The 55,793-nt window shown below is 37.4% G+C and carries 64 protein-coding genes and 2 rRNA genes (1 of these 66 running past the window's edge); 47 read left to right on the plus strand and 19 right to left on the minus strand.

The genetic code is table 11. The features are described from left to right. The 4 genes from ACWM35_RS07975 to ACWM35_RS07990 form a co-directional block, all read left to right on the plus strand. A 23S ribosomal RNA gene (locus ACWM35_RS07975) occupies positions 1–128 on the plus strand; the annotation flags it as partial. Between the two features lie 201 nt (positions 129–329). Next, positions 330–445 (plus strand): 5S ribosomal RNA (gene rrf, locus ACWM35_RS07980). A gap of 169 nt (positions 446–614) precedes the next feature. Continuing rightward, a complete protein-coding gene (locus tag ACWM35_RS07985; RefSeq protein WP_454817127.1) occupies positions 615–767 on the plus strand; it encodes a YpzG family protein in 153 nt (50 codons plus the stop codon). Positions 768–988: 221 nt separating this feature from the next. Beyond that, entirely contained in the window at positions 989–1,777 is a 789-nt protein-coding gene (locus tag ACWM35_RS07990) for an HAD family hydrolase (protein WP_454817129.1), read from the plus strand. A gap of 48 nt (positions 1,778–1,825) precedes the next feature. Here the strand turns inward: ACWM35_RS07990 and ACWM35_RS07995 are convergent, their stop codons facing one another. Then, entirely contained in the window at positions 1,826–1,996 is a 171-nt protein-coding gene (locus ACWM35_RS07995; RefSeq protein WP_454817131.1) for a hypothetical protein, read from the minus strand. Between the two features lie 284 nt (positions 1,997–2,280). On the opposite strand from ACWM35_RS07995, the gene ACWM35_RS08000 reads away from it, so the two are divergent. Beyond that, entirely contained in the window at positions 2,281–3,213 is a 933-nt protein-coding gene (locus ACWM35_RS08000; RefSeq protein ID WP_454817133.1) for a D-2-hydroxyacid dehydrogenase, read from the plus strand. A gap of 148 nt (positions 3,214–3,361) precedes the next feature. Further along, a complete protein-coding gene (locus tag ACWM35_RS08005; protein WP_454817135.1) occupies positions 3,362–4,453 on the plus strand; it encodes an FAD-dependent monooxygenase in 1,092 nt (363 codons plus the stop codon). Between the two features lie 60 nt (positions 4,454–4,513). On the opposite strand, the gene ACWM35_RS08010 is transcribed toward ACWM35_RS08005, so the two are convergent. Further along, complete coding sequence (locus ACWM35_RS08010; RefSeq protein WP_454817137.1) at positions 4,514–5,104, minus strand: guanylate kinase; 591 nt, start codon at positions 5,102–5,104, stop codon at positions 4,514–4,516. 155 nt (positions 5,105–5,259) lie between these two features. Beyond that, positions 5,260–6,075 (minus strand): Cof-type HAD-IIB family hydrolase, encoded by an 816-nt coding sequence (locus tag ACWM35_RS08015; protein WP_454817139.1) that lies wholly within the window; start codon positions 6,073–6,075, stop codon positions 5,260–5,262. Between the two features lie 169 nt (positions 6,076–6,244). Here ACWM35_RS08015 and ACWM35_RS08020 point away from each other — a divergent pair, with 169 nt between their 5' ends. The 3 genes from ACWM35_RS08020 to ACWM35_RS08030 are packed head-to-tail and all read left to right on the plus strand — an operon-like array spanning position 6,245 to position 9,955. Then, complete coding sequence (locus ACWM35_RS08020) at positions 6,245–7,345, plus strand: endospore germination permease (protein WP_454817141.1); 1,101 nt, start codon at positions 6,245–6,247, stop codon at positions 7,343–7,345. Then, positions 7,338–8,798 carry a spore germination protein gene (locus tag ACWM35_RS08025; RefSeq protein WP_454817143.1) on the plus strand — a complete coding sequence of 487 codons (1,461 nt, stop codon included), beginning with the start codon at positions 7,338–7,340 and terminating at the stop codon, positions 8,796–8,798. The genes ACWM35_RS08020 and ACWM35_RS08025 overlap by 8 nt, the downstream gene beginning before the upstream one ends. Further along, positions 8,795–9,955, plus strand: coding sequence for a Ger(x)C family spore germination protein (locus ACWM35_RS08030; RefSeq protein ID WP_454817145.1), 1,161 nt, complete (start codon positions 8,795–8,797; stop codon positions 9,953–9,955). The genes ACWM35_RS08025 and ACWM35_RS08030 overlap by 4 nt, the downstream gene beginning before the upstream one ends. 59 nt (positions 9,956–10,014) lie before the next feature. Here ACWM35_RS08030 and ACWM35_RS08035 read toward each other — a convergent pair whose 3' ends face one another. Beyond that, positions 10,015–10,455: an N-acetyltransferase family protein gene (locus ACWM35_RS08035; RefSeq protein ID WP_454817147.1), complete on the minus strand. Its 441-nt coding sequence runs from the start codon at positions 10,453–10,455 to the stop codon at positions 10,015–10,017. 171 nt (positions 10,456–10,626) lie between these two features. On the opposite strand from ACWM35_RS08035, the gene ACWM35_RS08040 reads away from it, so the two are divergent. The 6 genes from ACWM35_RS08040 (at position 10,627) to ACWM35_RS08065 (ending at position 16,776) form a co-directional block, all read left to right on the plus strand. Next, entirely contained in the window at positions 10,627–11,640 is a 1,014-nt protein-coding gene (locus ACWM35_RS08040) for an alpha/beta hydrolase (protein WP_454817149.1), read from the plus strand. A 14-nt stretch (positions 11,641–11,654) separates the two neighbouring features. Beyond that, the gene (locus ACWM35_RS08045) at positions 11,655–12,281 is read left to right on the plus strand and encodes a TetR/AcrR family transcriptional regulator (protein WP_454817151.1); all 627 of its coding nucleotides are present in this window, start codon (positions 11,655–11,657) and stop codon (positions 12,279–12,281) included. A gap of 72 nt (positions 12,282–12,353) precedes the next feature. After that, positions 12,354–13,361, plus strand: coding sequence for a serine hydrolase domain-containing protein (locus ACWM35_RS08050; protein WP_454817153.1), 1,008 nt, complete (start codon positions 12,354–12,356; stop codon positions 13,359–13,361). 158 nt (positions 13,362–13,519) lie between these two features. Then, positions 13,520–14,854 (plus strand): MFS transporter, encoded by a 1,335-nt coding sequence (locus tag ACWM35_RS08055; protein WP_454817155.1) that lies wholly within the window; start codon positions 13,520–13,522, stop codon positions 14,852–14,854. A gap of 171 nt (positions 14,855–15,025) precedes the next feature. After that, on the plus strand, positions 15,026–15,991 hold the full coding sequence (locus ACWM35_RS08060) for an NADP-dependent oxidoreductase (RefSeq protein ID WP_454818120.1): 966 nt from the start codon (positions 15,026–15,028) through the stop codon (positions 15,989–15,991). A 23-nt stretch (positions 15,992–16,014) separates the two neighbouring features. Further along, positions 16,015–16,776, plus strand: coding sequence for a GNAT family N-acetyltransferase (locus tag ACWM35_RS08065; RefSeq protein WP_454817157.1), 762 nt, complete (start codon positions 16,015–16,017; stop codon positions 16,774–16,776). A 23-nt stretch (positions 16,777–16,799) separates the two neighbouring features. On the opposite strand, the gene ACWM35_RS08070 is transcribed toward ACWM35_RS08065, so the two are convergent. Then, positions 16,800–17,750, minus strand: coding sequence for a DMT family transporter (locus ACWM35_RS08070; protein ID WP_454817159.1), 951 nt, complete (start codon positions 17,748–17,750; stop codon positions 16,800–16,802). A 169-nt stretch (positions 17,751–17,919) separates the two neighbouring features. On the opposite strand from ACWM35_RS08070, the gene ACWM35_RS08075 reads away from it, so the two are divergent. From ACWM35_RS08075 to ACWM35_RS08085, 3 genes are all read left to right on the plus strand, one after another. After that, entirely contained in the window at positions 17,920–18,972 is a 1,053-nt protein-coding gene (locus tag ACWM35_RS08075) for an LLM class flavin-dependent oxidoreductase (RefSeq protein WP_454817161.1), read from the plus strand. A 124-nt stretch (positions 18,973–19,096) separates the two neighbouring features. After that, a complete protein-coding gene (locus ACWM35_RS08080; RefSeq protein WP_454817163.1) occupies positions 19,097–19,381 on the plus strand; it encodes a hypothetical protein in 285 nt (94 codons plus the stop codon). A gap of 25 nt (positions 19,382–19,406) precedes the next feature. Continuing rightward, a complete protein-coding gene (locus ACWM35_RS08085) occupies positions 19,407–19,979 on the plus strand; it encodes an NADPH-dependent FMN reductase (protein ID WP_454817165.1) in 573 nt (190 codons plus the stop codon). Positions 19,980–20,020: 41 nt separating this feature from the next. On the opposite strand, the gene ACWM35_RS08090 is transcribed toward ACWM35_RS08085, so the two are convergent. Continuing rightward, positions 20,021–21,745: an ABC transporter substrate-binding protein gene (locus tag ACWM35_RS08090; protein ID WP_454817167.1), complete on the minus strand. Its 1,725-nt coding sequence runs from the start codon at positions 21,743–21,745 to the stop codon at positions 20,021–20,023. Positions 21,746–21,891: 146 nt separating this feature from the next. Here ACWM35_RS08090 and ACWM35_RS08095 point away from each other — a divergent pair, with 146 nt between their 5' ends. From ACWM35_RS08095 to pelG, 10 genes are all read left to right on the plus strand, one after another. Next, positions 21,892–22,842 carry a DMT family transporter gene (locus ACWM35_RS08095; protein ID WP_454817169.1) on the plus strand — a complete coding sequence of 317 codons (951 nt, stop codon included), beginning with the start codon at positions 21,892–21,894 and terminating at the stop codon, positions 22,840–22,842. Continuing rightward, a complete protein-coding gene (locus ACWM35_RS08100) occupies positions 22,839–23,438 on the plus strand; it encodes a short chain dehydrogenase (protein ID WP_454817171.1) in 600 nt (199 codons plus the stop codon). Before ACWM35_RS08095 ends, ACWM35_RS08100 begins: the two co-directional genes overlap by 4 nt. Positions 23,439–23,600: 162 nt before the next feature. Next, positions 23,601–24,881, plus strand: coding sequence for a hypothetical protein (locus ACWM35_RS08105; RefSeq protein ID WP_454817173.1), 1,281 nt, complete (start codon positions 23,601–23,603; stop codon positions 24,879–24,881). Then, positions 24,878–25,168: an EscU/YscU/HrcU family type III secretion system export apparatus switch protein gene (locus tag ACWM35_RS08110; RefSeq protein ID WP_454817175.1), complete on the plus strand. Its 291-nt coding sequence runs from the start codon at positions 24,878–24,880 to the stop codon at positions 25,166–25,168. Before ACWM35_RS08105 ends, ACWM35_RS08110 begins: the two co-directional genes overlap by 4 nt. Before the next feature lie 217 nt (positions 25,169–25,385). After that, on the plus strand, positions 25,386–25,922 hold the full coding sequence (locus ACWM35_RS08115) for a CueP family metal-binding protein (RefSeq protein ID WP_454817177.1): 537 nt from the start codon (positions 25,386–25,388) through the stop codon (positions 25,920–25,922). A 125-nt stretch (positions 25,923–26,047) separates the two neighbouring features. Further along, on the plus strand, positions 26,048–28,231 hold the full coding sequence (locus ACWM35_RS08120) for an NAD-dependent epimerase/dehydratase family protein (RefSeq protein WP_454817179.1): 2,184 nt from the start codon (positions 26,048–26,050) through the stop codon (positions 28,229–28,231). Next, positions 28,224–29,108, plus strand: coding sequence for a PLD nuclease N-terminal domain-containing protein (locus ACWM35_RS08125; protein WP_454817181.1), 885 nt, complete (start codon positions 28,224–28,226; stop codon positions 29,106–29,108). The genes ACWM35_RS08120 and ACWM35_RS08125 overlap by 8 nt, the downstream gene beginning before the upstream one ends. Then, positions 29,101–30,927: a DUF2194 domain-containing protein gene (locus ACWM35_RS08130; protein WP_454817183.1), complete on the plus strand. Its 1,827-nt coding sequence runs from the start codon at positions 29,101–29,103 to the stop codon at positions 30,925–30,927. The genes ACWM35_RS08125 and ACWM35_RS08130 overlap by 8 nt, the downstream gene beginning before the upstream one ends. A 1-nt stretch (position 30,928) precedes the next feature. Then, positions 30,929–32,356 (plus strand): GT4 family glycosyltransferase PelF, encoded by a 1,428-nt coding sequence (gene pelF / locus ACWM35_RS08135; RefSeq protein WP_454817185.1) that lies wholly within the window; start codon positions 30,929–30,931, stop codon positions 32,354–32,356. After that, entirely contained in the window at positions 32,344–33,744 is a 1,401-nt protein-coding gene (pelG, locus tag ACWM35_RS08140) for an exopolysaccharide Pel transporter PelG (protein WP_454817187.1), read from the plus strand. Before pelF ends, pelG begins: the two co-directional genes overlap by 13 nt. Positions 33,745–33,782: 38 nt before the next feature. Here pelG and ACWM35_RS08145 read toward each other — a convergent pair whose 3' ends face one another. Further along, on the minus strand, positions 33,783–34,610 hold the full coding sequence (locus ACWM35_RS08145) for a putative glycoside hydrolase (RefSeq protein ID WP_454817189.1): 828 nt from the start codon (positions 34,608–34,610) through the stop codon (positions 33,783–33,785). Positions 34,611–34,912: 302 nt separating this feature from the next. Here ACWM35_RS08145 and ACWM35_RS08150 point away from each other — a divergent pair, with 302 nt between their 5' ends. From ACWM35_RS08150 to arsC, 3 genes are read left to right on the plus strand one after another with little or no spacing between them, the layout of a single operon-like run. Beyond that, positions 34,913–35,260 (plus strand): ArsR/SmtB family transcription factor, encoded by a 348-nt coding sequence (locus ACWM35_RS08150; protein WP_454817191.1) that lies wholly within the window; start codon positions 34,913–34,915, stop codon positions 35,258–35,260. Between the two features lie 26 nt (positions 35,261–35,286). Then, positions 35,287–36,348, plus strand: coding sequence for an ACR3 family arsenite efflux transporter (arsB, locus tag ACWM35_RS08155; protein ID WP_454817193.1), 1,062 nt, complete (start codon positions 35,287–35,289; stop codon positions 36,346–36,348). A gap of 20 nt (positions 36,349–36,368) precedes the next feature. After that, positions 36,369–36,791: an arsenate reductase (thioredoxin) gene (arsC, locus tag ACWM35_RS08160; RefSeq protein WP_454817195.1), complete on the plus strand. Its 423-nt coding sequence runs from the start codon at positions 36,369–36,371 to the stop codon at positions 36,789–36,791. 405 nt (positions 36,792–37,196) lie between these two features. Here arsC and ACWM35_RS08165 read toward each other — a convergent pair whose 3' ends face one another. The 5 genes from ACWM35_RS08165 to ACWM35_RS08185 all read right to left on the minus strand — a co-directional run bounded on the left by ACWM35_RS08165 (position 37,197) and on the right by ACWM35_RS08185 (position 39,733). Further along, entirely contained in the window at positions 37,197–37,406 is a 210-nt protein-coding gene (locus tag ACWM35_RS08165; protein ID WP_454817197.1) for a hypothetical protein, read from the minus strand. A gap of 59 nt (positions 37,407–37,465) precedes the next feature. Continuing rightward, the gene (locus tag ACWM35_RS08170) at positions 37,466–37,936 is read right to left on the minus strand and encodes an ArsI/CadI family heavy metal resistance metalloenzyme (RefSeq protein ID WP_454817199.1); all 471 of its coding nucleotides are present in this window, start codon (positions 37,934–37,936) and stop codon (positions 37,466–37,468) included. Positions 37,937–38,083: 147 nt separating this feature from the next. Beyond that, on the minus strand, positions 38,084–38,950 hold the full coding sequence (locus ACWM35_RS08175) for a permease (protein ID WP_454817201.1): 867 nt from the start codon (positions 38,948–38,950) through the stop codon (positions 38,084–38,086). A 47-nt stretch (positions 38,951–38,997) separates the two neighbouring features. Next, positions 38,998–39,216 (minus strand): hypothetical protein, encoded by a 219-nt coding sequence (locus ACWM35_RS08180; protein ID WP_454817203.1) that lies wholly within the window; start codon positions 39,214–39,216, stop codon positions 38,998–39,000. Positions 39,217–39,286: 70 nt separating this feature from the next. Further along, a complete protein-coding gene (locus ACWM35_RS08185) occupies positions 39,287–39,733 on the minus strand; it encodes a MarR family winged helix-turn-helix transcriptional regulator (RefSeq protein ID WP_454817205.1) in 447 nt (148 codons plus the stop codon). A 123-nt stretch (positions 39,734–39,856) separates the two neighbouring features. Here ACWM35_RS08185 and ACWM35_RS08190 point away from each other — a divergent pair, with 123 nt between their 5' ends. The 5 genes from ACWM35_RS08190 (at position 39,857) to ACWM35_RS08210 (ending at position 43,543) form a co-directional block, all read left to right on the plus strand. Continuing rightward, positions 39,857–40,360, plus strand: a complete 504-nt coding sequence (locus ACWM35_RS08190; protein ID WP_454817207.1) for an arsinothricin resistance N-acetyltransferase ArsN1 family A — start codon at positions 39,857–39,859, stop codon at positions 40,358–40,360. A gap of 129 nt (positions 40,361–40,489) precedes the next feature. After that, positions 40,490–41,269, plus strand: a complete 780-nt coding sequence (locus ACWM35_RS08195; protein ID WP_454817209.1) for a hypothetical protein — start codon at positions 40,490–40,492, stop codon at positions 41,267–41,269. 277 nt (positions 41,270–41,546) lie between these two features. Next, positions 41,547–42,428, plus strand: a complete 882-nt coding sequence (locus ACWM35_RS08200) for a radical SAM protein (RefSeq protein ID WP_454817211.1) — start codon at positions 41,547–41,549, stop codon at positions 42,426–42,428. 118 nt (positions 42,429–42,546) lie between these two features. Then, positions 42,547–42,972: a protein-tyrosine phosphatase family protein gene (locus tag ACWM35_RS08205; protein ID WP_454817213.1), complete on the plus strand. Its 426-nt coding sequence runs from the start codon at positions 42,547–42,549 to the stop codon at positions 42,970–42,972. A 109-nt stretch (positions 42,973–43,081) separates the two neighbouring features. After that, the gene (locus tag ACWM35_RS08210) at positions 43,082–43,543 is read left to right on the plus strand and encodes a DinB family protein (protein ID WP_454817215.1); all 462 of its coding nucleotides are present in this window, start codon (positions 43,082–43,084) and stop codon (positions 43,541–43,543) included. A 372-nt stretch (positions 43,544–43,915) separates the two neighbouring features. Here ACWM35_RS08210 and ACWM35_RS08215 read toward each other — a convergent pair whose 3' ends face one another. Next, entirely contained in the window at positions 43,916–44,158 is a 243-nt protein-coding gene (locus ACWM35_RS08215) for a hypothetical protein (RefSeq protein WP_454818122.1), read from the minus strand. Positions 44,159–44,380: 222 nt separating this feature from the next. Between ACWM35_RS08215 and ACWM35_RS08220 the strand changes: the two genes are divergently transcribed. Beyond that, a complete protein-coding gene (locus tag ACWM35_RS08220; protein WP_454817217.1) occupies positions 44,381–45,133 on the plus strand; it encodes a PD-(D/E)XK nuclease family protein in 753 nt (250 codons plus the stop codon). 70 nt (positions 45,134–45,203) lie between these two features. Here the strand turns inward: ACWM35_RS08220 and ACWM35_RS08225 are convergent, their stop codons facing one another. Together ACWM35_RS08225 and ACWM35_RS08230 are read right to left on the minus strand one after the other, a co-directional pair. After that, positions 45,204–45,635 carry a helix-turn-helix domain-containing protein gene (locus ACWM35_RS08225; protein ID WP_454818124.1) on the minus strand — a complete coding sequence of 144 codons (432 nt, stop codon included), beginning with the start codon at positions 45,633–45,635 and terminating at the stop codon, positions 45,204–45,206. Between the two features lie 46 nt (positions 45,636–45,681). After that, on the minus strand, positions 45,682–45,861 hold the full coding sequence (locus ACWM35_RS08230) for a sigma 54-interacting transcriptional regulator (RefSeq protein ID WP_454817219.1): 180 nt from the start codon (positions 45,859–45,861) through the stop codon (positions 45,682–45,684). Positions 45,862–45,871: 10 nt separating this feature from the next. Here ACWM35_RS08230 and ACWM35_RS08235 point away from each other — a divergent pair, with 10 nt between their 5' ends. The 5 genes from ACWM35_RS08235 to ACWM35_RS08255 all read left to right on the plus strand — a co-directional run bounded on the left by ACWM35_RS08235 (position 45,872) and on the right by ACWM35_RS08255 (position 49,684). Beyond that, the gene (locus ACWM35_RS08235) at positions 45,872–47,044 is read left to right on the plus strand and encodes an iron-containing alcohol dehydrogenase (protein ID WP_454817221.1); all 1,173 of its coding nucleotides are present in this window, start codon (positions 45,872–45,874) and stop codon (positions 47,042–47,044) included. A gap of 235 nt (positions 47,045–47,279) precedes the next feature. Next, positions 47,280–47,600, plus strand: a complete 321-nt coding sequence (locus ACWM35_RS08240; protein ID WP_454817223.1) for a PadR family transcriptional regulator — start codon at positions 47,280–47,282, stop codon at positions 47,598–47,600. A 64-nt stretch (positions 47,601–47,664) separates the two neighbouring features. Next, complete coding sequence (locus ACWM35_RS08245; RefSeq protein ID WP_454817225.1) at positions 47,665–48,018, plus strand: DUF1048 domain-containing protein; 354 nt, start codon at positions 47,665–47,667, stop codon at positions 48,016–48,018. Between the two features lie 154 nt (positions 48,019–48,172). Continuing rightward, entirely contained in the window at positions 48,173–48,934 is a 762-nt protein-coding gene (locus ACWM35_RS08250; RefSeq protein WP_454817226.1) for an ABC transporter ATP-binding protein, read from the plus strand. Continuing rightward, the gene (locus tag ACWM35_RS08255) at positions 48,935–49,684 is read left to right on the plus strand and encodes an ABC transporter permease (RefSeq protein ID WP_454817228.1); all 750 of its coding nucleotides are present in this window, start codon (positions 48,935–48,937) and stop codon (positions 49,682–49,684) included. 100 nt (positions 49,685–49,784) lie between these two features. On the opposite strand, the gene ACWM35_RS08260 is transcribed toward ACWM35_RS08255, so the two are convergent. Then, positions 49,785–50,291, minus strand: a complete 507-nt coding sequence (locus ACWM35_RS08260; protein ID WP_454817230.1) for a hypothetical protein — start codon at positions 50,289–50,291, stop codon at positions 49,785–49,787. Positions 50,292–50,386: 95 nt separating this feature from the next. On the opposite strand from ACWM35_RS08260, the gene ACWM35_RS08265 reads away from it, so the two are divergent. The 3 genes from ACWM35_RS08265 (at position 50,387) to ACWM35_RS08275 (ending at position 52,031) form a co-directional block, all read left to right on the plus strand. Next, on the plus strand, positions 50,387–50,974 hold the full coding sequence (locus tag ACWM35_RS08265) for a vWA domain-containing protein (protein ID WP_454817232.1): 588 nt from the start codon (positions 50,387–50,389) through the stop codon (positions 50,972–50,974). Positions 50,975–51,175: 201 nt separating this feature from the next. Next, complete coding sequence (locus ACWM35_RS08270) at positions 51,176–51,556, plus strand: hypothetical protein (protein WP_454817233.1); 381 nt, start codon at positions 51,176–51,178, stop codon at positions 51,554–51,556. Next, complete coding sequence (locus tag ACWM35_RS08275; protein ID WP_454817235.1) at positions 51,546–52,031, plus strand: aminodeoxychorismate lyase; 486 nt, start codon at positions 51,546–51,548, stop codon at positions 52,029–52,031. Before ACWM35_RS08270 ends, ACWM35_RS08275 begins: the two co-directional genes overlap by 11 nt. Before the next feature lie 38 nt (positions 52,032–52,069). On the opposite strand, the gene ACWM35_RS08280 is transcribed toward ACWM35_RS08275, so the two are convergent. Next, positions 52,070–52,879, minus strand: coding sequence for a S1C family serine protease (locus ACWM35_RS08280; RefSeq protein WP_454817237.1), 810 nt, complete (start codon positions 52,877–52,879; stop codon positions 52,070–52,072). A gap of 166 nt (positions 52,880–53,045) precedes the next feature. Here ACWM35_RS08280 and ilvA point away from each other — a divergent pair, with 166 nt between their 5' ends. Together ilvA and proC are read left to right on the plus strand one after the other, a co-directional pair. Next, positions 53,046–54,257, plus strand: a complete 1,212-nt coding sequence (gene ilvA / locus ACWM35_RS08285) for a threonine ammonia-lyase (RefSeq protein WP_454817239.1) — start codon at positions 53,046–53,048, stop codon at positions 54,255–54,257. Positions 54,258–54,360: 103 nt separating this feature from the next. Further along, positions 54,361–55,191, plus strand: a complete 831-nt coding sequence (gene proC, locus ACWM35_RS08290) for a pyrroline-5-carboxylate reductase (protein ID WP_454817241.1) — start codon at positions 54,361–54,363, stop codon at positions 55,189–55,191. 58 nt (positions 55,192–55,249) lie between these two features. On the opposite strand, the gene ACWM35_RS08295 is transcribed toward proC, so the two are convergent. Then, a complete protein-coding gene (locus tag ACWM35_RS08295) occupies positions 55,250–55,594 on the minus strand; it encodes a DUF1516 family protein (RefSeq protein WP_454818126.1) in 345 nt (114 codons plus the stop codon). Between the two features lie 25 nt (positions 55,595–55,619). Beyond that, positions 55,620–55,793, minus strand: partial view of a response regulator transcription factor gene (locus tag ACWM35_RS08300; protein ID WP_454817243.1) — the 3' end only. It continues 519 nt past the right edge of the window; 174 of the gene's 693 nt are visible here — the last part of the coding sequence; its start codon lies beyond the right edge, outside the window — the gene reads right to left on this strand; its stop codon occupies positions 55,620–55,622.

Below are 55,793 nucleotides of genomic sequence, written 5' to 3' on the forward strand. Positions count from 1 at the left end.
CTCAAGATGAGATTTCCCATAGCGCAAGCTAGTAAGAACCCTGAAAGATGATCAGGTTGATAGGTCAGAGATGGAAGCGTGGTAACATGTGGAGTTGACTGATACTAATCGTTCGAGGACTTAACCAAATAGAAAAGCGGAGGCGACTGTTCAACTCTGAGAGGCGTTGGAGGACCGGCACTGCAAATCCTGGTTTTGGATTTGTAGGGACGAGTCGAAACGACCGAAGAGTTAGGAGCCGCAGCTGGATAAGTCTTATGGCATTACTCGTTTTTACTAACTTCTTCTGAATTATCTAGTTTTGAGGGAATAAAATCTCAAACAAATAGTCTGGTAACAATAGCGAGAAGGTCACACCCGTTCCCATACCGAACACGGAAGTTAAGCTTCTCAGCGCCGATGGTAGTTGGGACTTTGTCCCTGTGAGAGTAGGACGTTGCCAGGCAAACAAAAGACATTCCGTTTTGGATTGTCTTTTTTAATTGCCAAAATTACCTTGGATTCTTCTTTATAGGTTATGTATTTTTATATGGCTCAAATCAAATACTATAAGTGATATTCCTGTAATATCACGTTCCAGAGTATCCCTATCCTAACTATTGAGGTGATTCATTGTGAGTACTAAAGATCATTTGGATCCACATTCTCAAAAGTTCTTCAATAATTGGACACGGCCTAAGCGTGCTAGTTCTCAAGTAAACGGACACACAAAAATCTCTCAACATAACATTATAGCTAGATCGAACGCAAAGGCACATAGGTGGTAAAGGATACGTCTGAGGGGAAAGAAAGAAGACACATGTGGTCTTCTTTCTTTTCTTATTCTTCAAAGAAAAATACAGCATTAAATTTTAATGGTTGGCCTTTGTTATAGCACAAGGGCTTTTTGTTTTGTTAATTGAAATTTATAAAATTTTCACAAAATATTATTTTTTCATTTTCAAAAATGGTAAACTAGTTAAAACTATGGTTAAAGTGAGGCATTAAAATGATTAAAGCGATATTTTTTGATTTAGATGATACCCTTCTTTGGGATCAGAAAAGCATTAAGGAAGCATTCGCTTCAACCTGTAAGATTGCGAATCAACGATATGGAGTAGACGTTATTCAATTAGAAGAAGCTGTCAGGGAAGAGGCAAGAAATCTATATGCCTCCTATGAAACCTATGACTTTACACAAATGATTGGAATTAACCCTTTTGAAGGGTTATGGGGAAATTTTTTAGATGACCAAGATGAATTTAGGAAAATGAAAGACATTGTTCCTAGGTATCGGAAAGATGCATGGACTATGGGCTTAAAGGCAATCGGCATCGATGATCCCGATTTTGGCTATGAGTTAGCTGAACGATTTCCACAAGAGCGACGGAATCTGCCGTTTGTTTATGAAGAGACCTTCGACACACTAGATCAATTAAATGACCACTATCAATTGTTGCTCTTAACCAATGGATCACCCGATTTGCAAAAAACGAAACTAGCAATTACTCCTGAGCTGGTTCCATATTTTGATAAAATCGTCATTTCCGGTGATTATGGAAAGGGAAAGCCTGATCCTGGGATTTTTGAACATGCATTATCCTTGTTGTCGCTCACAAAAGAGGAAGTCATTATGGTGGGTGATAACTTAATGACAGATGTACTCGGTGCAAATCGTGCTGGGATTAAGACGGTTTGGATTAATCGTCATGAAAAAGTGAGAAATGAAGTAGTTCCAACTTATGAAATACAGCATTTACAACAGCTTTTTCCAATCCTATCTGAGTTGAATAAATAATAATAGGAATGAACAAGACGGCCGCTACCGTCTTGTTCAAACAAATATTTATTCTTCAGTTTCCTCATTTTCTTCATTGGTATTTTCCGCTTCATCATCGGTATTTTCTGTTTCTTCCGTTTCGGTATCATCTGTGTCTGTTCCACTGCACGCTGTAGTCACTCCAATTAACATAAATGCGGCCATCATAGCAAGTAACCATTGTTTGAAATTTTTCATTTCATCTTCCTCCTTGAATGCTTGCATTTTTTACTACAATCCTTATCTTACAAGCTTTAAAGAAAAAGAGAATAGTATTTTCCATTTCTTAACATTGATTTTCTGTTTCTTAATATTACATTCATATATTTGAATTGGAATTAACACTAAATTTACTAAATGTCATCACATGGTTATTACTAGTCTAGAGTGATGGGCTGCTATATAATGAGTAAATATAGATTCAATACGGATGAATGAAAAATAGCTCTTAAAACTTTACTAAAAGTCAGAGGTGAAATCTCATGAAAATCAATAATATTCTCTTTGTAAGTCCGATGTATAATGAAATCAAGGAGATTATTGAAAAGGAAAATTTACAGAAGAATCTCCGCTATTTATCTGAAGAAGAATTGACACAAAATGATTTAGACTGGGCTGACGCTCTCGCTGCCTTTAATTTAAAGTCTAATTTTGAATACGAAACAATGAAATGGGTGCATTCATTAGGGGCTGGTGTCGATCGTTTTTTATATAAAAAGGAATGGAATGAGGATGTATTATTAACGAGAACCATTTGTTCCTTCGGTCAAAGAATTGCCGAGTATTGTTTGAGCTATATCCTGAAAGATATGCAATATCACGATGAATTCCAAAATTTAAAGCAGCAAAAGAGTTGGAGCCCAATGACCCCGAAGCTATTAAATCAACATAAGGTCATGATTTATGGAACGGGTGAAATAGGGCAAATGACAGCGAAAGTATTGTCTGGGTTAGGAATGGAAGTTTTCGGTGTTTCCTTAAGTGGGCAAGAAAAAGAATTTTTCAAAAAAGTCTATTCGATTGATTCCCATGCATCACGGTTAGAGTCAATGGATTTTATCATTAATACCTTACCGCTGACCGAACAAACTGTTCATTTATTGGATGAGAATATCTTTAACCAACTATCAAATGCTGGCTTTATCAATGTTGGCCGTGGGTTAACGATTGATGACAAAGCACTGCTCCAAGCGTTAGAACAGAATAAGGTCAGATTTGCAGTCTTGGATGTATTCTCACAAGAGCCCCTGCCTCCTGAACATCCATTTTGGAATCATCCTTGTATTCACATCACTCCACATATTTCAGCGGTAACGACACCGAACGAAGGTGTTGCCTGTTTCCTAGATACCTTGAAAAAGATTGAGGAAAATATCCCGCTTAATAATAAGGTTAATGCATATAAAGGCTATTAATGTTAAAGGACCCAATTTTAGGTCCTTTTTCAATGGATAAAATGGTTTGAAAAATTAGGTTAAATTTGTTATTCTATACTTAACTTTTTTTCTTATAAAGAAACTTTTTAAATAAAATTAATATATATTTAAACCAAAGGTGGGTAAAATGAATCTACATGCAGATGTTTGTATCGTTGGCGGTGGACCAGCAGGGACATTACTCGGATATTTATTAGCTAAAAACGGTATATCAACCATTGTGATAGAGCGATCTGCTGGGGTGAACAGGGAATTTCGTGGAGAACATATTAACGCTGAAACAGAAGCTATTTTGAGAGAGCATCATTTGTTTGAAAAAGTTGAAAAACTTGGCATCCTTAAAATGAAAAAGGTCGAGTATTTTAAGGGGAATACGATTGTAAACACAATCGTTCCGTCAAGTGAGGATCATGTCGGGATTCATGTTCCACAATCTCATTTACTCCGTGCGGTTATTCAGGAATCTGAACAAATTCCCCATTACCATCAGCTTTTTAATACAACGCTTAAAGACTTGATACAGAATGAAGAAGGCTATTATTCTGGTGTGAAAGCCATCAAGGATGGACAAGAAATTATGATTTCAAGCAAGATCGTTGTAGGAGCAGACGGGCGCTTTTCAACGGTAAGGAGGCTGGCGAAAATTCCTACTTGTGAAAAGACTCACGGGTATGATGTTTTGTGGGCGAAAATACCAGCTCCATTAGGTTGGGAGCCTACGACGAGAATGGTCCTTGTGAATGGTCATCAGCTTGCGCTGTTCACTCAGACAGGTGGATTTATCCAAATTGGCTGGAATATTGCAGAAGGTTCGTTTCTATCCCTAAAAAAGGAATCCATTGAACCTTTTCTTGAACCCTTGATTGCAAGCTTTCCTGAACTTAAAGAGAACATCCTTGCGCATCTTCGCTCATGGAAGGACTTTGTATGTTTAAAAGTTCAAAGCTCCCGCAGTGAGACATGGGTAGAGGATGGATTGGTGTTAATAGGAGATGCTGCGCATACGATGACGCCTACTGGTGCGATTGGCATTAATTGTGGCATGAAAGATGCTCATTTATTAGCACCATTTTTAACGGAGGCCTTGCTAGACAAAGATACGAGTGCACAGCGTTTGAAAAGATTCGAAGAGAGCAGAATAGCAGAAATTAATGAACAACAAGAAATGCAAATCAGGCAAGAAGCATCTTTTTCGGAAAAATTTGCTCAGTTAGCCTAAATAAAAAAGGAAGAAAAGCTTTTGTCTACTATTGACAAGAGCTTTTCTTCTTTTATTGGCCTAATAATCTGTGATAATTCTATTTCTATCTAGAAAAGCTTCAATCACTTCACTTACTTGGAAAGAAATCTGTGGGGAATCATAATTTTCAAAGGCATGTTCACAGCTGTTTTTATATGCCATGATTTCATCATAATGGGCAAGATGACGTTCGATGTCGGCATCATTATCCTGCCTTGCTTTATGTCTTTCAATGACGGTATTACGGTCGGCATAGATGAAAAATCGCATGACACGTTCCCCATACATGTTTTTCAATTTTTCCGTACCTTCTGGATTTAGCGTTAAATACACAAGATTGTGGTTTTCAAATGCCTTGACGATATCCTCTTCGCGAATACCATAATAAAATCCATCAATCTCAACGCTTTCAAGGAATTCCTGATTGTCTAGTAATTTTTTGAAGGTTTCTTCTTTCACAAAGTGGTAATCTTCGCCATTTTGTTCGTAGTGACGGGGAGGGCGAGTGGTGTATGAGAGAACCGTTTCCATATCAAATGCGGTCGCGACCATTTTTGCAACGGTTTTCCTGCCAGATCCATCTGGTCCAGTGTAAATGAATAATTTTTCTTTTTCTTTGATTTTATACATGCGATTCCTCCTAATCTACATAGTTATTCCCTTCGTTAATGGGATATATTTCATTATAGCAGATATTATAATAAAAAGATTGATTTTTCTGAATAATATTCCTCGATAGAATTATAGAAAAAGCTGCCTTCAATAGGCAGCTTTCATAAAATCAATTATTTTTTCACATGACGAAATTGCTGTAAATGCTCTATAACAGCATAAGCAAATCCATCTTCATCATTGGTTTTAGTAATGATATCGGCTTTTTGTTGGATCTTGAGCGGCGCATTTCCCATAGCAACTGAAGTGGTGGCCACTTCAAATTGAGCAAGGTCATTGCCTCCATCACCAAAGGCGATAATTTCGTCAAACGATAGATTCATCATTTGTTGGTAACGTAATAGAGCCTTACCTTTATGAGCCTCATTTGAGGTTATTTCCACATTGTTTGGAAAAGAAGACGCCATAGTAATCGGTAAATGATCTGCCAATTCGTTTTTTACTTCTTCTACTCTTTCAAGCTCGTCATTGTGAACCAAAGCTATCAGTTTATAAATTTTCAAATCGCTACTTTTTAATATTTGATCATAGTCGTATTCTTGAAAAAGGGTATCGAGTTCTTGCTTGCTTTTCTGTTGTAACGGAGGAAGTGTAGAAGGAAAGCCGCCGTGATTGGTGTATACGAGAATTCCAACACCTAATTTTTTTAACTTAGCAAAAATTTCCTTATAGACATCAACGGATATCGTTGCCTCAAAAAGAATATCACGTGTTTTCGAGTAAAGGACAGCTCCGTTTACACAAAAGATTGGCACTTCCATCTTATTAATGGCGTCTATTTTGATGACATCGGCAAATGCACGGCCGGTATTTAAAACAACGCTGTGTCCATCTGCTTCTAATTTCTTCAATACCTCTAAATTTGCCTCTGATATTTCATGCTTTGAGTTTAGCAGTGTTCCGTCAAGATCAATGGAATAACATTTCATTTTTTATTAATTCCTTTCTGTGGGTTCATAAATACTACTATATCAGATTTTCATGCTTGTATCCCCAAGTAAATCATGGCTATCTTCTACAAAAAGAGTAAATCACAAACATAGTTATTTTTATTTAGTAAATAATAGGAAAAATACGATGGATTTATGGTGGTTTTTAATGCAGAGTTTAATGAAAGTATTAGTCCCAAAACAATTATTATTACTTCTAGTCCTTTCCACAGGAATACTTAATCATGTGATTTTGATTCCTAATTTGCTTACTGCAGCAGGAAGAGATAGTTGGTTAAGCGTTATTGTCACTTTTCCGATTTCAATCTTTTTTCTATGGCTCATTTATTTCATTGTGGTAAATAGTCCGACGGAAGGGTTCTTTTCGTTGATTCGAAACCGCTTTGGAAAATTCTTTTTTTCGGTTTTATCGATTCCGGTCATCATTTTCCTATTTTCCAGTGCCTATGTAACCCTTCGGGATTTGATGACCTGGTTAAATGCCTATTTTCTCGCAGATTACTCCGTATTTATTATCAATTGTATTCTTGTGACCGTTTGTTTTCTCATTACACTCGGTGGTATTAAATCTATGGCTATTTCTAGTGGACTTTTGCTGCCCCTTGTTATGTTATTTGGAATATTTATTGCCATTACAAACACCACCTTGAAAGATCCGAGTCTTCTATTCCCTGTGTTAGATGAGGGGATAAATCCTCTTTTTAAAGGGGGAATCTATGTGTTATCAGGACTTCTAGAAGTTTATCTTGTGGTATTATTGCAGCCCTTTTCACAGGGTCCGATTAAATTTAAGCATTTATTAATTTTATTAACGGTGTTAACGGGGTTGATATTTGGACCGCTAACGGCTTCGATTATGGAATTTGGTCCTACAGAAGCAGTTAAACTCCGTTATCCGGCTTATGAGCAATGGCGGATACTCAGCATTGGGGAATATATATCCCATTTAGATTTTTTTGCTTTGTTTCAGTGGTTAAGCGGAGCATTAATCAGAGTTGGATTATTCATGTATCTCTTAGGGACATTCTTTATAAAAAAAATGAACCATTATCGATTGAACTTTAAGTTTGTAATTGTGATGTACTTGTTGTTATTTGCTTTCATGACGATAAAAGTTGAGGCCTATTCATTTAATAAATTTATTTATTTATACTTTTTGCCAGGAACAATGATATTTTTCCTTATTCAAATATTACTTTCAGCAATCATTCTATTCGTTTTAAGGAAAAGAGATGGATATCATGGTTAGGATAACAAGTTCGAAACATCTTCATAATGAGGTTTTACAGGAAAAAGCAAATACCTTAAAAGCGCAATTCAAAAAAAGTCAAGATTTCCTATGTAAAGAACATAAATCAGATAAAGAAACTTTTGAAATCATCTATTTTGAAAGCTTAATTGAGATCCATTATTTAGATCAATACATCTTTCCGAGATTAAGTCAACAAATGGAAGGTTCTGTTGAATGGAAACTACAAACATTACTTCAAGCAGAAGAAGTCACTTCAAAATCGATTGAAGAATTATCAAACCTTCTATTTGAAGGGAATGTTCTATTTTTATTAAGGGATTCATTTCTACGTATCCATGCGGGAAACTTACCGAAAAGGCAACCGGAAGAATCTGCTCTTGAGACATCGATTAGAGGACCAAAAGATGGTTTTGTTGAAGATTTAAATACCAATATCTCATTAGTGCGTCGAAGATTAAATACTTCATCATTATGCCTAGAAATGTACTCGATAGGGAAGAGAAGCAAAACAAAAGTAGCCCTTTTGTATATCGAAGACTTACTCGATCAAAGAGTTTTGGAAGAAGTCCAGAAAAGGTTAGAAAAGGTTGAACTAGATATTTTGACAAGCATAAATGAGTTGGAATCGTATGTTCGCGATAGACCGTATTCTTTCTTTCCTAGTATGGACTATACGGGAAGACCGGACTTTGTTGTTCAGGTGTTAAACCAAGGGAGATTTGCGCTCATAGTGGAGGGAAATCCAACGGTTTCTTTCGCACCAGTCAATTTATTATTACAAACGAAATCGCCAGAGGACTCCTATATTAATTATGCTTTCGTCACTATTGAAAGATTAATAAGAATGCTAGGTCTCATCATCTCAGCTTTTCTGCCCGGGGCATGGATTGCATTATCAGCCTTTAATATTGAACAAATTCCCTATTTACTTGTTGCAACCATTACTGTCTCACGTTTCGGGATCCCTCTATCCTCACCGATTGAAATGTTTATCGTTTTATTTTTATTTGAGTTGTTTAATGAAGCGGGCGTGCGTCTGCCTCGTGCCATTGGGCAGACAGTTGCTGTTTTAGGAGGGCTTATTGTAGGAGATGCTGCAATCCGCGCAGGGTTGACTTCACCGACGATGCTTGTCGTGGCTGCGATTACCTACATTTCTTCTTTTACGCTAGTGAACCAAAACCTGAGCTCAGCCATTACCATCCTACGTTTTGCGATCATATTATTAAGTACTTTTTTAGGTTTATTTGGAGTTATCATTGGTTTCATCCTAACAACTTTTTACTTCTCTACCCTTACTTCATTTGGAGTTCCATACCTTGGATCGCTTGCACCTCTTGGGATAAAAGAATTTATCAAGGAATTTCTAATGGCACCACGACAATTCTATAAGTCAAGAACAACCATGACAAGTCCTGAAGATTCAACAAGAGGCGGCGATCAGTCATGAATGGAAAATGGTTTGTTGCTTTTATAGCTTTATGTATTCTGTTAACAGGTTGTTCTGGCTTGAAAAATATTCAAGACATCACGTATATTGTGGCAATCGGAATGGATTATCATGTTGAAAAGAAGGAGTATACGGTATACCTTCAATCCTTAAATTTTGCGAATGTAGCGAAGCAAGAGGGAAGTAAACCGACAGAACCCATTCCAACTTTTGTCGCTTCAGCCACAGGAGAAACATTAAATTTAGCCGTGAGGGAATTATATAAGGAATCAGAGCCGCCTTTATTTTTTGGTCATGTCAATACGATTGTCATAAGTGACCGCATCCTTACGAACCGTTTTCAAGAGGTGGTAGAGGAAATTGGGAGAAATCGTTCATTACGACATACAATAAGAGTGATGACGACAAGAGAAGAAATTAGGGATGTTTTTAATATTAAAGCATTGTTTAATTATCCAGCCGTGTACACTGTGTTATATAAAAAAAATACAAATGAGATTTTACAGGATGAAATTAGACCGATGTCATTATTAAAATTTTTAAGAGAATTTCATGAACCAATGGGTGTAGCCAAATTGCCCGTATTAACAATAGATAAAAAAAGTTGGAAGGCTCACAAAAGCTACCCGGTGTTATATTATGATGGTTATGCTATGTTCCAACAACAAAAATATATAAAGGAGATTCCCTTTCATGATGCGCTTTATATAAATTGGCTGTTAGAGGACAAAGTATCCATCGATCAACGTGTTGAAGAGGATGGAAAACTTGTTGCTGCCGTAAAGATGAGTTCACCAAAAATGAAAGTGAAATATGAAAAGGGCACCTCGGAACCAAACTTTTCAATTGTGATTCAAACCCAAGCAGATTTACTGGAAAAAGTGAAAGATGTCCCTTTAGAAAAATTACAAAATCTGATCGAAGAAGAAGTCAAAAGGAAAATACATTCTCTCTATCTACAAGGAATAGAAAGTAATTCGGATTTTTTAAATGTAGGTGAAAAATGGTTTCGAGAGCACCCGTCGAAGTACCATGCGTTAAAAAAATCCAAAAAGTTTTACTTAACGAAGGATTCGTTAAAGGATTTGAAGGTAGAGGTGCAAATATTCCACTTTAATTCTTATAAATACGAACAAAGAAGCGCTAGCGACAATTAATTACCCCATTCAGGCATTCAAAAAAGGCTGTTGAGAATGGTTCAACAGTCTTTTCCATTTTAATCTAAATTTTTCATCATTAAGGTAGAAACATCCTGAAAACCAAGTTTTTGATAAAGCTGTTTGGCATGGTTGCCATGATAGACATTTAAATGAACCTTCTCATATCCTTCTATTTTTAGTTGCTTAAAGGCAGCCTTGCACAATTTTTCGGCAATCCCCTGTTTGCGATAGGGGGGAAGGACATACATTTCATTAATAAAACCGACCTTTTCATCAGTATTGTAATCAATCGTGTTACCGATGCCCACCCAGCCCTGAATAATATTGTCTTTTTCACGGACAAGGTAATATCCGCCACTATTTAAAAATGGTGTCATCAATTGATACACCTTTTCCCGGCTTGCCTTTACATACCCCATGGTTGCTTCTTTCATCACATTCATATGGTAATTTAGTATGGCATGTGCTTCATAATACGTAGCCCGTCTTATGGTCATTCAATTCATCTCCTTTGAAACAGATGTGCATTTACCCATATATTTTATGAGTGATAGATTTTATTTGGTCCAAAAATTACATTTTTTTGAATTTTATTTATTGCATTATTTGGAAACCAATCATATAATAAACTAACGAACGTTAGTTTATTTATATTGGGGATGAGATAGATGATAAAAAGATTATTTGGAGGTTATATGCCACCATACCGGGATGCAAACGGGGAGATTGTAGCAGGCAGTATTTCTAAATTGAAAAAAATCATGCTCGGTGGAGTGGAACAATGGTATACAATCCGGGGGAGTAGTGACCAGCTGCCACTTTTATTATTCTTACATGGTGGACCAGGAAGTCCGCAAACGGGAGCACAACGAAAATATAATGCATCATTAGAAGAACATTATTTGGTCGTCAATTGGGATCAACGAGGTTCGGGCAAGTCCTTTTCTGAAAAGGTTGAAGCAAAAAGCATGACACTTGATCAACTTCTATCTGATGCTAACGAATTAATTGAACAGCTTCTCAGAAAATATAATCAAAAGAAACTTTATATCATGGGGCAGTCACTAGGAGCCGTTATTGGCCTAACCTATGCTAAAAGGTATCCAGAAAAAATCCATGCATATGTTGGCATTAATCAACCAGTGAATCGGACGGAAGAGGAGAAAAAATCGTATCGCTTTGCACTGGAAAAGGCAAAATTACAAGGAAATAAAAAAGCAATAAAGCAATTAGAAGCGATAGGTTTTCCAGAGAATGGTGTGTACAAATCGATGGATGATATGGTAACACAAAGGAAATGGCTGACAAAATTCAATGGGGTTACCCATAAAAGAAATGCCAATGTTATTAATCTTAACTATTTCTTGAGCAGTCACTTAAACTTAAAAGAAAAAGCTACCTTCATGAAGGGGTTTGGATTCTCTGCTACACATTTATGGGAAGAGATGACATCGATCAACCTTTTTCTCCGAGTTCCTGAGGTAGAGGTTCCAGTCTATTTTGTTATGGGAAGACATGATAAAATTGTATTTTTAGATGAAGTTGAGAAGTATTTCCACCTGCTAAAGGCCCCGAAAAAGCAATTGATTGTATTTGAGGAATCGGGACATTTAGCCTGTTTCGAAGAAGAAGATAAATTTAATGAAATTATGACGAAACAAGTACTTTCACAAACCAGTTAGGAGCGATTTTTGCAATGGATATAAATCATGACACAGCCAAAAAAACAACCAAAGATAAGATTTTAGAAACTTCGATTGATTTATTTTCCCGAAAAGGATTCAACGGAGTTTCGATTCGAACGATCACGAAAGAAGTAGGGATTAAGGAAAGTTCACTTTATAACCATTTCCAGAATAAGGAGGAAATTTTGGAAACCATTTTTGATATTTTTAGAAATGAATTTAAAAAGACTATTCCTCCTGTCCATCTTCTCGATCAAATTTTAGAATCTTCAAGTATAGAACAGTTTTTTGAAAAAGGCTTTGAAAATATTAAGAATCATGTTGACAATGACACCAATGAAAAGTTGTGGAGAATTTTATATATTGAGCATTATCGGGATTCAATAGCAAGAGAGATTTTTCTAAACGATATTATTGCTGCTACCACTGATTTTCTTGAAATTGTCTTTACGAAACTGATTGAAAAAGGAACGGTAAAACCATTTGATCCGAAATTATTAGCAGCAGAATACCAATACCCTATTTTTTCAATGATTGCCGAATATAACATGCTGCGATTCGATCAAAAAGATACCTCTAAGATCGAAGCAAAAATGAGAAATCATTTGGACTTTTTCCTGCAAATGGTAAAGGCTTAAAGGAAATATAGTGAGGGTTAATATTTGAAATTATATTAACGAACGTTAGTTTTTTAAAAAGGAGGACTATTGATGAATGCAATTAAAAATTATCTGAATGATAAAGACTTTTCCGGAGTTGTCTCCATTTCACAAAATAAGGAAATCGTCTTTGAGCAGGCATTTGGTTGGGCAGATAAAGAAAATAATATCGAAAATACCTTGGAAACAAAATTTTGTGCAGCTTCCATGTTAAGTAAACCAATTACAGCAGTAAGTGTCATCCAACTCATCCAACAAGGGGAATTATCATTAAACCAATCCATTGGAGACTATTTTCCACATTTTCAAGGGAAAGGAATTACCATCCATCATTTATTGAATCATACTTCAGGAATTGAGAATTATTTAATGCTAAGGAAACAAATAAAATGGGACCAAGATTATACACCAGAACAAATTTTAAAGGTGGTTTCACAGCAACGCTCGAAATTTCCTCCAGGAAAAAAATCTGCCTACAATAACACAGGCTATTTGATGCTTGGACTTATCATTGAAAAGCTCACGGGAAAAAGTTATTACGATTATGTTAGAGAAAATATTTTCAGTCGGGCTGGGTTACAACATACTGGTTTTATTCGTGAGGGATTGAACGAAGGTGCTTTAAACTATATCAATCAAGAAAGAGGACCTCATATAAGTCCTACCGTTTTATTTGCCTGCGGGGAAATCGTTTCAACCGCTGCGGATATCCACCGTTTCGATTTTGCCCTAAAGAATCAACTATTGCTAGATAAGGAACATACTCATTTAATGGAAACACCATCTTACCAAGGGAAGTATGTGACCATTGGTTACGGTTGGTTCATTAAACACTTGCTAGGGCGCAAAAGCCTATCCCATGGGGGCTCACATCCAGGTGGCTATACAACGCACCTAGAACGTTATTTAGAGGATGATGTTACCATTGTTGTATTAAGTAATCATATGAAATCCTATTCGAAATTGTCGCTAAAAGATTTCGGAGGTACATTCATTAGCCGAGAAATTGCCGCGCTTTTATTTAATCAAAAACTAAACTTTTGGCAAAAGGTAATTTGATAGATAGCAACCTATGCCAGCCTATATTGAAAAACCTGAGGGATATTATCTTGGATTTTAAATGGGGTTATTTTCTATAATCAGGTTTTTATTGGTTGACATATACTATAGGGGGGTATAGTATATAGATAATAAGAGGAATTGGAAGGTGTTAGAACATGAGTACACAAACCATAACGGTGCAAATGAAAAAGGAAGTACCAAAAGGAATGGTATTATTTACGTTTTTATTAGGAATCTTCATGGGAGCTTTGGATAATGGAATTGTAGGTCCAGCACTTAGTTCCATCATGGGCCATTATGATTTAAGTCAATCCTGGGCGGTGTGGAGTTTTACAATCTATACGTTATTTTTTGCGGTGAGTATTCCGATCATGGGGAAGCTTTCAGATCGATTTGGCAGAAAGACGATCTATACAATAGGGATTATTTTGTTTGGAATAGGTTCCTTGATAGCGGCCGTTGCACCGACATTCATATTCTTTTTGATTGGTAGAGCGATTCAAGCAATTGGTACAGGCGGGATTTTTCCAATCACTGCCGCGCAAATTGCAGCAACCTATCCTCCAGAAAATAGAGGGAAATTTCTCGGTTATATTGGCGTCATTTTTGGTCTTGGTACGATTTTAGGTCCAGTATTAGGTGCAGCTATCATTAGCTTTTTCCCGTGGCAATGGATATTTTTTATCAATATTCCGATCACTATTGCGATTCTGTTGCTGTTAACGCAGTTTAAGCAAACACAAGAATTAGTGAAAAAGCCGATTGATAGTAAAGGGATTATCTTTCTTACTGCTACAATCTTAGCTTTGATGCTGGGAATTACAGTGGAAAATGTTTATTTGATTGCTCTTGGGATCCTATTATTCATCGTCATGATTCCTATCGAAAAGAAAGCCATTGATCCGGTTATGAATATGAAATACATTTCGAAAAAGAATACACTTGTGATTTTTATACTCTCACTTATTTCTGGTTTCATCATGGCGACGACCATCAATTTACTACCGCTTTTCTCTGAGATCACACTAGGACTAACGAAAGGGCAATCGGGGATGGGGATCACACCATTAGCCATGGCCTCAATGATTGCATCGCTAGTCGGTGGAGCGTTAGTTGATAAAATCGGGGCCAAAAAGGTGTTAATGTTGGGATTTGTTCTGTCTTTAATAGGTGCACTATCGTTGGCATTCTTTGTCACCACTGTATCCATGTTGCTGATGACAATCATATTTATGGGATTTGGGATTGGTATTATCATAGGGGCACCATTAAACATCATGATTATGCAACATGTAGAATTAAAGGATACGGGTTCTGCAGTCGGCTATCTAAGCCTTTTCCGATCATTAGGTTCTACGATTGGCCCAACTATTGCAGGTATCATCTTGGCTGGGCTAAACAATCATTTCACCTTGGTTTTTACTCTTACGCTATTATTAGCTGCGATAAGTTTCGTTCTTATCATTCCAATGAAAAATAAGACTAAATGATAGAATGGGAGTTTATTGACATTCTTTCAGGTAAAAGCTTTTTTAAGCAGGGAATCTTATTCAGAAAATAGAACAAGTAGATAAAGCTTGTTTTAAAAACTATTTTCGGGAGTGAGATATGTGGAAAGCAATTTAAATCGCAAAATATTATTGGCTAGCCGGCCTAAGGGAATGCCGGATGAAAGCAATTTTGAAAGGATTGAAACCAAAGTTCCTGAGATTCAGGAGGGTGAAGTTCTGATCCGCACACTATATCTTTCTGTCGATCCTTATATGCGCGGGAGGATGTCGGATGCTAAATCCTATGCCAAGCCATATGAAGTGGGGGCTCCATTTCTCGGTGGTATGGTGGGAAAAGTAGTCGTATCTAAAAATACAAAATTTGAAGTGGATCAAATTGTTGAAGGTCGCCTCGAGTGGGCTGAGTACAATGTATCGGATGGTAGTACCCTTCGGAAAATTAATCCGGAATTAGCCCCTATCACTACCGCCCTTCATGTACTTGGTATGCCTGGTTTAACTGCTTATTTAGGCTTATTGAAGATTGGAGAGCCAAAAGAAGGGGAAACGGTTGTCGTATCAGGTGCATCTGGAGCTGTCGGCACGATTGTTGGTCAAATTGCAAAAATAATGGGCTGTCGTGTAGTTGGTATTGCTGGAGGCGACGATAAATGTGCCTACTTAACCGAGGAGTTAGGGTTTGATGCTGCGATTAACTATAAAACAGCAGAAAATCTCCGCACTGAACTTAAGAAGGCCTGTCCAAATGGTGTTGATGTTTATTTTGATAATGTAGGCGGAGCAGTAAGTGATGCGGTCATGACTTTGATTAATTTTCAGTCGCGTACCATCATTTGTGGACAGATATCACAATACAATCTCGAAAAACCAGCCATGGGTCCAAGAGTAGCGGGACAACTGTTAACAACCAGTTCATTAATGAAAGGTTTTATTGTTTCAGATTACGCGAAGGATCACAAGGAAGCCTTAACCCAGTTATCGCAGTGGGTAAAGGAAGGGAAAATTCAATATCGAGAAAATATCGTCTCTGGTTTTGAAAACACAGTGGATGCCTTCCTTGGTTTATTCCGTGGGGATAATATCGGTAAGCAGCTAGTAAAGCTGTCAGATCAATAATTTAGAAAAGGACTACGATTGTTGTGAGTGACTATTTTAATGTGCAAAATCTAGTAAATGGCAACTTTAAGGTATTAAATGGGCTGCCTGATTATCTATTTCTCGAAGAAAAAGAAGAAGTTGTTTTTAGCCATGAAGAGTGGGAAAGCCAATTAAAAAACGTGCTTTTACTCGCTGGAAAAATGAAATTGGCTAGGTTAGGTGTCCTAATAAATAGAGCAACGGAGCATTATTCACCATTTGCTGACATGTTGCTGGAACTTGGATTTGAAAAGTTTGCTTCAAGAGTGGAGGTATATCGAGATTTAGAAGAGATTGAAGATTGGAAGCTAGATCAGTGGCGTTCCTTGGATGATTGTACCATTACAGAGGAAGAATTTAAGCTGCTGTGGGGGAAATGTATGAGTGGTTCTGATAACGCTGCCTCAACCCTAACGATTGAGGATCAGATCCTATCCGTGAAGAGTGAATTAGGAGCGGATTGGCGCAAATCTTGTCTAGCAATCTATGAAGACAATAAACCAATCGGAATAACAATTCCACATATTGAACCCGGCACGAAAAATGAGGGAAGATTATTCTATTTTGGAATACTCCCTGAGGTAAGAGGAAAAGGAAAAAGTACACTGTACCACTATCAGTCATTGATTGCCTTAAAACAAATGGGAGCCACTTATTACATAGGTGGGACACATGAAGCAAATATACGTATGCAGAAGGTTTTTCATCGTAATGGTTGCTCGATTAAGGCACGTACTGAGTCCTATTATAGATATTTTAAATGAGTAATAAAAAAGCTAGCTGAGTGCTAGCTTTTTTTATTATGCACTGGAGGTTCGTTATAAAGTGCTTCTTGTTTTTTTCTTTTTAATAATTTTGTATTGGTTCCGATATAGACTCCTGTTAAGACAAAGGCTGCTCCAATTCCGTGAGCCACGGTGAAGGTTTCATCTAAGAAGAAGGTTGCCATTAGAACAGCTGACACTGGCATCACATTAATGAAAATGGATGCTTTTGCAGCACCAACCTCTTTAATTCCGTAATAGTACATGATAAACGAAACAACGGTTACAAAGATGCTCATATGAGCGATTGCAATCCAAGTGGAAGTATCAGCTTGGATAATCTCCTGCCATGATGTTTCTGCTGAAGCAAATGGCAGCAAAAAGATCGTACCGAAAGCCACGGCATAGGTGGTGGATTCAACTGAGCTGAATTTTTTTAACACCACTTTTCCCACAACACTATACAAGGCCCAACTTACCACTGCGCCGAGCAAAACCAAATCGATTGGTTCAAAGCCAAATTGAAACAGTGAAAGGAGATGACCATCCGTGATTACGAAGGCTGCCCCCGTTAAAGCAATTACCATACCAACAATATGATTTTTTGTAATTTTTTCTTTTAAAAATAAGCCTGATAAAAGCACGATTAACACGGGATTACTTGCGATAAATAATGAGCTTTTAATAACAGGAGCATGCTTTGTTGCGATAAAAAAACAAATATTATAGAGGGCAATTCCTGTTAATCCGAGAACTGCAAATAATCCATAGTCTTTGAGAGTGGGCTTCTTTGGATTTTTTTCGGTCAGCCACATGATGGGAAACAATAGGAGAGCTGCTCCGAAAAAGCGCAAAAAAGCAACCGTTGCCGGTTCAAAGCTTTGCACCGCAACTTTCCCTGCAATAAAAGCACTTCCCCAGGTAGCTGTAGCTAATGTTAACAATCCATAAATCATCCACTGCTTTTTCATCATTCGTGTACCTCGATCTATTTTTATAGAATATTTTATCATCTTTTTCGTAATACGAAATATTTTTTGCAAAAAACTTTTTTAATTTGTTTGGGAAAGTTATGATTAAGTGAAGATTTTCACTCTGAAATCTGGTTATGGACCAGGGATACATATAGTTGGGGGTATTTGTATGGAAATAGGTTTAAGCACATTTGTAGAAACAACACCAGATGTTGAAACGGGTAAGGTCATCAGTCATGCAGAGCGGATTCGCGAGGTTGTCGAAGAAATTATCCTCGCAGACGAGGTAGGGCTGGATGTCTTTGGTGTCGGCGAGCATCACCGGGAAGACTATGCGGCCTCATCACCAGCGGTTGTGCTCGCTGCAGCGGCTTCACAGACAAAACGAATTCGACTAACAAGTGCAGTTACCGTATTGTCTTCTGCCGATCCAGTTCGTGTTTTTCAAGATTTTGCTACTCTTGATGCGATCTCAAATGGACGGGCAGAAATCATGGCAGGTCGTGGGTCATTCATCGAATCATTTCCACTGTTTGGTTATGATTTAAAAGATTACAATGAGTTATTTGAAGAAAAACTTGACCTTTTATTAAAAATACGGGAGTCGGAGAAAGTCAGCTGGAAAGGGGGGCATCGTCCGGCAATCAATAATCTTGGCGTGTACCCGAGACCAGTGCAAGATCCATTACCAGTTTGGATCGGCAGTGGCGGTAATCAGGATTCTGTCATCCGTGCGGGACTGCTCGGTCTTCCACTTGTTTTAGCGATTATTGGCGGCAGTCCGATGCATTTTGCACCGCTAGTTGAGCTTTATAAGAAAGCGGCTATTCATGCGGGTCATGACGTCTCGAAGCTGCCAGTTGCCTCGCATTCCCATGGTTTTATTGCTGAAACGAACGACGTGGCCGCAGAGAAGTTTTTCCCTTCTACTCAACAGGCCATGAATAAATTAGGACGTGAGCGTGGCTGGGGCAGGTATGATCGCACAACCTTCGATGCCATGCGCAGTTTTGAAGGAGCGTTGTATGTCGGTGATTCAAAAACGGTTGCGGAGAAAATCATACACCTGCGAAAGAATGTGGGAATCACCCGTTTCATGCTTCACTGCCCAGTCGGCACGATGCCTCATGAAGATGTCATGAGAGCGATTGAACTGTTAGGAAAAGAAGTGGCACCGATTGTACGTGAAGAAATCTCTAAATGGGAAGTTGAAGGCAAGTAAACAAAATATAGATGTGTTGAAAAGGGGACATTTCGAATCGAATTGTTCCCTTTTTGTCGTCCTTTTTTCTATTTACAATATAAACGAGAGAAGGAAATATGAGGAAAGGATTTAGAGGTTCGAAATGGATAAATATCAATCACTGCCATATTTTAAATGTCATGAACTACAGGAATCCTTAACAATTCTAAAAAAACAGATTGAAGTGTTAACTGACATTTTGGATAAGGATCCACATGATGAGCAATATATGGAACAATTCTTCTTCCTTAAAACTAACTTCGATAAACTGACTCAAAATGTTTTCGAATTTTACTTAAAAAATCATGCCGTAAAGCGATTGGAAGAAGGAGATGTACACATCGCTGCTGAGGTGATGGAATGGATGGAAGAGTTAATAAAAGGATAATCAAATATATTTGGAGGAATGAAACATGGTAGAAGCAAGAAAAATCGTAGGTATCTGTGGAAGTATTCGAAAGGAATCAATCAATAAAGCATTGTTAATAGAGGCAGGTCATTTTCTACCTCAACCCTATCAATTTGAAATCGCGGACCTTGCAAACCTTCCATTATTTAATTCGGATTTGGAAGATGAAGTACCCGAATCCGTTCAAATTTTAGGAAAACTAGTAGGGGAGGCTGATGCTGTGATCATTACATGTCCAGAGTATAATTCTTCGATCACTGGAGCATTAAAAAATGCATTAGATTGGTTATCACGTCCTTCAACAGGTACACCGCTGCAAAACAAGCCGGTGGCCATTTTGGGTGCAACACCTGGTGTATTAGGAACCATCCGTGCACAAATGCATTTAAGAGAAATCCTATTTGCTTTGAACATGGACTTAGTCAGAAGACCAGAATTATTAATCGGCCAAGCGAATGGTAAATTTGATGCCTCAAACCATTTAATAGATGAAAGAGCGATTTCGATTTTAAAAGACCTAGTTGGTAATTTGGTAGGAAAGGTTGAAATGAAAAGGGAAACCATTATAATTGGATAATAAAAAACAGCAGCAGGAAAAAAATTGCTGCTGTTTTTCCTCTATTTAATCCATAATTTCCGAAAGTCAACAAAACCATAGGATTCGAATTCGATATCTTTAATCATCGGGTGAAACATTCGATTTTTGATAGGATGATATAAGTACAGAAATAGGTTCTCTTCGCGAATATACCTTTCTGTTTGTTCAATCAGGTCGTTCCGTTTTACCGAATTTGTCTCCTGTTTGATTTGCTTTAAGTATTTCTGAATAGGATTAATTTGATCCTTAGAAAAAAAACGATGAAAGATTAATGACTTGTTTAAAAAAGCACCAATAAAGGATAAATGATGATCCATAGACGCTGCCTCACCCATAAATAATAAATCCGCTTCCTCAATGGAAGGATCATATAATTGATCTAATGTATACGTTTTAATCTCAAAATGAATCCCTTCTTTTAGTGCTTCACTTTTCAGCCACTCTGCCTCTTTTATATGGTTTGGGTATCCAACAGTATAGACGGTTAACGGTTCCCCCTGGTATCCAGCTTCACGAAGCAAGGGTTTCACTAGTTTTCTATTTTTCTCAGGAGACTTTGACATCCAATAAAAGTAACTGGAGGCTACTTTGAGATTATCACGTCCAAGTTCAGCAGCCATTTTTTCGATATCAAAAAGGTGGTAGATGGCTTCACGAAACGCCCGGTTATGAATTATGGTATTTCGTTTATAGTTAAATGCGAGGAATCGGAAACCTACTTCCGATGAGATTTTTTGTAAATGTTCGCTATTGATTTCCTCCCCATTCACATCACAGGAAAATGAGTTTGAAGCCTCAAAGGGTGCACGGTAAAATTCAATTTCATCGATGAAGGGACGGCCTGCAAAATATTCATCGAATGCCTGAAGGACAAACAAGCAATCCGTTCGTTTTTTTATTTGAAAGGCGCCAGAACCAACCCACTTATTCTCATCAAACGGTTCATCTTTTGGTAAGATGACAAGGTTGGGACTACATAAATACCTTAAAAAGAACGGATTTGACCGTTCAAGCTCAAATCGGATGATGTGGGGGGAAGGACAATCGATATGCTCAATGTCTTCCACTAACCAATGATGAGGAGATGTCTGTGCTTGAAATCGTTGAAATGTGTATCTTATATCTTCACTCGTTAACATCTGAAGATGATGAAAGCGAACGCCCTTGCGGAGGTAGAATGTCCATGATTTACATTCGGAATCAACGTCCCAATGATGGGCAAGATGCGGACGCACGATATCATTTTCTTGATCATAAGTGACTAAGGTATCACCGAGCTGCTGGATAAGAAATGATTCAAAATTAATCGATGTATGTACAGGGTCAAGGGTGGTTAGTTTTCTAGTTATAATCGTTCGGAGGATATCGGTTGATTCATTCGATGAATGCATCCCGAATAGATCTTGTATTCTTTTCGAAACGTTTGAAATCCACTTTTTTGGAATCGGCAGCTGTAACAGTTGAACAATTTCTTCCAACTGGTCCTTGTCCATTAATTCCTGAACGACTATTTCAATTTCATCTTGGAATGCTTTTGTAAAAACAAGTTGGGAGGAATTGCCCCGGCCTTTACCAGGATAATAAAGACAGGCTCCGTCCTCGACAAATTGCTTCAATTTTCTCTTTACGTTCTTCTGTGTACAATACCAGAGGTTTTCAAGCTCTGTTAGTTTAAAATCGACAGAATGATTGGTTTCACGAGCATATAAGAATGCCCTCATTTGAAAGTAATCTATTTTCTTCATTCAATCTCTCCCATTCTAGGAAGTTATCCATTATCCCCAACAAAAGGGGACATTTTCTTCATGATTATACCCTTTTTATTCCAATTTGAACATTGCATAATATTAACTAAGAGGTACTTTTGAAATGTAATTTAGGGGGAATTGGAATGGTTATTCATTCACGTGTTTATCTGGCCGCATTATTGAATGCAACCATTGTGGGAATATCGTTTTTATTTACTAAAATCGCTTTAGAGGCAACAACACCCACCGATACGTTAGGATTTCGGTTTCTGGTAGCTTGGATTGCCTTAACAGTATTTTTGCTATTTTCAAAGACAAAGAAAATGAAAATAAATCTGAAAGATAAGAAACTCGTTTTCTCGTTATTAATCTTAGCCTTATTTTACCCCACCTTGTTTTTTAGCTTTCAAGCATTAGGGCTTAATTTTACGTCTTCATCTGAAGCGGGAATGATTTTCGCGTTTTCACCCGCCTTAACAGCTTTGTTCGCAGCTTTTTTCCTTAAGGAAAAAATAAATGGGATCCAATCGATGTTTATCTTTTTATCGATTTTCGGAGTCGTCTATATTTTTGTGATGAATGGCGGTTCGATTGGCGGTTCGGAGGAGCATTGGATCGGGATTCTATTTCTCTTCCTTTCCTGTCTCTCCATTGCCGGATATACCGTATTGGCAAGGTTTTTATCGATTGCTTTTAGCCCGATTCAGTTAACCTATGTCATGGTTACCTTTGGGGTGGTATTTTTTAATGGTTATTCCTTAGTAAAACATCAAGGAGAAATTTCTGAGTATCTCATGCTAGCTGCTAATTTGAAGTTTTTAGGAGCGGTTGTCTTTCTTGGTATATTCGCTACGATGATCACGGCTTTTTTATCGAATTTCATTTTATCAAAATTAACAGCTTCAAAAATGAGTATCTTTAACAATTTATCAACCGTCATTTCCATGATTGCTGGAGCAGTAATTTTGAATGAGTCGATCGAATGGTTTCATATCCTTGGGTCAACCATGATCATCATTGGCGTCATTGGAACCAATTTTTATAAAGGGAAATCAAGGATAACTAAAAAACTAGAAAAGGAGTTTGGAAGATGAGAATTTTATTAGTAGGTGCGTCAGGGACAATCGGGAGTGGAGTCTATAAAGAATTAGCTACAAGACATGAAGTGCTTGCGGCTGGGCGGAATGGAGCAGATGTATCGGTTGACATTACGGCTACAGACAGCATTAAAGCCATGTATGAAAAAGTAGGGCAAGTCGATGCTCTCATTAGTATTGCGGGGACTAACTACTTTGGAGCTCTCCATGATTTGACTCCAGAAAACAATGAACTCGCGATCCAAAGTAAGCTTAAGGGGCAGATTAACCTCGTTTTATTGGGGCTGAATAACATAAGTGATCGAGGAAGTTTTACATTAACGACTGGAGTTATTATGGATGATCCAATCATAGGTGGTGTTTCCGCGGCCATGGCGGGAGGAGCGATTAGATCTTTTGTTAAGGCTGCCGCCATCGAAATGCCTCGCGGTATACGGATTAATAATGTCAGCCCTAACGTTGTGATGGAATCCATGGATAAATATGGGCCATATTTTCCAGGATTTGAACCTGTTCCTGTCAGCAGGGTAGTTAATGCCTATCGGAAAAGTGCGGAAGGCGGACAAACAGGCCAAACGTATAGAGTCTATTAGAATAAAGATGAACAACAGGTCGATCTATGTCCTGTTGTTTTGCATATTGTGTGAGAGTTATATTTTCCCAAAAACTTGCCTACTTATTTAACAGGAAAAAATGGTATGATAAAAGCAAAACTTATGATGATCTAGCACTTGTGTTTTAAGGAGTATTTGCCCATGCATCCCGTACAACTAATTCAATCCCTCATTAATGCTGAAAATATCCAAAAAGCCTCCCAGGTTACGTTTAAGCCTGGGCAATACCTGTATGGCCGGGTAGAGAAAGTTCTTCCGAATCATACGGCCATCATCCAAATTGGGAATATGAAATTAATGGCCCATCTTCAGACAGATGTTTCCGCCAAGGATCATTATTGGTTTGAAGTCCGCTCGAATTCGAAAGAAGGTATTCAGCTCAAAGTAGTGGACGGTTTTGGCCAAACGCATTCTGCCCAGCAATTATTGGACAGCTTTCAGCTTCCTAATACCAAACAAAATGTAAAGCTACTCCAGTATTTTTTAGCAAATAACCTGCCATTTGCCAAAGAGCAACTAAAAGCAGCGGCTGCCTGGGTTGGTAATCAAAGTGATATTTCGAAAGACTTAAATGCTTTGGAATGGATGATCAAAAGAGATCTTCCTTTCACAAAACAAACCTTTCAATCGTTAGTGGCGGTTCAAGACTCACAATCTTTTACGATGCAATTACAGGAACTGGGAACATACCTTGACCAGCCAAAATTTGATTCTATGAAAACGTTACAGCCATTAAAAGACATGATTGCAAATCTTGCTGGAAATCAAACACTTAATGAGATTCCTTCAGGTTCAGATATTAAACAAATGTTGAAAAATCTAGTTCAATCCCTCGGTCTTGAATATGAAAATAACCTACAGATGCTGCCAAAAGAGATGAAGAATTCAATCGATTCATTGCAATCTTTAAAACCGTTATTAATGGGTGCCATGAATGAGTTAGGTACAAGCGGTAAGGAAGTAGAGCCCATTTTGAATCGGTTAACGGGAATGCAATTAATCTCGCAGGATCCGGTCGGACCATTGCAGCAAATGGTGCTACAGCTTCCGTTTACATTCAGGAATAAACAATCCGATATTACACTGCAATGGAATGGACGGAAAACGAGTAAAGGGCAAATAGATCCCGATTATTGCCGAATCTTATTTTATTTGGATTTACAAAGTATCAAGCAAACGGTGATTGATATGCAGGTTCAAAATAAGGTCATCCATGTTTCGATTATCAACGATGAAAAAGAAGTTGACCCGATCATATCAACATTAACACCTTCATTAAAAGAGAATCTGGAGAGGATTGGCTATAAACTATCCTTTATTCATGTGGCCCCTTCTACTGAAAAAAGGAAGCTAGACCAGCATTCAATGAATCTCGGCGAACTTTCAACAGAGTTTTATCGAAGGGTGGATATTAAAATATGAAAGAAAAAACAGGTAAACCACTCCAAGCTGTCGCCCTTTCCTATGATGTTAGCAAACATGCTGCACCAACCGTTTTAGCAAAAGGCAAGGGAGAGGTTGCAGCAAACATGATCAAAAAAGCCAAAGAACATAATGTACCTCTTCAAGAGGATTCATCGTTAGTAGAGTTATTAAGTCAGTTACAAATTAATGAGACTATTCCTGAACAGCTGTATGATGCGGTCGCCGAGGTATTTGCTTTTATTTATAATGTAGACCAACAGCATTCGAAGCTGATCAGGAAATAAGTAAAATGGTGAGATCTGAATTTACAGGTCTCTTTTTTGAAATAATAATTTAACATAATTATATTATGTAAACCACTAGTGTGTTTTATAGATAAAACACAAGTAAATTAAATAGAATGTATTCCTTACTATTTTGTGACAAAAGTGAGCGGCATATTTTTACTAGTAGATGAGATGGTATACTAGTTTAGAAGACAGAAAGGAAGTGAGGCGTTTTATGAAGGCAAAAATTTTCCTGCCAATTTTATTTTTATCTGCTGCATTAGTGGGTTGCGGACAAGCAGGTTCCGATGATGAAGCTGTTTTAAAGGAAAAAAAGGTGGATAACATTAGAGAATTAGTAAGCGATTATAGTTCAAATAAAACAACGAAAGATACTGCATCGATTACTTCCCAAGAGTTAATAGTCAAGAAAAGTGATGGAAGCGAGTCAACTTATGACGTTTCTAAAGAAGATTTTTTCGTTTCTATTGCACCTTATGTAAATGAAACTCACCCCTGAACGAATCATAGCTTGACAGGTTGTCAAGGTGAATTGGTTGAAGAAGAGTTTGATGTATACATTGAGGATAAGGAAGGTAACGTGATCCTTGAGGAAAAAGTGAAATCCCAATCCAATGGATTTTTTGACTTATGGCTCCCTAGGGATAAAACATATCGAATAAAGATTGAACATGGTGGAAAAGTATCGGAATCTGAAATTTCTACATTTGAGGATGACGCTACTTGCATATCAACCATGCAGCTATTATAAAAGCACCTTTCTGGTGCTTTTTTTTGCCTGTGCTCTTTTTATGTCGGATTTTGTAGATTTCTGTTTGGAAATATATTAAATTAGATTTACACGGAATAGATTCTAACATGAACACGAGGTAAACTATGAAGGTTTTAATTACGGGCGGTTACGGCTTTATTGGATCTTTTGTTGCAGAGAAATTTTATCGTGAGGGCCATGAGGTACATATACTTGATAATCTTTCTACTGGAAAAAAGAGCAATATATATTTTCGCCATCAGGCTTATATCTACAACATTGAGGATGAACAATGTGAACAAATATTTAAAACGAATAAATTTGATGTCGTCATTCATTTAGCAGCACAAGTGAGTGTCCAAAAGTCGATTGAGTGCCCATCACAGGATTCAAAAGTGAATGTGATGGGCTTAATTAATATTTTACAGCTTGCCAAAAAATATTATGTTTCCAAATTTGTGTTTGCTTCCTCTGCTGCGGTATTTGGAGATAATGAAGTCATCCCATTGACTGAGGAATCAATTTGCAATCCCATCTCACCATATGGGATGAACAAATTATTGGGAGAGTACTATTGTCAGAAGTGGAATGAAGTCTATCAGTTAGACACCCTTTGTTTCCGTTTTTCGAATGTCTATGGGCCAAAACAGGGAAATAATGGAGAAGGTGGTGTTATTTCTACCTTTATAGAAAAAATAATCAATAATGAGGAAATAACGATCTTCGGTGATGGAACACAGACGAGAGATTTTATCTTTGTTGAAGATGTTGCCGAGGCAATCTATCGTTCTGTTAAAAAAAATGTTTCAGGCTTAATGAATCTTTCAACCAACACGGAAACAAGTGTGAGTCAGCTGGTAGAGCATTTAAAAAAGATAGATCCAATCAAAGATGTCGTGTATCGTGAGGCACGAAATAATGATATTCACTATTCGAGATTGGATAATGAGAAAATAATGCAAGAAGTGAATTGGAGCCCTAAATATTCGGTAGAGGAAGGATTAAAAAGAACATACCAATGGTTCTCTACAAACAATGCCAACGCAAGCATTGATGAAGTAAGCAAAAATAAGAATACTGGAATCACCTTCTTTATCGAGCAATCAATGAAATCCTATCTTCCGTATATTGAAAATATTTTTCTCTTTCTTATCACTGCCATCCTTCATATTCAATTCGGGGATTTATTCTATCATTTTGATCTTCTATTAATCTATATCTTGTTAGTGGGAATTATTTTTGGGAAAGTTCAAGCTGTTATCGCTTGTGGTTTGTCCATTATTCTATACGGCTGGCAAGGATTAATGAACGGGAGAGAAATCCTTTCGTTATTTATGGATCATCGGACTTTAATTCAATTTGGCATTTATTTATTTGTAGGTCTACTCACAGGTTATGTTATTGACAGAAAAAAGTTAAGAGAAGATACTGCGGTTCGTGAATTACAATTGTTTCAAGAAAAATACCAATTACTTGATGAAGTATATATGGAAACAAGAAAGGTGAAGGATGCTTTACAAACACAGATTCTCTATTCAGAGGCAAGTGTAGGTGAGGTCTATACCATTATTAGGAAGATTGATAGTTTAGAGCCAGATGAGGTTTTTAACGGAGTAATTCATGTTCTTGAAGAAATTATGAAAACAAAAGAAGCAGCCATTTATCTTGCTGGACAAGGAAATCGCTTTTTACGGCTTGTTTCAAAATCGAATGCTGATCTTTCCAATTTTCCGACTTCGATTGAAGTTTTGAAAAACAGTCCATTTGCAAATGCCGTCTTAGAAAACAAGACGTATATTAATCGTAGACTTGATCCCCAATTTCCAATGATGATTGCACCAATATGGAAAGATGGTGCTGCGGTTGCTGTCATTTGTATTCAAGATATGAACTTTGATTACTTAAATCTTTATCATGAGAATTTATTTCATGTCGTGACAAATTTAATTACGGATTCCATTATTCGGGCATTTGAATATGTTCATGCTACACAACGTGAGCGTTATATTGAGGGAACGACGATTTTAAAGCCAGAGTATTTTAAAAAGATATTAGAATCTAAACAAAAAGCTCAAGAGCATCATAACATTCCTTATTTTATTACGAGGGTTATACCGGTAAAAAATATGGAGCGGGTATTAGAAAGAATTTCAGCCACCTTAAGAGACACCGACTATATCGGTACCGATGAGGATGGTACGTATTGGATCCTTCTTTCCAACACAGATAAAGAAACGGCAAAGCCAGCTATTAATCGTTTTGTATCTATCATTCAACAACACTATCATGAGGAAGAAATCTATGCTTAAGGGTTTGTTGGTATATTATCTAATCGTCGCCATCTATTTGCTTATACATCTAAGAAAAAGACAAAAGAACATCGTTGTTAAGCTGATTGTTTCCATCTTTTGTCCATTTTTTGGCTTAATTATCCTATACTTTATGTTCCATAATCGAAAGGTTGATGGAGCGTTTATACCTGAGGGAATCATTGAAAAGCAGAAAGAGCAAGCAGACATTTTACGAAAAGTAGACTTTGAGCGTGAGACTAGTTTTGTTCCGATGAAAGATGCTTTACTTCTAAATGATAACCAAACGAAACGGAAAATGCTGTTGGATATCTTAAAAAATGATACATTCAGTCACATCGGGATCCTGCAAACAGCATTACACAACGATGATAGCGAAACCTCGCACTATGCTGCCACTGCAATACAGGACATAAAGAGTCAATTGTTGTCTTCCATTCAACAAATGGAATATCAATTGGAGAAGCATCCTGATAACCAGAAGCTATTAACCTCTTATGCAGAGGTGATAAAGTCGTATGTAAATACAGGTTTTTTAGATAAAAGAACAGAAAAGAAATACTACTATCATTATTCTCAAATGATGGAGAGAATCATTGAAATCGTGCCGACAGAAAAGGATTATTATATTAAAAAAATTAATTGTGACATCCTATTAGGAGAATTATCTAGTGCAGAAAAATACTGCCAAACCTTTTTAGATTATTGTTCCAATGAAGAGGAAGCCTATTTTATGTCAATGAAGCTCTATTTTTCTATGAAAAATCAAGTGAAATTTAATAAAACATTACAAATGCTTAGAGAGTCATCTGTAAGACTTTCTCCAAATGGTTTGAATAAAATTAGATTTTGGTTACAGGGTGACTCAAATGAATGAAAAATTTAGTTTAGGAAAGAGTATTTACGTTGTGATTGGATTTGTCTTTGTTTTTGGCCTTTTTATAGGAGGAGTAAACTCTAATTATGTTCTTAAATACTTTCCAAATGGAATATCGGTTGAGAAGGAACAAATAATTACAAAATTGTCTGATCAAGCAGTTAAAGACTTTAATAATGAAGAATACTTACTTATTTACAACGATGAGAATCCCGGAAGTGTCGGCATTAAGGACAACATTGCAGCAACACTGGATTACATGAAGAAAAAGATAAGCACGGTTACCCATTCCAATCTTCCTCCATCCTTTGATGAGTATAAATATGTCATTATTGCTTGTGAAGAGGTTAGCAATCTAGTAAATCAAAATATATTAGACTCTTACATGGAGAAAGGCGGCATGGTTTTTTTCGCGATTCGACCAGAACTAAACGGTTCACTGCAAAATTTCTATCAAAAGCTCGGAATTAGTGAAATAGGGAAATTTGTTACTCCAAATGGATTGACCCTTAATTCCAATGTATTAATCAAACAAAAAAACCTGACTATGAAACGAGAAGAGATAACGGCGAACTCTTCCTTATCTGTGAAATTAGCAGAAAACTGTAACATTCATATTGAGTCACTCGATCAAGTACCGTTACTTTGGGAGGTTCCCTATAAAAATGGAAAATTTATGGTTTTTAATGGAACCATGCTTGCGACAAAAGGAAGTCGTGGTTTAATTACGGGTGCTTTAAGTATGTTAAATAAAAATTATCTTTATCCGATTATGAATATGAAGGTATTTTATATGGACGATTTTCCTGCACCTATTCCAAAGGGAAAAAATAAAAGGATTTATGATGAATATCGTAGGGATATTCCCAGTTTCTATCAAGATATTTGGTGGCCAGATATACAAAGAGGGGCAGCAAAATATGACGTGAAATATACAGCTTTGGTGATTCAATCTTATGAAGACGATATCACACCGCCGTTTTCAGAAGATAAACAAGAACGAAATTCGTTTATCCAATTTGGACGTGAGTTATTGAAAATGGGCGGAGAAATTGGCGTCCACGGTTATAATCATCAATCGCTGACTGTCGATCCCAAAATAGTAGAGGATTTAGGATATCACACATGGAAAAGTCAAGCGGATATGGAGGAATCGCTCAACACCGTGGAAGACTTTATTCATGATCTATATCCTAATTCTGAATTAAAAACCTATGTTCCGCCCTCTAATCGTATCGATACACTAGGAGAGGGAGCTGTAACAAATGCGTTACCAACTATTAATGTTCTATCATCCTTGTATTTACCAGACAGTGAAGGTAAAGCAGCTGTCCATGAGTTTGCCCAAGGAGATCGTTTTATTTATTTTCCAAGGTTGACATCAGGTTATGAATACACACAAAAAAAGAAGTGGTTTATGGTAAATGGAGTTACCTCTCTCGGTATCGTATCCCATTTTATTCACCCTGATGATATTTTAGATAATGAAAGATCATTTGGAAAATCGTGGGGCGAGTTAGGGAAGGAATATGACCGATTTTTACATGAAGTTCATTCAGATTATCCTTGGCTTAAGAGTACCACTGCAAATAATGCAGGGAAACAACTAGTAAACTATTTAAATGCTGAAGTATTCATCAATGATGAAGGCGACCGAATCTCTGTGCAAATTGATCGGTTTCCGGGTGAGATGAGTTTCATTCTTCGGACAAACAAGAAAATGGGGAAGTTAGTCGATTGTGAGGTTCAAAAAGTGGATAAAGATGTTTACTTTATTAAAGCGAAGAGGGCATCTATCGAGATAGGATTGGTCGAGTAAAATGAAAATTTGTATCATCGCTGAGGGATCTTACCCCTATGTAACCGGGGGAGTTTCTAGCTGGGTTCAAACACTAATAACGAATATTCCGGAACATGAATTTATTATTTATGCAATTGGTGCTGAGAAAAAATCCAAAGGGAAGTTTAAGTATTCACTTCCAGCAAATCTGCTTCATATTGAAGAAGTTTTTTTAGATGATTTTACTGAAAATGAAATGAAATGGGGAAGAGATTTTAAATTGTCTCATAATGAGAAACAAGCTTTGAAATCTTTATTTGCTAGCAGGGAACCAGATTGGGACACTTTATTATCGATGTTTTCAGGAAATCGTATCGATTCTCCGATTAATTTCTTGAAGAGTAAAGACTTCTTCAATGTTGTTCATGAAATTTGTCTGGAAAACTATGACCAAGTTCCATTTACAGACATGTTTTGGATGATGCGTTCAATGGTATTACCTCTATTTCTTTGTATGAAGCATCCATTACCTAAGGCGGATCTTTATCATAGTGTTTCTACCGGATATGCTGGTGTCCTTGGGGGATTAGGGAAATTTTTACATCGTAAGCCGTTCCTTTTAACAGAGCATGGGATTTATTCACGGGAAAGAGAAGAAGAAATCATAAAATCACAATGGGTAAAAGGTTATTTTAAAGATCTTTGGATTCAATACTTTTACAATATTTCCAATTGCGCCTACCGTTCTGCCGATCAGGTTACTTCATTATTTCAAAAAAATAAAAATATCCAGGTTGAGCTAGGCTGTACCCCTGATATAATTTCGATTATCCCAAATGGGGTTGATTTTGCGGACTACTCTTCAATGCCAGAAAAAAGAAAGAATCCTGGTGATGAGATAAATATAGGGGCGATTGTCCGAGTAGTACCCATTAAGGATATTAAAACGATGCTTCAGAGCTTTGCTCTTGTAAAACGGGAAATACCAAATGCAAAATTCTCTATTATCGGGCCTACCGATGAAGATGAGGATTACTATCAAGAGTGCATCCAGATGGTTGAAAATCTTCAACTAGAAGATGTTTTCTTTACTGGAGAGGTAAATGTTCGCGACTACTTGAATCAGATAGATGTTCTCGTTCTATCAAGTATCAGTGAAGGTCAACCACTTGTGCTGCTTGAAGGAATGGTTTGTGGTATACCGTTGGTTGCAACTGATGTAGGCAACTGTAAAGGCCTTCTTTTAGGGGAGCAGGATGATTTAGGTGAGGCGGGAATCGTGGTTCCGGTCATGAACTATGTTGAGATGTCAAAAGCGATTATCTATCTAAGTCATAATGAACAGATGAGACAAAGAATGGGCAATATTGGGCGTGAACGAGCAAAACGCTTCTACACAAAGAAACGCTTTATTGAACAGTATCAACAACTTTATGAAGACATGGTGAAAAGCGAATGGCAGGAATAGGTTTTCAATTAAAGAAATTATTTAATGAACATGGACTTTTGGCCAATGTTCGTGCGTATAGCTATTCGACGGTTGTCACGATAGGTCCGCTAGCTTTATGTATTCTACTCATGACATTTGTTCAGCTTTTGCTTCAAGCGGCAAATACTCCATACGCTGAACGGGAATTGTTCCTAGCAGGATCACAATATGCATTGATTTTTTCACAGATCATCACCGGTGGTTTTAATCTAACAATATCAAGATTTGTTGCAGACCAAATTTTCCTAGAAAAATATGAGAATATTTTATCCTCTTTATATGGAGTTATCTCGATTTGTATTTTGATTGGTGGTATCACCGCATTTTTGTTTTTTTTAAACTCACCGCTCGAATTCAACTTTAAATTTGCTTCCTATATATTTTTTGTCGAACTAATTATCGTTTGGATTTTATGCATGTATGTCTCTGCCTTGAAAAATTACATGAAGATCGTAAAAAGCTTTCTAATTGGGGTAACGATTTCAGGACTAGCTATTTTCGTTTGTATTAAATTTTTTCAAATCAATAGTGCGACAGCGATGATGGCATGTTTGGATTTAGGTTTCTTTTTCATGGTGGTAAAGTTCATCCAGTATATTCGTGAATACTTTAAGGTGAATAACTTTCAGTATTTTCGTTTCCTCCATTATATAAAGAAATATCCATTGTTATTTATTTGCGGATTTCTCTATACCTTAGGGTTATACGGACATAGCTTCATTGTTTGGTTGGGACCATACCAGCATAAGGTTGCTGAAACTTTTATTATTGCTCCTTTTTATGATGTCCCTGTCTTTTTTGCTTATTTAAGTGTGCTTCCAGCGATGGTCCTATTTGTTGTTTCACTTGAAACTTCCTTTTATTCTGTATACAAAATGTACTATAATCGGATTCTAAATTCCTTTCCCTTGAAGGATATTTTATCAGCGAAGAAAGACATGTTCCGTGTTCTAAAAATTGAGCTAACCTTTATGACTGAAATGCAATTATTTGTGGCCATTTGTTCGATTGCGCTTGGGGTGAAGTTTCTCCCTTTAGTAGGATTAACCTTTGAACAAATTCAAATCTTTATTATGCTCGTTCTAGGTTATCTGTTTTTCATCCTAATGTACACGGTAGTATTACTTTTACTTTACTATGATGATCAAAATGGGGCATGCTGGACAATCGGGATTTATACTATTGGCAGCATGCTGCTAACAGTGATTCTCCTGCAGTTTGGGAATTTAGGATTTTCTATTTTTTTCATCGCATTCATAAGTTTGCTATTTGGATTAAGAAAATTCAACCGTTATTTAAATAATATTGATTATTACACGTTCTGTTCACAACCTCTCGTACCAAAAAAATTATCCAATTTACCTTAAATTAAAAGAGACAGACCCTTGTAGGGAGCTGTCTCTTTTTAATGGTAATGATCATTTTTATTTTCAAAGGGAATAAAGCCTTGCTCCTCACTATATTTGGCACTATTTTTATCGTGCACAACAGTGAAGACTGCTAGGTTTTCTTTTTGCTGAAGTTTTTGTAGGTATTTGACCCACTTTTGTCCCCACTGGCTATTTGTTAATTGCTTTTTGTTGAAGTCTTCCCACATAATTCCGTCAACATAATCCTTTGAAATCGTTTTTAATGTAGGGAACCCCCAGTTTTGTATAAGAAGCATGTCTGGGTATTTCTGCGTGATTGTCTGTAAGAGCACGTGGTAGCCAGCCCGTAAATGGGCGGACACTTCTTCGTTATCATGATAAAAATCATCAATATCTCCAACTGTGTCTAAAAAAATTCCATCAAACTTCTTCTGGATAATTTCTTCCTCAATTTCATTTATTAATAGCTGTTGGTAGCGTGTACTGGCGATGTCCATTAAGTAGGTATCCCATTTATCAATATAAATCTTTTCAGCATTGTCCAATAAATAATCGCTTTCCTTTACTTTACTGACAAACTTTTTATCCCAATTTTGTAATTCCATAATGCTGATATATCCGAAAGTAAGTGTTCCAGTTTCCTTAATTTTTGAGACATGTTCTTTGTTGACTTGATGTGGTTCTAGAATTGCCATATCATAGTTACCTAGCTGTTCTGCCTCAGAATCATTCACTTCTCCATAATAGATTTTATAATTCTTAACATTTGTTAATGGATTATTAAAAGGGATCATATTGGGTGAACACTGGGTTAAGAGGAATGAAAATAGAAAATTTACAGCTAGAAAGGGATATTTAACCATAAAAATTGTACTCCTTAATCAATAACTTTGTTTCCAATATAATTTTACCATTCTTTACACAGAACAGGATAGTTTGCAAGATCGAGATTTTTGTATTTAAGGTCTTGCATTCAATTTGATCTTTCAATATGATATAAGCATATAGTTATATATTGATTTAACGTGTAGCAAGACGTCTATTAATCCTTGAATGGATTGCATAAGTAATGACTATTCAACAAAAAATGTAAACAATATATAATTTTATGGATTTTAAATAGGTATATTATTATTTACTTATATAGAGATTGGAGGTGTTTGTAATGTTGAAATCAATAATGGAATTAGAGGGAGCTGCTAACGTTTTAAAATTATTGGGAGATAAAACACGTTTGACGATTGTGGCAATTTTGAAACAACGTGAATGCTGTGTTTGTGAATTCCTAGAAGTGTTCGATACCAGTCAGCCGTCGATCAGCCAGCATCTGCGAAAATTAAAAGATGCGGGAATCGTTAAGGAAGAACGGAGAGGTCAGTGGATATACTATTCGCTGAATCAACAAAACGAGTTATATGAAATGATACAGAGTATTTTAGAACATGTGCCTAATCAAATAGATAAAATCAAAATGATTGAAAAAAGCAACCCCACACTTCGATGCGGTTGCTAGTTTTATTTTAAATTGGGAGTGAGAAAATGAGTAAGACATCAAAGAAACGCCTTTCTTTCCTGGATAGATACCTAACGATTTGGATTTTTCTTGCTATGGCAATAGGAATCGGATTAGGATTTGTTTCCCCGGGATTTGTTGATAGCATGAACAACTTGCAGGTTGGAACGACATCGATTCCACTTGCTATTGGATTAATTTTAATGATGTATCCTCCATTAGCGAAAGTTCGTTATGAGGAAATAGGGCGAGTATTTAAAGATGTAAAAGTATTGGCATTATCCCTTGTACAAAACTGGATCATAGGACCAACTCTTATGTTTTTATTAGCCATTATTTTTCTTCCAGATAAACCAGAGTATATGGTTGGTCTCATTATGATTGGCTTGGCTCGTTGTATTGCGATGGTCATTGTATGGAATGATCTTGCAAAAGGAGATTCGGAATATGCAGCCGGGTTAGTAGCATTCAACTCTATATTCCAAATGCTATTCTTCTCCGTTTATGCGTATGTGTTTGTAACAATCATTCCAGAATGGATTGGACTCGAAGGTGCTGTTGTTAACATTACTATGATAGAAGTAGCAAAATCGGTTTTTATCTATCTTGGATTACCATTTCTTGCTGGTATGATTACACGTTATACACTGGTTAAAGCAAAAGGCAGACAATGGTATGAGAAAGTATTTATTCCTAAAATTAGTCCTATTACATTAATTGCTTTATTATTTACGATCATTATCATGTTCTCTTTAAAAGGGGATGCGATTGTAAGCTTGCCATTAGACGTAGTTCGTATTGCCATTCCTTTATTAATTTACTTTGTGATCATGTTCTTTGTTTCCTTTTTCATGGGAAAGAAAATTGGAGCAAACTATCCTGTAACAACAACCCTCGCTTTTACAGCTGGAAGTAATAATTTTGAATTAGCAATTGCTGTAGCTGTTGGTGTATTTGGTATCCATTCTGGCGCAGCCTTTGCAGCAGTTATTGGCCCACTTGTAGAAGTACCAGTAATGATCGCATTAGTAAACGTGGCTTTATGGTTTAAAAGAAAATATTTTAAAGAACACGCAGCTAAAAACTAATCATAAAGGTGGAAAACAACATGGATAACAAAAAAACAATTTACTTCTTATGTACAGGAAACTCTTGCCGAAGCCAGATGGCAGAAGGTTGGGCTAAAAAGCATCTTGGTGATGAGTGGGAAGTGAAAAGTGCCGGGCTTGAAGCTCATGGATTAAACCCTAATGCCGTAAAAGCAATGAAAGAAGCGGGCATCGATATCTCAAACCAAACATCTGATGTTATCGACCCTGAAATTTTAAACAGTGCTGATTTGGTTGTTACTCTATGCGGACATGCACTAGATCACTGCCCGGTAACTCCTCCATATGTAAAACGAGTTCACTGGGGATTTGATGACCCTGCAAGGGCAGAAGGAACGGAAGAGGAAAAATGGGCATTTTTCCAACGTGTCCGAGATGAAATCGGCGATCGCATTAAGCGTTTTGCTGAAACGGGTGAGTAAGAGGATTGGATGGCCAGGAGAAATTATTCCCTCATGGCTTTCATTGGGAAGTAATTTAATTTCTTTATTCTTAGAAGTTATTAAAGTAATTAGGTAGTACAAGAGGGGGAAATGGACATGAAAATCACCGACGAAGCTCGCGATGAATTTAAAAAAATGTTCAAAGAAGAGAATGCTAACAACATTCGTATCTTTTTTGATGGCTTTGGCTGAGGACAGCCTCGGATTGGACTGGCTCTGGATGAGCCAGAAGCAGACGATATTGTCGTCACTATAAATGATATAAAAGTAGCAATTGACCCTATTATTGAACCGAACACCGAAGACCTTTTACTTGATCGAAGTGGAAATGGTCATGGGATTTCAATGATAGGTAATACAGGAAGATGCTGTTAAAAAAGACCTTTATAGGTCTTTTTTTAATTGAAGTTCATGAAATGCATCCAAAAATTGATGATATGTTTGTATGCCGTATTCCTCAATGTTGCAATGGAAAAATATCTCCATGGCAATCTCTTTTGCTTGCTCAACCGTACAATTTCTTGAAAGTCTAATTAGATTTAAATAAGATAAAAAATACTCCTTCTTTAAAGCACCTGCATGATTCACGGTCATACAATTCCCCCCTAAAAAAGGGTCTCAACTAAGGATGAGACCCTTAATATATCATGAAATTATTTCGAACAGCAATTGGTTGTATTAGTACTATGAATAGTCGTCTTTTCAACCTCCAGTTCGGGAGTGCAACAAGATGAAACATTTTCACTGTTTACATCAACATCTGCTTTTGTATAGAAAAACTCCCACTCGTTTCCGTCAGGGTCAAGAACCCAAAATTTATCTTGGAGAGCATAGCAGCATGTGGTGTTCATTTCTTCGTATTGTGTAAGAATACCATTTTCTTCAAGTCTATTCTTGTGAGCACTAACCTCATCAGTACTTTCAACCTGAATTCCAAAATGTCCTACTTGATTGCCACTTACTTCATCCCGAAGATTAAGGGTAAAGTTTAATCCAGGTGATTCAAGAAGAAACTTTGCATAATCAGCCTTTATTTTAACCGGTTCAACTCCAAAAACTTTACTATAAAACTCGATTGATTTTTCTAGGTTTGTAACATTAAGACCTACATGTGCGTATTTCATTCATCTTCCTCCTAGTATCAATTGTTTTTTTGTACTTCTTCAGGTTGAACCTTTTCTTCTTCTTTTACTTCCTCAATCTTAACATTGCAGCATGAACTTTCTTTCTTTTGAAATAGACCTTTTAGGATACTCATTATAGTTCCCTCCTTAAATAATGTAGAATAAAAATCCAGACATAGTAGACATCGTAAAGACTGAAGCAACGAACGCGAAGACGAGTTTCTTTTTGAATATGCTATTTAATAAAGTTAACTCAGGTAGACTTGCACCTGCTGAACTTATCATGAGAGCCATTACTGGACCCAAAGCCATCCCTTTGGCTATCATGATTTGGGAAATTGGTATCATAGTAGAAAGTCTAATATAGAGTGGAATACCAATAATCGCAGCTATAGGAACGAGCCACCACTTATCACCCCCCATAAAAGTAGATATCCAACTGGTTGGAACAGCTCCGTGAATGAATGCACCTATAAATGCACCAATTAGTAAATATGGATACACACTTTTCATTAGTTGTAGCGTTTCAATTAATGCAGCTTTAAATTGAAATTTCTTATCTGGTTCTTGATACCCCTTTACTACAACATTTTTTATTTGTTCTTCAAAACCAAGCTTTTCTAAAGCAAAACCAATTATCACAGAGAGGATGGATGTTATCACTGTGTAAGTAACGGCAACTTTTACTCCGAGGACTGCTGTCATCAGTGTGATTATGGTTGGATCGAGAACGGGAGAAGAGAATAAGAAAATCATGACAATGCCAAATCGCACCTTTTTATTTAGGAGAGTAACTACAACTGGAATGGTTGAGCATGAACAAAATGGTGTGATAAATGCAAATCCTAAAGCAACTAGTGCACTTACTAATGGATGGCTTTTTTCCATCATTCGTTCCATCTTTTTATATGGAATGAACCCCTGTAATAGATTTATTAGAAAAGAGATTCCAATGAACAATACGGTTAGTTCTAATGCTATTGATAAAAAACTATGAAATACTTCGGACCACATAAGCTCCCCCCCATTTATTAACCACATTTCCAATCAAATTTTGATTGTTAATTATCACAACACATTGGTTGGGTTGTGATATTACAGCAATATGGTGTTTCTGTAAGATTATTTTGTGTGTTTTTAGGATTTGGCTTATAGAAGAACTCTCTATATAACCTTTCCATTCCATTTGTTCTAGAATATTTGCTATTCAATACAGCTCTTTCCATTTCCTCTCTTTTCATTTCGTAATAAGCTTTTAACTGCATTTCGTTTAAAAACATATAACTACCTCCTTTTTTTAGTTGCATTTTGCAAGTATTTATTTATTATAAAAGAGCAAGTGATCCTTGCTCAAATTAATGGTTTACAGCAAACAGTGGATTTTGACATGGCATCGTTTAGTAATTTAACGGATTTAATGACCATTTCCCGTTCAAATTCGCTCATATTTGAAAATACTTCATTTAAGTATTGGTTCATTTCTGCATCAATTTTTGCCGCTACATAATTTCCTTGAGCAGTTAAAGTAAGGAGTGAAACACGTCGATCATCAGGAAGAGGTGTTTTTTTAACCAATTCCATTTTTACTAGTGTTTGTATTTGGCGACTAAAAGTCGTTATATCCATCCCCAGAGTATCAGCAACTTGCTGCATCGAAGGTTTATCATTACGGAGAATTTCATAAAGGATATGGCTCTGTACAAGGGATATTTCAGTTTCACCTATTTGACAACAGTTTTTATTTAAAAGACCAAATCGTCTTGTCATAATTTGGAACATTTCTCTAACGTTTTCCATTGCTTTTCACCTCTGATTTATTTATATACAATTTATTTGCAAATTGCAACCATTTTCTCTTTGAAATTGGAAATTTTATTATATAATGGTTATTAGTAAGGAAAATTTAGGGGGGTATAAGAAATGAGACAGGATTTTATAACAAGACAGGCTTCAATAAATGATCTGGAATCGATTTTAAACATTTATAACCAAGGGATTGAAGATAGGGTTGCAACGTTGGAAGAAAACCAGAAAGATATTGCTTACATGAGGGAATGGTTTAAAACCCATAACGGCCGCTTTGCCATCATAGTAATTGAAAATGACGACGAAATAGTTGGATGGTCTTCATTAAATCCTTATTCTAATCGTTGCGCCTACGCCGGAGTAGCCGATTTATCAATTTATATAAGAAGAGATTATAGGGGAAGAGGAGTCGGTTCAAAATTAATTAAAGAAATTGAATATATCGCGATTAAGAATGACTTTAATAAAATCATCCTGTTTACATTCCCTTTCAATAACTTAGGGCAGGGTCTTTACAGAAAAAATGGATATAGAGAAGTCGGGGTATTTAAAAACCAAGGGAAATTAGATGGATGCTTTGTTGATGTAATGATTATGGAAAAAATCCTTATACCTTAAATTTTTATTTTACTAACGTATTTTCCCAACATGAAAACATTCACGAATCTGCCATATTTTTCTGCTAACCACCCTGTCCCATATACACACTCCTTTCTATATAGAAGGTAGAAAGTGTGGTGCAAAAATATGAATTTAAAATCTGTCAATATTGTAGGCTTCGAGCATTTTTCACAGTTTACAAGTCTTAAGGAGTTTAATATGAACATGGAAATGTGGTTATTGGAACATAAACAGGAGTTTACAAAGGGTGAGCTAGTCGGATTGAAACGGCTGGTTCGCTTTGCTGCGAAATTTCCTGGTGTGTGCAATGCGAAAATTGGAACGATTCTAAAATCGATTAACGAGGACTATCATGACAATGGAATTTCCCGCTCAACGTTCAAACGCATGACGCAAAAAGCACTAGTATTAGGAATTCTAACAATCCATGAAACGGAAAGGAAGAACGGTTCTCAATCAAGTAATCTCTATGTTTTTAATCGTTTTCCTGCAAATGAACCACCCAAACCGGAAGAATTGAACTACCTAAATAAAACTATTATTCCTTCTAAAACTATTAATCAAAAGATAGAAGAACGTACAGAAGCGCCGTTAGAATTAAATCACAACTTTGTTAGTGATCGAGTTCCTCAGGAATTTGTCCAGCTCGTTAAATATTTCTATCCAGAAGCGAAGACCATCGAAGAATATTGGAAAATGGCAAAAATAGCTGCTTATCGGAATGTCTGTGAAGAAAAGCCAGAAGTCCTTGCTATTGCGCTCCATAGCTTTAAGCAGCTCATCAATAAAGTAAAGACAGCAAAAGTCCGCAATCCATTTGCTTATTTTTACGGAATCGCCGATTCGAAGTTCCATCGGTTATTTTATGATGATGTATATGTGGAGCATGGGATTGCAATAAACTAAAATGAGCAGACCTTTCGTTCAGAATGAGGATCCTTATAGACCAAAATAGTATTTAGGTGAGATCAATTTGAACCAAGCAATACCAGAGATTACTCCAGAGATTACAACAGAGAAAAATAATACATGGCCTATTCATTAAATATCTGAAGCTGCCAAAGAATGAAATCATTCCTAATGTTTGCAAAAGTGTTTCCAGAAAGAAATAATATATTAAAGGACCTTTCAAGAGGTTTTTAGTATCATGTCTTTCACTTGATGGTGGAGAGGAGCAACTGAGATGGGGATTGATATGAAAGAAATTCTATCCAAAAATATTCTAACCGAAGCAAAAGGGTATTTGGATGTTGGTTTTACGCATTCCTTGAATCCCTATAGTGGTTGTGCGTTTTCTTGCAGATATTGCTATGTAAGGGAAATGCCGATGCAAAGATTCAAAGGTATCCCTTGGGGAGAATGGTTGAACATCAAGTCGAATGCAGCAGAAAATTACCGAAAAGAAATCATGAAACTTCGCAAGAAGGACAATCCGGTAAATATTTTTATGTCCTCGGCAACCGATCCATACCAACCCGTTGAACGTACAGCTACCGTTACACGTGGGATCCTACAAGAAATGATTGAAAATCCGCCTGATTTTCTTCAAATTCAAACACGAAGCCCGCTGATTACAAGGGATATTGATTTGTTACTAAAATTACAAGAAAAATGTGAGGTCCTTGTTTCGATGACGATTGAAACAGATCGGGAAGATGTAAAGCAAATATTTGCACCATATGCACCTGGAATTATATTACGTCTAAAAGCAATAAAAGAAATCCACGATGCGGGAATAACGACTCAAGCCTCGATTTCTCCTGTGCTGCCATTTACTCCTGACTTCCCTAACTTGCTGGAAGGGATTGTGGACCATATCTGGATCGATACGCTAAGTATTGGCGATGGAGCAATGGGGAAACGATCCACAAGATTAGGCATGCCAAAATTATTTGAGGAGCATGGATTATCGGATTGGTACAGTAAAGACATACATCTTCGAGTTGAAAAGTACTTTAACAAATTCTTTCCAAGTGAAATGATAAGAGTTTCTAAAGATGAAGCGTTTCCTTTAACTAAATCCACACCGGATTACTTTGATTTCGATCGTCAAAATGAAATTTAACTTGTGCCTATTAGCACTTTAGAAACCACAAAATCTATGGTGGGTTTAACACGAGTGTGGTGTGTTAACTTAGCACAAGCAATTCCTGTTTTAAATCATTATAAAAGGTGGGTATTTGATGCCAAAGAACTATAACGAATTAATTAAAAATCGGATATATTTTGGTGGAGCAGACGATGTAAAAGATATGATGGAAAACGAAAAAGCCGATGTTATTTTCGATTTGCGAGCCGAGTCATATGAAAACAAATCAGGGTATGATCGAATCCATACTCCAATCGTTGACGATGCCGAGCATCAAGATGAATCAATTGAGAAATCAATCCAACATGTTGTAAATGCCTATAACGAAGGGAAAAAGGTATATTTCCATTGTGGTGGCGGAAGTACTCGTGCGGGTACAGTAGCAGTTGGAACTTTATTGTCTATAGGTAAAGCTAAGACGATCGAAGAGGCTGAAGAAATGGCTAAGGTTGCTCGACCAAAAATTAATGTGAAACCGCAAATGAAAGAAGCGTTACAACGAATTTTCCCTAATGCATGAGAAATATGTGGAAAAATACTTAACAATGATTATTATTAAAATTTTTTTTGCATAAATGCTTAGGTATCCTCATTCTTTACCATATATGATAAATAAGGTGGTGGTACAGATGGAAACACTCCAAAATATGTATGAGCATTTACATTGGGCTAATTTACGCATTCTGGAAACATTAAAAATGATTAAAGGGGATAGCGATAGTAAGCAGGTTATTAACCTATTTTCACATATCCTTTTCGCTGAACAGGTGTGGGCAACGAGGATAAAAGGAGAGGATAGCTCTACATTACCAATCTGGGCAGAAGTGGATTTAGATACCTGTACAAAACTTGTAGAACTAAATAATAATAACTTTACTCAATTGCTTTCTGAGATAGACGATGATAGTCTTGATGAAATCATTTCCTACAGTAATAGCAAAGGGACGGAGTTTCACAATTCTATAAGGGATATCTTAACCCATGTCGCCCTTCACGGTCAGTATCATCGGGGACAGATAAATCTTAGATTAAGAGCTGACGAGTTCGAACCTGTTAATGTCGATTTTATTACTTTTAAGAGATCACTATAAGTTTTGGGTTTAAGTCCAGGTGTAGCCATTGGTGCTGGTCTGGATGCAAATGCAAAAAAAGGGGTTAACGATATAAAAGTATATGAAACCACTATTGCTCAGTCTTGGACTGGGCTTTTGATTTTTTTATTAAGGTTGAGTTTCATAGTAAGAGCCAGTGGAGTGCCCCAAATTTGAAGAATAAGAGGAGTTCGGTCACAGCAGAGCCACTTGAGTGCCCCAAATTTAAAGAAGAAGAGGAGTTGGGTCACAGCAGAGTCTCTGGAGTGCCCCAAATTTAAAGGAGAAGGGTAGTTGGGTAATAGCAAAGCCCTAAGTGGAAAAAACTGCAGTCAAAGAGACTGCAGCTAATAGATGTGTGAATCTATTTCATTAGTAAGACTTTATTTTTTTCTTATCAAATAGTAAAGTATGGGCTTTTTCGACTTTTTCTTCTAAGTAATCGAGAGAGTAGTTTCCGGAAGGGTCTGAAAGATCACCAACAGCACGAGACAGGTTATCGATTACCACCATTAGGATTTCTGTTGGTCTTTGCTCTTTCCTTAAATTCATTTCGTCCATAATTTCATGAGCAAGTCTTTGCACACGTTGCAACCGCTTTCCTTTTGATTTCATCAATCCTCATTGCCTCCTTTAATATGACATTTCAAAAAAATATATGTGAATTTTACAGATAATTGACCACTTTCTTGCTTTTTCAAAATTAAATTTAGAAAGATAAGATAATCTGTTGACATTGATAATCATTATCAATTATGATTTAACTATCTATTAGGAAACACTACACTTGGAACGGAAATCTGCAGACTTAGCTTCTTGATAAGGAGGGGATATTAAATGAACCAATCACATTCTTTAACAGAAGAGTATTTAAAGGACTTCATTACCTGTCCATATAAATTTTATTATGATTACTATGAAAAGAAGAAACGCCGGTTAGATTGGCGGCAGATTGTTCAACATGTCGTGAATCAAGTGGTTCATTCCTTTTATCAATTGCCAGCGGAGCATCGTCATACATTAAAAGTACTCTCCTTAACGGCACACTATTGGAGCAAGGTTTCTCCCCAAATATTTGAATCAAGGATACAGTATTATCAGGTGATTGCAAAGATTACGGATTATTTAATGGAGAATCTTACGGCTAATTCGAAAAATGTACCACCATTGTTCTTGTTTGAGAGATTAAATACATATGTTGGAGAATTAGAAGTTAATTTGTCCTTAACCTTTGATGTAGTAGAATGGTCGGATTCTTCCTTTGTGATAAAAAAATACTTGGTTGAGGCAACTCCAGAAATGTTAAAGCTTTACTACCATTTATCGATTGTTTTTTCGGAAAAAGTTTTACAACTCAGACCGAAAAGAATGGAAATCATTACGTTAATGGACGGAAAAAAACATATCTTTACCACGACAGCGGAAGATATCGAAGAAGGGCTAAAATATTTGCAGTTTATTAAGGATTTGATTGAAGATCCTTCAAGATATAGCAAAACTTACAATGACAAAGAATGTCCAATATGTCCGTTTCAATCTGAGTGCCAACGGGAAGAAATACAATTGAGTTCTAAAAAGTATTTATCGTAGAAAATGGTTGGTGAATAAACACCAACCATTTTTTGCTAGCTCCAGCGCCCTTACGGCGAGACGCCTTTCTTTAAATACCAAGTTTTTTTATTTTATTGTAAAGCTGGGATCGGCTGATTCCTAATATTTTTACGGCTTCGGTATGGTTTCCGTCTGTTCTTTTAAGAGCGATATAGATCGTGTCTTTTTCTACTTTGTTGATGGATGTTTTATAGAGTTCATGGCTGAGATCTGCTTGTGAGTTTGCTTTTGTAGAAACGGGATTTTGCTTCTTTTCTTCAGATGCGTGATTATGTGTGGGGCTACCTATTTGAAGGTATTCTGGAAGGTGTTCGACGTCTAATCGGTTATCATTTACACAATTCATGGCTCGTTCGATGGTGTTTTCGAGTTCACGTACATTTCCTGGCCAATGATGTGAAGTAAGCAGTGACATGGCTGAATCACTAATAACCATTTCGTCTAGGCTCATAAGCTGGCTAAACTTTTTTGCAATGGACACGGCAAGCAAGGGAATGTCTTCCATACGCTCACGTAACGGAGGAATTTCAAACGAAATTGACATTTAGGCGGTAAAACAAATCCTGGCGAAATGCATTGATTGCAACCAGTTTTTTCAAATCTTTATTCGTGGCCGCAATGATTCGTACGTTCACACGAATGGACTCCGTCCCTCCAACACGTTCAAATTCTCGCTCTTGGAGAACCCTTAATAATTTGACCTGCATGGGAAGGGGCATGTCGCCTATTTCATCTATTGGGGCAGGAACGCGTTTACTTATACCTGACTTAATCGAAGGATTAGGAGGGTCACGCCCTGTACTTTTTTCAGATAAAGGGCTGACAAATGCAGGACTGACGCAAGAAATGATTGATATTTTTGAAGCAGTCCCAGGGATTCAATTGGCTGGGGTATTTGATGAAATTGAACAGGATGCAAAATCTAGCAATATCAATAATGGTATCCAATATTTTAAAGAGTGTAATGGTGACTCGATAATTGCGATTGGAGGCGGAAGTGTTCTAGATACTGTTAAAGGAATCAAATGGGCACTCCATAAAAACATCAACAATATCGCCCTTGCTTTAAGAGGTAATATCATTGAAGTGTGGCCAAAGGCAAAGGAGATAGGGATCCCGCATGTAGCAATTGCTACAACTGCTGGAACAGGTGCGGAAGTGTCAGCGATTGCGGTCATTTTTAATGAATTGCTCGGAGTGAAATGCAATCTATTAAATCCGTATATCAATGCGGATATCGCCATCCTCGATCCGGATTTAACGGTGGGATTGCCGGCAAAAGTTACTGCTTTTACAGGAATGGATGCATTAACCCATGCGGTCGAAGGATTCTTTACTTCCAGGGCTAACCCGATGACGGATGCCTTGGCATTACAAGCAATTAGGTTAATAGTAAAAAATTTAAAAACGGCTGTCCATCAAGGGAATAACGTCGAAGCACGTTCGATCATGCTTCAGGCAAGTGCGCTTGGGATTAACAGTTTTGTGCTGACATTTGGTGAAAATCCGATTCATAACATCGCCCATACCTTGGGTGCAAAATACGGTATCCCGCACGGGTTAGCCAATGCTGTCCTGTTGCCAAATGTCATGAGGCATCTCGCCCCGTTATATTTGGGGAAAATTCGCCCATTTGCAGAGGCACTAGGCGTTACCAATCCGTCAGAGAAACCAGAAGTTTGTCTAGCTCAATGTATTGATGCCATTAGTGAGCTAAGAAGAGTAGATTTGCCAGAGAATTATGCCGATTTTCCCATTAATCCAGCCGATATTCCGAAACTAATCCCAGCCGTTCAAAAGGATCCATCTGGAATCGGGATGAGAATTCCAGATGAAGTCATTGAAAAAATTCTTAAAGATGTGATTGTTGCAAAAGTAGCAGTGGAGTAGCATGGAAACAGTGAACCCCTATCTCAATGGAGGTAGGGGTTTACTTGTGAGATTGCATAAATTTTTTTAAGAAAAATAATTGACATCCTTTGCTACTTGGTGTTACTATATACATGTAATAAGCAATACTGAATAGCGGGATATCCCAAAAGCTATTCGGTAAATATTTTCTCCAGTACTAAGTTATACTGAATATAAGTCAGACAAAATAGAGGAGGGAAAGGAGACTCTGGAAATGGAAAATTTAACTGAAATGCTAAAGGGTTCCCTGGAAGGCTGCGTGCTGGAAATCATCAGCCGCCATGAAACCTATGGCTACGAGATTACCCGCCGCCTGAATGATCTTGGGTTTACCGAAGTCGTGGAAGGGACGGTCTACACCATTCTTGTCCGATTAGAAAAGAAAAAGTTGGTGGATATTGAAAAGAAACCTTCAGATATGGGGCCGCCCCGTAAGTTTTACTCACTTAATGACGCTGGCCGTCAGGAACTTGAATTGTTTTGGAAAAAGTGGGATTTTGTTTCATCAAAAATTAACGCATTGAAGTCAAGATAACTACATAAGATATTCCGTTCGATATTTTTGGAATGTCTTATATTATTAAGGGAGGAAAAATAACATGTTGGAAATGTTCAAAAAAATGATTGGTGATAAAAAAGAGTATAAGATGATGATGGCAAGGGTTGAAGCCCTTCCCGAGGACTACCAGTTTGTATTTAAGAAAATTCAAAACTACATGTGGAATTTCGCAGCAGGCAACGGGATGGATATGCTACACATGCAGTATGAATTAATCGATTTATTCGAAGCCGGTGCGGCGGAAGGCAGACAAGTGCTGGAAATCACTGGAGACGACGTGGCCTCGTTTGCCGACGAACTAGTGGCAAACGCTAAAACCTATATCGCCAAATATCGCGAAGATTTGAATCAAAGTATCATGAAGCAATTGGGTAAAAATAAATTCAATAAATAATACCGACTGAATAGCTGATTACAATGTGAATGACCACTTTCACTATTCAGTTATATTTTTAACTAGGTAGTAAGTGATACAGATTATTAGTCAGACTTAATAGTGGAGTTTACGTAATCAAGCTTCGGAAGGAACTACTAAGGGGGAAAAAAGTATGAGTAATGCAGCGATTTCTGCAAAAGGTTTAAAAAAATCCTTTAAAGACAAGGAAGTCTTAAAGGGGGTAGATTTTGAGGTGATGCCTGGGGAAATATTCGCACTTCTTGGTTCAAATGGAGCGGGGAAAACAACCACGGTCAATATCCTCTCGACACTGATGAAGTCCGATGGCGGCGAAGTAGCTATTTGCGGTTTTGACGTCCAACGACAACCGGATCATGTTCGTCAGAGTATCAGCCTGACAGGTCAGTTCTCCGCTTTAGACGGGATGCTCACCGGAAGGGAAAACCTGATCATGATCGCCAAGTTACGCGGAGTTTCGAATCCCGCTCAAGTCGCCGACAATTTACTTGCAAGATTCAGCTTAACCGATGCCGCCAACCGCCGGGCGGACCAGTATTCTGGTGGGATGAAGCGCCGGCTCGATATCGCCATGAGCCTGATCGGGACTCCAGCAGTCATTTTTCTTGACGAACCGACGACAGGGCTTGACCCCGAAGCACGGATTGAAGTTTGGGATACCATCAAGGAGCTTGCCGGCGGTGGCACGACCATCTTGCTTACGACTCAGTACCTGGAGGAAGCCGAACAACTGGCGGATCGCATTGCCATCCTGCATGGCGGAAAAATCATCACGACTGGTACCCTTACCGAACTAAAAGCGATGTTCCCACCAGCGAAAGTGGAATATATCGAGAAGCAGCCGACATTGGAGGATATTTTCCTAGCGATCATCGGCAAAAAGGAGGAGAAATAAATGAAAAGCAAAACAGGGGTTTTATTAGGACGATTAATGCGCAACATCATGCGCAGCCCGGATACGATTATCACGGTGGCAATTACACCAATAATGATGATGCTGCTCTTTGTCTACGTATTTGGCGGTGCCATCGAAACAGGCACAGACAAATACGTCAATTATTTATTGCCGGGCATCTTACTAATGGCAGTTGCATCCGGCGTCGCTTACACTTCAGTAAGGCTGTTTACAGATGTAAAGAGCGGGCTGATGGCGCGTTTCATTACCATGCCTATCAAGCGTTCGTCAGTCTTGTGGGCTCACGTGTTGACCTCGCTTGTTTCTAATGCACTTACGATTGTGGTGGTTTTCCTCGTAGCACTATTGATGGGCTTTCGTTCCGACGCGAATATCCTAGAATGGCTGGCGGTAGCTGGGATCCTCGGGATGTTTACACTGGCGTTGACGTGGCTGGCGGTTATTCCTGGATTGACAGCGGGGTCGATGGAAGGGGCAACTGCTTACTCGTACCCGCTGATTTTCCTGCCGTTTATCAGTTCGGCGTTTGTCCCTACTGAAACCATGCCTAAAATTGTCCGCGCCTTCGCTGAAAACCAGCCCGTGACTTCCATCGTAAATGCGATTCGTGCCCTCTTGTACGAAGGGTCTGTTGGCAACGATATTTGGATCGCGCTCGCCTGGTGTATCGGCATCATGGTCATCGCTTACTTCTTCGCCAATAAATCCTTTAAACGCCAGTTAGGGTAATAACCTGAGGTTCCGGGGAATTTACTACAGCCAATTAATAAAAAGCTATGATTTCAATGTGAAAATCATAGCTCTTTTGTTTGTGGATAAAATAAAGCACTTATTTTAACACGCCAATCAACGGCTTTAAGCTAAAGTAATCCAGTGCATGATTAACAGAATCGATGCTATATATTTTTTTCTCAAGGCAGAACTGTATGACTAAGTCCGTTGTATCACTGTCAGACAAGGTGTATCCCGCAGCACTCATCAAGTCATCAGCCTCCTCAATTTCTAGTTCAAGTGCCAAAGCCAGAGCAATCACCGTATTTTTCCCTGGACGATAATCGGGACCGGAACGAATTTTTGAAAAATGCCTGCGATCGAGTCCAGCTTTCTTGTAAATATCAGCATCACTTCCACCATGACGATCGATAAAGCCAAATAAGATTTCTTGAAAGTTGGGTTTCCGAATCAGATTAATAAAATCCTCGATTTCACTACAATGAAGCTCTTCTGAAAGATTCCTTTCAAAAAAGGGTTCCGACTTAATTACTGCAAATGTACGTAAGTTTATTTGAGATTCAATATATTGCTGTAATTCTAGTAATAATTCTTGACTGAGCATAAGTTCCCTCCGGAAAATGTCGCCTCCAAAGCGACCAAATAAACGATGAATTCCATTACCATTATAGTATAAAAAGCATTGAAGGGATGATAGTGATGAACAACAATTTAACTGAAATCATTTTTTTACTTGATCGAAGTGGATCGATGGCTGGACTTGAAAGTGACACGATTGGCGGATTTAATGGTTTTATTGAGAAACAAAGGAAATTAGAGGGAAAAACAATCGTCACAACTGTGCTCTTTGATGAACAATATGAAATATTATGGAATGGGATAGATGCGAAAGAAGTTAGACTGTCGGAAAAGGATTACTTTGTTCGAGGCTGTACGGCACTGCTGGATGCAGTCGGTAAAACTATTCTTGATGTGGGGTATCGGCTATCCAATATAGTGGAAGAGAAAAAGCCAAGTAAGGTGATCTTTGTGATTACTACAGACGGATATGAAAATTCCAGCCGGGAGTTTACTTATAAAAAAGTAAAGGAGTTAATTCAACATCAGCAAGAAATATACCAGTGGGAATTCATCTTCCTTGGTGCAAACATTGACGCGGAAAAAGAAGCAGATAGCCTGGGAATTGCTATAGAAAATGCCTATAGTTTTGAGGCCTCGGATAAAGGTGTTGAGCGGATGTACAATATTGTCAGCGAGGCGGTATATGAGAAAAGGGAAATCAAATAGGATCAATCATTTACAATCTTTCAGGCTGTTGACGTTGTCAGCAGTCTTTTTTACGGATCATCATCGAATTACTATTTCCCCGCAATTTGCCAAATCTCTACGACTTTTGATGTATTTTTGAGTTTAAAATCGAAAAATTACTAGTTTCGTTGTATAATATGTTCTTGTGTAATTCTTTTCAAAAGAAGGAGGTAGATTTTGATGGAATGGACTTTAGCAGTACTGTTTGCAGTATCCACTTTATTACTTGTGATTTCGATCGTGAAGACTAATCAGACGGCAAAAGTAAACCATAATCAAGTTGACATGGTTCATATATCTATGATGAAAGAAATCAATACGATTCAAGATTCCATTCGGGATCTAGAGCTTGACATGGAAGTGGTTATGAAGGAAGCAGGGATTCAACTTTCTCCTGAAGAAAAACTTTTCATGCGTGAAGTAATAGACTTATATAGACGTAATTACTCTATTGAGAATATTGCCGAGCAAAAACAAGTACCTATGAGCGAAATTGAACAACTACTTGCTCCCTATCAGAAATTAAAGGATGAAGGGAGAAAAGTAGCCAATGAGAATTAATTTAATGAGCAGCTTTGCTGCAGGAATTCTTATTACTACTACTATTTGTGGCGCCGTTTACTTCACTAGTGGCAGCGACGATCAAAAAGCTTCTGCTAAATCTTCTGAAACGAAAGTAGCTGAAACGGTTCAATTATCAGAAGGTGAAATGAAAGAAAAGCTTGAAGCAGCTGGTTTTGTAGTACTAACCAAGGAAGATTATGAAAAAGCCTTAAAAGAAGCAAAAGGTTCAGATCAGAATGAAGCTCCAGCAGAAGAAAGTAAAACTGTAACGAAAGTAATCGTTAATGTTGCAGACGGAATGACCAGTATCGATGTCGGCAACGTCCTTGTCGGAGCGGGTTTAATTCCAAATGCCTTTGAATTCTCGAAAAACGTCGAGAGTAAAGGGGTAGAAAATAAATTGCGCCCAGGCGTATATGTAGTAGACAGTCAAATGTCGATTGACGATGTGATTGCAACGATATTTAAATAACCAGGAAATGTCCATCATACGGGTTGTGATGGACATTTTTAATGTACGATTTCCTCCAAGTAATAAGAAGGTATGGCAGCTCCAATTATTTCTTTTGACTGTATGTTAGGATTTTGTAACGTTGCAAAAATAACGGCAATTACCTGGCCGTGTTCATTGATTACCGGACTTCCGCTATTTCCTTTATAAATCGGTGCTTTTATCATCATAACTGGGACATTCCAATTGTCTAACAAGACATTCCCAACAACTGTACCTTTATTGGCAATTTGGGTATAGGCCAAGGGGTTTCCGATAAAGATTATCTTTTCGTCTTGCCATTTATCCCAGTCTTTTTCAAAATTGAGCTTTAGAACTGGCAGTTCTTCTGCATCGATATCTATGAGTGCTAAATCCAGTTCCGGATGTTTTGCGATTACCTTTCCTCTGAAGGATCCACTAGTCTTTGTATGTACATTGACGCTAGTTGATTTTTCAACCACATGGTTATTGGTGACAATTAGACCGTCAGGAGCAATGTTAAAACCAGTGCCTTTAACACCATCCCATTCAATGGTTACGACGGATTTCTTATATTCTTTTACCTCAGGCTGTCTAGAAAGTGTATTGGAAGCTTCTATAAATCTTATAGCAGGGATATTGAAGACATTAAACCATACCTCCAATCCGCTGATTAAAAGCGCAACCACAAGGAGGGAACTTACGATTCTAAATAGTACTTTTTTCCGTTTTTTCCTTTGCTTCTTATCCTTTTCCCATTCCAGAGCCTCTTCATCGGTTAATAAAGCATCCCAATCCATTTCTTTTTGAGATGACTCTTGTTGAATTTCCTTCTCTTCTTCGCCCACGATTTCCCCCTATTTTTTGGCTGTATAACTCTATTATATCTTTTTGAAAATAAACATACATGAAATTTGATATTCATAAATTTCCATATCGATCAATTTTGCAAAGAATAGTTTCCCTTTTCAAACAAATCCTAAATAGAAATAGGCAATGAGGGAGATGAAGTAAATGGTTACTCTAGATGACATTATTATTGCCCGTGAAAAAATGAAGGGAATTGTTCATACAACGCCACTTGATTTTTCAAAAACATTCAGTAACCTATCATCCAATAATGAAGTGTACTTAAAGCTAGAAAATTTGCAGAAAACGGGTTCCTTTAAAGTTAGGGGATCTTATAATAAACTGATTTCTTTGTCGAAAGAGGAGCTGCAAAAAGGTGTAGTAGCGGCCTCAGCTGGAAATCATGCTCAAGGTGTTGCTTACTCCAGTCAAATGCTAGGTATTCCATGTACGATTGTTATGCCAAAAGGTGCTCCTCTTAGTAAAATTTCCGCAACGAAAAATTATGGCGCAGAAGTGATCTTACAAGGGGATGTGTTTGATGATGCTCTTGCTTATGCATTGGAATTAAAGGACAAGACAGGAGGAACCTTTGTTCATGCATTTGATGATGAGGCGGTTATTTCAGGTCAAGGAACGGTTGGTCTAGAAATATTGGATCAATTACCAGATGTTGAAGCGATCTTGTGTCCAGTTGGCGGTGGTGGGCTTATTGCAGGTCTAGCCTTGGCGGTCAAAGAGAAAAATCCAAATATTAAGGTTTACGGAGTGCAAACCCTTGCTTGTCCAAGTATGAAACAATCATTAATTGAAAATAAGCCGATAATGGTTGATTCGACTCCTACGATGGCAGATGGGATAGCGGTGAAGAAACCAGGAGAAAAAACCTTTGAGCTCGTCCAGAAATATGTAGATGATATTTTTTGTGTAGATGAAATGGAAATCGCTAGAACCATGCTAATGGTACTCGAACGCAATAAACTACTTGTAGAAGGCTCTGGAGCTAGCGCGTTAGCTTCGCTATTGTATCAAAAAGTGAATTTTAAAGAAAAGAAAGTCGTGGTTGTTTTAAGTGGGGGAAATGTCGATGTGAATTTTATATCCCGAATTATTGAACGCGGCATGGTTGAGTCTGGAAGATTTACTCATTTTTCCATTAGCTTAAAAGACAAACCGGGGGAACTTCAAAAGGTATTGAACGTGATTACGGAATTGGATGCCAATATTCAATCGGTGAATCTTCATCATGTGGGGGAACATATTTATCCAGGATTTGCACAGCTTGAGCTGTCGTTAGAAACGAAAAATCATGAACATATTGAGGAATTAAATAAAGTTTTAAAAACAAAAGGATATCATATTCGAGATCATCTCTAATGAGGCGGCCCCATTATTGGATACATTTTTCAAAATTTCATCAGGGTATAGGGTTTCAAAATATGTTATGATAGACATGTTTTGAAAATGGAGGTATCAGTTTTTGACTACATTTAGGAAAAAAGTATTGTTTATTGGGGCTGGACGAATGGCTCAAGCGATTATAGCTGGGCTTGTGAAGAAAGATGAATTTGATGTTCTGGTTGCAAATAGCGGTCATAAGGAACGTCTTGATTTTGTAAAAACCACCTATGGTGTTGAGACGTCGGTTGATTGGGAAAGCAAGGTGCAAGCGGTGGATATCATCATTCTTGCGATTCCGCCTGAGGCACATGAACGGGTATTGGAAATTTTAGCCCGTCTTATCGATCGGCAATTAATTATTACCATTGCTGCAGGTATAAGCCCGACCTATCTAGAATCCATGTTGCCAGAAGAAACACCAGTGGCTTGGATAATGCCTAATACCGCAGCGAAATTGAGAATGTCGATGACATTATATTCACCTGGAAAAAATGTGAATTTTGAGCATATTGAATGGATAGAAGCGTTAATTTGTGGAATAGGAGAATTTGAGCTTGTTTCGGAGCAGCAAATCTTTGATTTAACGGCGATTACTGGCAGTGCACCCGCCTTTATTTACCGAGTGGCAGAAGCACTGGAAGAAATCACCCTAATGTCCGGCGTAAGCAAAGAACAAGCGAGAAAGCTGGTAGCTCAAATGATAACCGGTTCTGCCGAAATGCTAAAAACTAACATTGGTACGGAAGAACTTGTCAATGAAGTTGCCACTCCCGGTGGATCTACCGCAAGGGGCTTAGAAGTATTGGAAGAGAAACATTTAAACCAATTGATTAAGCAAGCCATCCAAGCCTGCCGTGAAAAAGTTCAAAACGAAACGAATGAAAGATCGCTGATAGGTACGATTAATTGATGAATAAGAAAAAAGAAGTGTTTCCTCGGTGCTAGTTTACACCGTGAAACACTTCTTTTTATTTGATTAAATCAAACCCTTGCGGTAAGGTGAATCCTAGAACAAAAAGGACGACAAGAACAAGGGAAAAGAGGATCCAAATAAGGTCTGTTGATTTTCCCTTTTTTCTCCGGACAATGGCCATTTCAAAAAGACCAATCATCACGATTCCGAGCAATGTTTTGAAATAATAGCTAAGTGGAATCGTATAAGCAGCAAAGAAGAGCATACAGCCTGTGATGATGATTATAATATAGGAAGCTCGTAAAATCATATGCCAAACTATGATATTTTTTCCTTTACTCTGTAAAATTACAATGATAATCAATAAAATAAATGCTAATACCAGTGAGGTTAAATGCATATGTGTCAATGGAAACGACTCCTTATTAATTGGACTTAAAGCGATACCCTGCACCCCAAACGGTCTCAATATATTCTGGGGTAGATGGATTCTGCTCGATTTTCTCTCTGATTTTTCGGATATGGACAGTTACCGTTGTTATATCACCAGTACTATCATAACCCCAAATTCTTTCAAATAAATGATTCTTACTAAATAC

Source organism: Neobacillus sp. K501 (assembly GCF_053749995.1).

Excerpts from the sequence above, each read along its gene's own strand:
- ACWM35_RS07990 (WP_454817129.1), top strand. The coding sequence starts at position 989 with ATGATTAAAGCGATATTTTTTGATTTAGATGATACCCTTCTTTGGGAT.
- ACWM35_RS07995 (WP_454817131.1), bottom strand. The coding sequence starts at position 1,996 with ATGAAAAATTTCAAACAATGGTTACTTGCTATGATGGCCGCATTTATG.
- ACWM35_RS08000 (WP_454817133.1), top strand. The coding sequence starts at position 2,281 with ATGAAAATCAATAATATTCTCTTTGTAAGTCCGATGTATAATGAAATC.
- ACWM35_RS08005 (WP_454817135.1), top strand. The coding sequence starts at position 3,362 with ATGAATCTACATGCAGATGTTTGTATCGTTGGCGGTGGACCAGCAGGG.
- ACWM35_RS08010 (WP_454817137.1), bottom strand. The coding sequence starts at position 5,104 with ATGTATAAAATCAAAGAAAAAGAAAAATTATTCATTTACACTGGACCA.
- ACWM35_RS08015 (WP_454817139.1), bottom strand. The coding sequence starts at position 6,075 with ATGAAATGTTATTCCATTGATCTTGACGGAACACTGCTAAACTCAAAG.
- ACWM35_RS08020 (WP_454817141.1), top strand. The coding sequence starts at position 6,245 with ATGCAGAGTTTAATGAAAGTATTAGTCCCAAAACAATTATTATTACTT.
- ACWM35_RS08025 (WP_454817143.1), top strand. The coding sequence starts at position 7,338 with ATGGTTAGGATAACAAGTTCGAAACATCTTCATAATGAGGTTTTACAG.
- ACWM35_RS08030 (WP_454817145.1), top strand. The coding sequence starts at position 8,795 with ATGAATGGAAAATGGTTTGTTGCTTTTATAGCTTTATGTATTCTGTTA.
- ACWM35_RS08035 (WP_454817147.1), bottom strand. The coding sequence starts at position 10,455 with ATGACCATAAGACGGGCTACGTATTATGAAGCACATGCCATACTAAAT.
- ACWM35_RS08040 (WP_454817149.1), top strand. The coding sequence starts at position 10,627 with ATGATAAAAAGATTATTTGGAGGTTATATGCCACCATACCGGGATGCA.
- ACWM35_RS08045 (WP_454817151.1), top strand. The coding sequence starts at position 11,655 with ATGGATATAAATCATGACACAGCCAAAAAAACAACCAAAGATAAGATT.
- ACWM35_RS08050 (WP_454817153.1), top strand. The coding sequence starts at position 12,354 with ATGAATGCAATTAAAAATTATCTGAATGATAAAGACTTTTCCGGAGTT.
- ACWM35_RS08055 (WP_454817155.1), top strand. The coding sequence starts at position 13,520 with ATGAGTACACAAACCATAACGGTGCAAATGAAAAAGGAAGTACCAAAA.
- ACWM35_RS08060 (WP_454818120.1), top strand. The coding sequence starts at position 15,026 with ATGCCGGATGAAAGCAATTTTGAAAGGATTGAAACCAAAGTTCCTGAG.
- ACWM35_RS08070 (WP_454817159.1), bottom strand. The coding sequence starts at position 17,750 with ATGATGAAAAAGCAGTGGATGATTTATGGATTGTTAACATTAGCTACA.
- ACWM35_RS08075 (WP_454817161.1), top strand. The coding sequence starts at position 17,920 with ATGGAAATAGGTTTAAGCACATTTGTAGAAACAACACCAGATGTTGAA.
- ACWM35_RS08080 (WP_454817163.1), top strand. The coding sequence starts at position 19,097 with ATGGATAAATATCAATCACTGCCATATTTTAAATGTCATGAACTACAG.
- ACWM35_RS08085 (WP_454817165.1), top strand. The coding sequence starts at position 19,407 with ATGGTAGAAGCAAGAAAAATCGTAGGTATCTGTGGAAGTATTCGAAAG.
- ACWM35_RS08090 (WP_454817167.1), bottom strand. The coding sequence starts at position 21,745 with ATGAAGAAAATAGATTACTTTCAAATGAGGGCATTCTTATATGCTCGT.
- ACWM35_RS08095 (WP_454817169.1), top strand. The coding sequence starts at position 21,892 with ATGGTTATTCATTCACGTGTTTATCTGGCCGCATTATTGAATGCAACC.
- ACWM35_RS08100 (WP_454817171.1), top strand. The coding sequence starts at position 22,839 with ATGAGAATTTTATTAGTAGGTGCGTCAGGGACAATCGGGAGTGGAGTC.
- ACWM35_RS08105 (WP_454817173.1), top strand. The coding sequence starts at position 23,601 with ATGCATCCCGTACAACTAATTCAATCCCTCATTAATGCTGAAAATATC.
- ACWM35_RS08110 (WP_454817175.1), top strand. The coding sequence starts at position 24,878 with ATGAAAGAAAAAACAGGTAAACCACTCCAAGCTGTCGCCCTTTCCTAT.
- ACWM35_RS08120 (WP_454817179.1), top strand. The coding sequence starts at position 26,048 with ATGAAGGTTTTAATTACGGGCGGTTACGGCTTTATTGGATCTTTTGTT.
- ACWM35_RS08125 (WP_454817181.1), top strand. The coding sequence starts at position 28,224 with ATGCTTAAGGGTTTGTTGGTATATTATCTAATCGTCGCCATCTATTTG.
- ACWM35_RS08130 (WP_454817183.1), top strand. The coding sequence starts at position 29,101 with ATGAATGAAAAATTTAGTTTAGGAAAGAGTATTTACGTTGTGATTGGA.
- pelF (WP_454817185.1), top strand. The coding sequence starts at position 30,929 with ATGAAAATTTGTATCATCGCTGAGGGATCTTACCCCTATGTAACCGGG.
- pelG (WP_454817187.1), top strand. The coding sequence starts at position 32,344 with ATGGCAGGAATAGGTTTTCAATTAAAGAAATTATTTAATGAACATGGA.
- ACWM35_RS08145 (WP_454817189.1), bottom strand. The coding sequence starts at position 34,610 with ATGGTTAAATATCCCTTTCTAGCTGTAAATTTTCTATTTTCATTCCTC.
- ACWM35_RS08150 (WP_454817191.1), top strand. The coding sequence starts at position 34,913 with ATGTTGAAATCAATAATGGAATTAGAGGGAGCTGCTAACGTTTTAAAA.
- arsB (WP_454817193.1), top strand. The coding sequence starts at position 35,287 with ATGAGTAAGACATCAAAGAAACGCCTTTCTTTCCTGGATAGATACCTA.
- arsC (WP_454817195.1), top strand. The coding sequence starts at position 36,369 with ATGGATAACAAAAAAACAATTTACTTCTTATGTACAGGAAACTCTTGC.
- ACWM35_RS08165 (WP_454817197.1), bottom strand. The coding sequence starts at position 37,406 with ATGACCGTGAATCATGCAGGTGCTTTAAAGAAGGAGTATTTTTTATCT.
- ACWM35_RS08170 (WP_454817199.1), bottom strand. The coding sequence starts at position 37,936 with ATGAAATACGCACATGTAGGTCTTAATGTTACAAACCTAGAAAAATCA.
- ACWM35_RS08175 (WP_454817201.1), bottom strand. The coding sequence starts at position 38,950 with ATGTGGTCCGAAGTATTTCATAGTTTTTTATCAATAGCATTAGAACTA.
- ACWM35_RS08180 (WP_454817203.1), bottom strand. The coding sequence starts at position 39,216 with ATGTTTTTAAACGAAATGCAGTTAAAAGCTTATTACGAAATGAAAAGA.
- ACWM35_RS08185 (WP_454817205.1), bottom strand. The coding sequence starts at position 39,733 with ATGGAAAACGTTAGAGAAATGTTCCAAATTATGACAAGACGATTTGGT.
- ACWM35_RS08190 (WP_454817207.1), top strand. The coding sequence starts at position 39,857 with ATGAGACAGGATTTTATAACAAGACAGGCTTCAATAAATGATCTGGAA.
- ACWM35_RS08195 (WP_454817209.1), top strand. The coding sequence starts at position 40,490 with ATGAATTTAAAATCTGTCAATATTGTAGGCTTCGAGCATTTTTCACAG.
- ACWM35_RS08200 (WP_454817211.1), top strand. The coding sequence starts at position 41,547 with ATGGGGATTGATATGAAAGAAATTCTATCCAAAAATATTCTAACCGAA.
- ACWM35_RS08205 (WP_454817213.1), top strand. The coding sequence starts at position 42,547 with ATGCCAAAGAACTATAACGAATTAATTAAAAATCGGATATATTTTGGT.
- ACWM35_RS08210 (WP_454817215.1), top strand. The coding sequence starts at position 43,082 with ATGGAAACACTCCAAAATATGTATGAGCATTTACATTGGGCTAATTTA.
- ACWM35_RS08215 (WP_454818122.1), bottom strand. The coding sequence starts at position 44,158 with ATGAAATCAAAAGGAAAGCGGTTGCAACGTGTGCAAAGACTTGCTCAT.
- ACWM35_RS08220 (WP_454817217.1), top strand. The coding sequence starts at position 44,381 with ATGAACCAATCACATTCTTTAACAGAAGAGTATTTAAAGGACTTCATT.
- ACWM35_RS08230 (WP_454817219.1), bottom strand. The coding sequence starts at position 45,861 with ATGCAGGTCAAATTATTAAGGGTTCTCCAAGAGCGAGAATTTGAACGT.
- ACWM35_RS08235 (WP_454817221.1), top strand. The coding sequence starts at position 45,872 with ATGTCGCCTATTTCATCTATTGGGGCAGGAACGCGTTTACTTATACCT.
- ACWM35_RS08240 (WP_454817223.1), top strand. The coding sequence starts at position 47,280 with ATGGAAAATTTAACTGAAATGCTAAAGGGTTCCCTGGAAGGCTGCGTG.
- ACWM35_RS08245 (WP_454817225.1), top strand. The coding sequence starts at position 47,665 with ATGTTGGAAATGTTCAAAAAAATGATTGGTGATAAAAAAGAGTATAAG.
- ACWM35_RS08250 (WP_454817226.1), top strand. The coding sequence starts at position 48,173 with ATGAGTAATGCAGCGATTTCTGCAAAAGGTTTAAAAAAATCCTTTAAA.
- ACWM35_RS08255 (WP_454817228.1), top strand. The coding sequence starts at position 48,935 with ATGAAAAGCAAAACAGGGGTTTTATTAGGACGATTAATGCGCAACATC.
- ACWM35_RS08260 (WP_454817230.1), bottom strand. The coding sequence starts at position 50,291 with ATGCTCAGTCAAGAATTATTACTAGAATTACAGCAATATATTGAATCT.
- ACWM35_RS08265 (WP_454817232.1), top strand. The coding sequence starts at position 50,387 with ATGAACAACAATTTAACTGAAATCATTTTTTTACTTGATCGAAGTGGA.
- ACWM35_RS08270 (WP_454817233.1), top strand. The coding sequence starts at position 51,176 with ATGGAATGGACTTTAGCAGTACTGTTTGCAGTATCCACTTTATTACTT.
- ACWM35_RS08275 (WP_454817235.1), top strand. The coding sequence starts at position 51,546 with ATGAGAATTAATTTAATGAGCAGCTTTGCTGCAGGAATTCTTATTACT.
- ilvA (WP_454817239.1), top strand. The coding sequence starts at position 53,046 with ATGGTTACTCTAGATGACATTATTATTGCCCGTGAAAAAATGAAGGGA.
- ACWM35_RS08295 (WP_454818126.1), bottom strand. The coding sequence starts at position 55,594 with ATGCATTTAACCTCACTGGTATTAGCATTTATTTTATTGATTATCATT.